Raw genomic sequence first — 57,671 nt, 5'->3', positions numbered from 1 at the left:
AAGCCATGGCTGAGCTGGTCGATGATCTTCACACGCGCCTTGCCCTTCAGTTGCAGGGCGGCGGCCAGCAAGCACAGGACAGACAAAGAAAAAAAGGCAAACTCCCCGTCAGAGAGCGGATCGACATTTTGCTGGATTCAGGCAGCCCCTTTCTTGAAATCGGCCAGTTTGCGGCCTGGGAAGTCTATGATGAAGCCATACCCTGTGCGGGCGTTGTTGCCGGTATTGGCCGCGTGTCTGGCGCAGATGTGATGATCATCGCCAACGATCCGAGCGTCAAAGGGGGCACTTATTACCCGCTGACCGTGAAAAAGCATTTGCGGGCACAGGAAATTGCCGAACGCTGTCACCTGCCCTGCCTGTACCTGGTCGATTCCGGCGGCGCCAACCTGCCCCATCAGGCTGAAGTCTTTCCGGACAAAGATCACTTCGGGCGGATCTTCTTTAATCAGGCCAGAATGTCGGCCAAAGGGATCCCGCAGATTGCCATCGTCCTTGGCTTGTGTACGGCAGGCGGTGCTTATGTGCCTGCCATGGCCGATGTCGCCATTATGGTGAAAAATCAGGGCACCATTTTTCTGGCAGGTCCGCCATTGGTAAAAGCAGCCACCGGTGAAGATGTCAGCGCGGAAGAACTGGGTGGTGCCGATGTGCACTGTAAAACATCCGGCGTTGCTGATTATTATGCCGATGATGAGCGCCATGCCCTGGCATTAGCCCGACAGGCGGTCGCCAGCTGTCACCGCCCTGTTTCAGTGGCTGAGCAACCAACCTCTGTTCTGCCCCCCCGATACCCTGCCAGCGAGCTCTACGGCATTGTCGGCACCGATCTGCGCAAACAAATTGATGTCCGTGAAGTCATCGCCCGGCTGGTCGATGGGTCAGATTTTGATGAATTCAAAGCCCTGTACGGCGAAACACTGGTCTGCGGTTTTGCGCGTTTACACGGATATCCCATTGGTATTGTTGCCAACAACGGCATTCTGTTTTCTGAATCCGCGCAAAAAGGGGCGCACTTCATTCAGCTATGCAGCCAGCGCAACATCCCGCTGTTATTTCTGCAAAACATCACTGGATTTATGGTCGGAAAAAAATATGAAGCGGAAGGTATCGCCAAGCATGGCGCCAAGATGGTGATGGCGGTGGCCTGTGCCAATGTGCCGAAATTCACTGTCATCATCGGCGGCTCTTATGGCGCAGGTAACTATGGCATGTGCGGCCGTGCTTATGATCCCACTATGATTTGGATGTGGCCAAACGCCCGGATATCTGTGATGGGCGGTGATCAGGCAGCCGGTGTGCTGGCTCAGGTCACACGGGACAGCAAACAGCGTAATGGCGAGACATGGTCGGCTGAAGAGGAAGAAGCCTTCAAAGCCCCGATTAAAGCACGGTATGAAAAAGAAGGATCACCGTATTTTGCCAGTGCCCGCCTGTGGGATGACGGCATCATAGATCCCGTGCAAACCCGGGACGTTCTCGGTATGGCGTTGCAAGCGGCAGCCAATGCGCCTGTTGAAAGCACGCAATTTGGCATATTCCGAATGTAACAGCCGACGACTGTGAGGATGGACCATGACCTCTAAGATTACCCCTGTATTTCAATACAGCGATACCGCAGAAATTCTCCATGCGACCGCCAGTGACCCTGTGCTCTGTACTATCAGCCGTCAGGGGATTGCCACACTCACACTGAATCGCCCGGATAAAGCGAACGCCTTTGATGATCAGCTGATTGCGGCAATCCGGCATTATCTGCAGCAATTGGCGAGTCATTCCGAGGTCTCCGTGCTGGTGTTGCGCGCAGCGGGAAAACATTTCTCGGCCGGTGCTGATTTGCGCTGGATGAAAGCCATGGCCCGGAAAAAGCGCCATGACAATCTGAACGACGCGCAGGCACTGGCCTTTTTGATGAATGAGCTGGATACCTTTCCCCATCCGACTATTGCTCTGGTGCAGGGCTCAGCGTTTGGCGGCGCTCTGGGCCTGATCTGCTGTTGCGACATTGCCCTGGGCAGTCAGGATGCGCGCTTTTCTCTCAGCGAAGTGAAACTCGGACTCATCCCGGCAACCATTGGCCCCTATGTCTGCCGCACCATAGGACAACGGCAGGCCAGACGCTTGATGCTGACCGCTGAAACCATTAATGCTGACACGGCGCATCAGCTTGGCATACTTCATGAGCTCAGTCGTAATGTCAGTGCCAATGACAGTGGTGCAAGCACGGATAACTCTACCGGCTCTGGAACCTTGGAAAACCTGCTGCAGCTGACCCTCGACCGCTTGCTGGCGAACAGTCCGGCGGCGATGACTCAGGTCAAAACCCTGTGCAAGCTTTGCGAACAGCGGCCAATTGATGCAGCCCTTATCCGGCAAACCAGCGAAATGATCGCCGATATTCGCGTTTCCCCTCAGGGGCAGGAAGGACTGAACGCTTTTTTTGATAAACGTCGCCCTGCCTGGGTGACAGACAACACCTCAGGGCAAGGAGAGCACAATGAGTAAACCAGGCGATTTGCTGCACCCCGTTTCTGAGCATCCGGCTCTGCACGCCCAGCACACAGAGATAAGCGAAATGGACAGCGCGCAGACCCCCATTCGTCGCTTGCTGATTGCCAATCGGGGCGAAATTGCCTGTCGGGTAATTCACTCCGCCAAGTTAATGGGGATAACCACTATCGCGGTATATTCTGATGCCGATCGCCATGCCAAACATGTCAGTATGGCGGACGAAGCGATGTATCTCGGCCCATCCCCTGCTCTGGATTCCTATCTCGCCATAGAGAAACTGATCAAAACCGCTTCAGCCAGTCAGGCTGACGCTGTTCATCCTGGCTACGGCTTTCTCTCGGAAAACGTGGCGTTTGCCAAAGCCTGTCAGCAGCATGGCATTATCTTTGTCGGGCCCGGCCCGGATGCCATGGCGGCGATGAGCTCTAAATCAGATGCCAAAGCCATCATGGAAACAGCTGGCGTTCCCCTGTTACCCGGATACCATGGCGACGACGACAGCCTTGAAAATTTAACCACCGAGGCAGCACGAATTGGCTTTCCTGTCATCCTCAAACCGGCGCTGGGCGGTGGTGGTAAAGGGATGAAAATCGTGCGCCAGCAGAGCGATCTCGCCGAGGCTGTGCTGTCGGCGAAACGGGAGGCTAAATCCGCTTTTGGCGATGACAGCTTGCTGTTAGAAAAATACCTGACCGAGCCCCGTCATATCGAAGTCCAGATTTTTGCCGATCAGCACGGCCACTGTGTTTATCTCTCAGACCGTGACTGCTCTGTCCAGCGACGCCACCAGAAAATTATTGAGGAAGCCCCAGCGCCCGGCCTCAGCGACTCACTGCGCCAGCAGATGGGCGAAGCAGCAGTTCAGGCCGCACAGGCCATCGACTATGTCGGTGCCGGTACTGTCGAGTTTCTGTATGACGCCCGACAACAAACCTATTTCTTCATGGAAATGAACACCCGATTACAGGTTGAGCATCCGGTTACTGAGATGATCACAGGACAGGATCTGGTGCAATGGCAGATCCGGGTAGCCGAAGGCAGGCCTTTGCCGCTGACCCAGTCTGAGATCCATCATCAGGGACATGCCGTGGAAGCCAGGCTGTATGCTGAAGACACACAGCAAGACTTTCTGCCGGCCTCCGGTCTGGTTCACTTTCTCAACGAGCCGGATTCAGGCGCGTTTTCTGTCGGTAAAGCGCAAGCGATCCGCTCACGTATCGACAGTGGCATCGCGCAAGGTGACACCGTCACTACCTATTACGATCCTATGCTGGCAAAAGTCATCGCCTGGGGTGAAGACAGAGCGTCTGCTATCCATCAGTTACAGTCTGTCTTGTCTCAGTACCAGATTGGCGGTGTTGCCACCAATATCCAATATCTGCAGCGGATTCTGGCCCACCCCTCTTTCACTCAGGGCCAACTGACCACACATTTCATCGAGCATTATCAGGATTCCCTGCAGACAGCGGCTGCCAACGTTATCAGTGTACAAACACCGGACGGCGCTGAATATCAGTTACCCCGGAATCTGGTGCTCAGTGCCGCCAGTCTGTGCGTGATTCAGAACGATACGGACCACCAGTCCGGCTGGCGGCTGAACCAAGCGGCACAACAGCTGATCACTTTGTATGATGCAGAAATGGCGGCCAACACTTTCAGCTTCGTCACAGACAAAGACGATCACCATCATGTATTACTTAGCCGCTGTTCAGTGGCCCGTACGCGGCATACTGACAGTGAAGAACTGGTGTTATCCCCGCTGTCCCTGCGCTTGCTGTCGACAAGATCCGTTCAGCATGTCACAGACGTCACGCTTGAGATCGATGAAAAGCGCGAACATGTCCGTCTGGTATTCGATAGTGCTGCACAGACTGTATTGACCTTCACCGGACAGGAACAGTACGCTTATCAGCTTCGGCCGACCTTTGGCCCGCATGAGTCCGGCGCTAAAGACAGTCCGACGGCGCCGTTAAATGGCATAGTGGTTGACGTGCTTTGCCAGCCGGGAGACAAGGTAAACAAAGATCAGGGACTGATTGTGATTGAAGCCATGAAGATGGAATACACAGTGCGCGCCCCCCATCAGGGCCAGGTGTTATCCGTATTGGCGGACACAGGCGATCAGGTACAGCATGGTCAGGAGCTGGTTCAGCTCAGCCCGGCCACCGATTCAGCCGATTGAAACCAGAGTATGTAAATAATGACAGCTTTTTTTCCTGCCACCAGCGATCTGCCGAGTCGGGTAAAAATCGTCGAGGTCGGCCCGCGAGACGGTCTTCAGAATGAAGCCAATGTCAGCCTCAGCGATAAAATTCAGCTCATTGATATGCTGTCAGCAACAGGACTGACGCACATTGAGTCCGGCTCTTTCGTCTCGCCGAAATGGGTGCCGCAAATGGCCGACTCAAGCGAGGTGTTCCAGCGCATTCACAGAGCGCCGGGGATTGTTTATTCCGCCCTGACCCCCAATGCCAAAGGTGTTGATCTTGCCATTGCGGCCGGCGCTGACGAAATTGCCATTTTCGCCTCAGCATCCGAAGGCTTCAGCCAGAAAAACATCAATTGCAGTATTGCCCAAAGCCTGGTTCGGTTCGAGCCTGTGTTACTGAAAGCCAGAGAGCATCAACTCCGTGTTCGCGGTTATCTTTCCTGCGTCACCGATTGTCCTTACGACGGACAGACAACGCCGGATCAAGTCGCCAGTGTCGCCAGGCTGCTGTACCAGATGGGCTGTTATGAAGTATCACTGGGCGATACGGTCGGCAAAGCCACGCCGCTGCGCTTTGCACGTATGCTGGACGCCTGCCTGTCCCATATCCCTGCCGATGCACTGGCAGTGCATTGTCATAACACCTGGGGACAGGCACTGGCGAATATTTATCAGGCGCTTTTGATGGGGATCAGCACTGTGGATGCCAGTGTCGCCGGTCTCGGCGGTTGCCCGTATGCACCGGGAGCAAGCGGTAATGTGGCCACCGAGGATGTGGTTTACCTTTGTGAGCAATCCGGTATATCGACAGGGGTCGATCTTATGAAGCTGGCTCAGGCGGGTGATTTCATTTGCAAGCAGTTGGGCAAACCCCCTGCTTCAAATACAGCATTGGCACTTTTAGCAGGCAAGTCGGATATCAATCACTGATAAATTGTAAAAAGCATGGCCAACCCGATTGCTGGCCATGCTTTCTACTCCGGTGAATACCTCAGTCAGAACGTAAAAATCGCTGTTCTGCTTCCAGCTCATTCACCACTCGCCATACCTTCTGCTCACGTCGTTGCTTGGTATCAGATGACATGTTCAACCCGGCGCCTTTCAGCGAATCATCAGGCCCGACATACTGATCAATATGTTCATTAAACATGGTCCGAAACTCTTCCATCGTCGGCATGCAATAATGTTCTTTTTCGTAGACTTCGAAAATATGTTCTACTTTTAGTGAGATATCACGTTTGATTCCATCAAAATCTGACATATCCATCTTACACCTCACCACAATAACCCATACAGGCTTGTATAGATTTTCTAATCCAGATTAGTGTAGCCCAGTTCTGTGACAATAAAGTTGCCGTTTCAAGGGCAAAATATTCGCAAATCATTCCTATTTGCGATAACTCACCGCAGCAAAAGCGTTTTCCTCCCATCCTGATTACATGCCCATTTTTCAATTTCATTTGTTGCTTACAAAACTTAGATCATCTTCGAATTTTTAATTCTCAATATTAAATGGCTTCACCCTATCCCTGATGGCTATACTCAATTGGCTTGAGTTTCAATTTGTTAGCATTCGGTTTCGAGGGCTTACATGAGATGTCTGCTACTTTTCACAACCCTACTGATACCTGCCATCTGGCTTGCATTGCCTGTGGTGTGTCTGGCCGATGACCCGCCAGAGACAGATCCCCGGCTGCTTAACGAAGACGGTCCGGAAGACATTATTTTTTCTGGCTGGCTGGAAGAAACCCAAACATCGCTGTCAGATACCATTATCGACATGAGCTCAAATATTGACCATTTTCTTAGTCTGGAAGACGATGAAGAGCCTATGGTCAATGAAAGCTACCTGCGGATTCGCATTCAGCCCAACTATTCACACAGGGAATACTTTGAATTTGATTCGAGCGTATCGCTGCGAATGGATCTTCCTCACACCGAAAAAAACTGGAAACTGATCTTTGAAACTGACCCTGAAGACTTCGAAAGCCTGGAAGACAAAGAACGCGGACTGGTGGAAACAACCCGAACCGGCAATCGGGGCGCCATTGGCGGCGTGCGGCTTGAAAGCCGTCAGGTTGGCGAGTGGTATGCCGATTTTGATCTCGGCCTTAAATTACGTTTGCCGTTAGATCCTTTTACCCGGGCACACTTCCGGCGCGTGGACAAACTGGGCGAAGGCTGGACAGCCTTACTGCAACAGGAAGTTTTCTATTACCACAGCCGAGGTCCCGGCAGCGTCACATCAGCTGACTTCTTTTACGCTGTCGATCCCACAGAGCTGACCATTCTCAGAGCCGGCACCAGCGCACAATTTCTGGATGATGACAACAACTGGCAGTTCGTTAATTTGGCCGAGATTTATGACAGAGTCAGCAGCCGTAATCTGTTCACTTACACCATAGGCGTGAGTGCCAACAGCCGGCCTGATCTGGCGGTTGAAAATGCCTGGCTCGCTTTCAGCTGGCAGCGGCGGCTGCATAAAAACTGGCTGTATATGAAATTAACGCCAACAATCAACTTCCAGGAAGAGTTCGACTATAAAGCCAATCCTGGCCTGCTGGCCGAAATAGAACTGTATTTCACCAAAAACCGGCAATTTAACCAGCTCTACCGCAGCATTCCGCGGCCATGATGTTACGACAGGGTAAACCACACAAAGCCAGTGTGTAACAAATCAGTACCAGAACGAATAGTTAAGGCGAAGCACAGTCTGGGTTGGTACAATAGCGGCCATTATGCCTATAAGCACGGTTCGACGTTTATCATGAACACAGCTAACTTTAATGGCAGATCGTGCTAACCCCCTATTTCTTCGTGGTTAGCCATATTAACCACCTATTACAGGACACATACCTTGAGCCATGCCGACATTGCTTCGACACCGTCGAACGATAACCCGTTGCTTTTTTCAGCACTGTCATTAAAGCCTGAACTGTTGGAAAACCTCGCGACTATAGGTTTTACTTCTATGACCCCGATTCAGGCACAAAGCCTGCCGTCAATCCTGAACGGTAGCGATGTTATCGGCCAGGGTAAAACCGGTTCAGGTAAGACCGCCGCTTTTGGATTAGGTCTGCTGAACAAACTGGATGTAAAACGTTTTCGAGTGCAGTCGCTGGTACTGTGCCCTACCCGCGAACTGGCCGATCAGGTCGCGCAGGATATCCGTACTCTGGCTCGCGGTATTCATAATATCAAGGTGCTGACATTGTGTGGCGGTGTGCCTATGGGCCGTCAAATCGGCTCTCTGGAACACGGTGCCCATATTATCGTCGGTACGCCTGGCCGGGTGCTCGATCACTTAGAGCGTGGCCGCTTAAGCCTGAGCAATCTGAATATGCTGGTGCTTGATGAAGCCGATCGCATGCTGGAAATGGGATTCCAGCCCGCGCTGGATGCCATCATTGAACAAGCGCCGCCACAACGACAAACTCTGCTGTTCAGCGCAACGTTTCCCAAACAGATCCAGTCTGTCGCGGAACAAATCCTTCACAAACCTGTGATGGTGAAAGTCGCCTCTACGCATGAAAAAAGCACCATTGCCCAGTCGTTTTACCGTCTGGAAGACAACAAAGAGCGCATGCAGGCGTTGCGTCTGTTGCTGCTGGACAAACAACCGGAAAGCGCCGTGGTGTTCTGTAATACCAAGCGCGAAACACAGCAAGTTGCAGATGAACTGGCCGATTCGGGATTCAGCGTGTTAGCGCTGCACGGCGATCTGGAACAAAGAGACAGAGATCAGACGCTGCTGCAATTTGCCAATAAGAGTGCCTGTATTTTGGTTGCCACAGACGTTGCCGCCCGCGGACTGGATATCGATGCCCTGGACGCCGTCTTTAACTACCACATGGCCCACGATACCGAAGTGTATATTCACCGTATCGGCCGAACAGGCCGTGCTGGCAGCCAGGGTAACGCGTACACCTTCTATGGCGAAAAAGATGGCTACAAGATGGCGTTGCTTGCTGATCATTTTGAGCGCGAGATCACCAGCGATCCCTTGCCGCCAACGACGTTACTGAATAATACGCCAGCGGCGCCTGCCATGGTCACTCTCCAGATTGATGGCGGCAAGAAGCAAAAATTGCGCCCTGGTGACATTCTGGGCGCACTCACAGGCAATAACGGTATTGAAGGTAAACAAGTCGGAAAAATCCACATCACCGACTTGCGCGCTTATGTTGCCGTTGACAGAAAAGTCATGAAAAAAGCGCTCGCTAAAATCACCAGCGATAAAATCAAAAGCCGCTCTTACCGGGCCAGAGCTTTACGCTGATTGTTGACGCTAAACGGCTGACTGTGAGCTGCTGACTCAGCCGTCAGGCCATAAAGCATGAAAAACGGACCGTCATTCGCTTTGACGGTCCGTTTTTTTCAGGACATATTACCGGTGGACGGCTAGTGCCCGGTAACGAAAGCAAGCACAGGTCCTGTACCTGTTTCGTAAATCAGTTTAACCGTCATCAATAAAGTGACAGTGATAAATATCGGCCGCACGACTCTGTCGCCATTGCGAATCACCACTTTGCTGCCCAGCACAGCCCCCAGCACTTGGGCGACGCCCATGACCAGTCCGATCTGATAATTCACGCTGCTGATAGAGATGAAGAAAATCAGCGACACCAGATTACCCATCAGATTTAACGGTTTAGTGGCAATACTGGCCTGCTTAATCGTGTAACCCAGCAAGATCGCAAACGCGATCATCCAGATCGCCCCTGTGCCCGGCCCGAAGAAACCATTATAAAAACCAATGATCAGTCCCATAGACAGCATGAAAGTTCGGGAAGACACCTTCGCCTGCTCAGCGACCACATTCTTCAGGCGTTTAGACAAAATGGAATAAACAGTAATAGCAACCATCAAAATGGGCAGCAGCGCCCTCAGAATATCAGCCGGGAACAAGCTGACGGCAAAAGAACCCGCCGTTGCTCCTATTGCCGTCGCTATCATGCCAAGAAGCAGTCCGGAAAGGTTCACTTCTCTGTGCCACAAATAGGTCACAAAAGACGTCAGCTCACCAATTACAGCCTGTAAGCGGTTAGTACCGAGAGCCGTCAGCGGCGGCACACCGGCCAGCAAGAGACTCGGAACCGTAATTAAACCGCCACCACCTGCAATAGCATCGACAATACCGGCAATAAATGCCGCACAGAACAGCATGATTAATACACTGTCTGAGGGAACAAAGGCTATGGATTCCAACATATTTTTTCCTTTCTTTTTTCAACTACTTTATTCATCAACCACATGTACAGCGCTGCAACAAATTGTCGGGCGCTGTACATGTATGTTGTTTAACGCATTGCCGAACGGACAATGATACGGTGCATCACGCGTAACTGGCCGTAATAGTCGTTCACGGCATGGTGCTGAAGGCCACGGTTATCCCACAACACAATCGTATCGTTTTCCCACCGCACCCTGGCGGTGAACTCATCGCGGGTAATATGGCTAAAGAGATAATCGAGGATAGGCGCACTCTCTTCGGCTGACATCGACGTAAAGCGGCTGGTGTGCTCAGCGTTCACGTAGATGCCAGGGATCCCTGATTCTTCATGTCGCTTGGCAGCAAAATGTGAGGCACTAAAGAAGGTATTAGCCATTGCGATATCTGTAAAATTCACCAGATGCGGGGCTTTATTACCGGCTTCCTGAATTTTATTTGAAATGAATTCCGCTTTTTCCGACAGCAGAAATTTCTGCATCCCTTCCGACAAAGCAGCAAACGCTTTCTGAGAATCTGAAAATACCGTATCTCCCCCTACTTCCGGGGTCTGTTTAGCCGCCAGCAGGGTGAAATCTGGAGGAGACTCCAGATAAGTGGAGTCGATATGCCACACACCACTGAACACATTTTTCTGATCCGGCTCTTTACGGATTTCGACAATTTCCGGGAAGCCTTCAATGCCGCTCGAAAATGGATAGCGCTGCACGTCACCGAGCCGTTCCGCAATCTGCATCAGCTGCTGAGACGATGTATCCTGCTTGCGGAAAATGAGTAACTTATGCCGAACCAATGTCGAGTACAGTTCGTCGAACTGCTCTGATACTAAAGTAGCGAGTTGTTTGTTGGAAAACTCCAAACCAAAGCTTGGAGCCAGGGGCTTCGCTTCACTAGCCAATGAAGCAACTGTTACGTCAAGACGAGTCATTGTAATTATTCCACTCTTAATCAGTTAGAAGGAGCGGACATAGTTGTAACAAGGTTGCATATTAAGTTAAATTAATCATTATTTATTGCCATATTAAGATAGAGCTTAATGATAAATTCTCAGGATATTGAATTTTTCAGTGTAATTGCAGACAGTCCTTCCCTGGCGGCAGCCGCCAGAAAACTCAATGTGACGCCACCCAGTGTCACCCAGCGTCTGCAAGCATTAGAGCGGAAAATGTCCGTCACATTAGTCGACAGAAATCTGAGAACCACCAAGCTGACACAGGAAGGAAAAAAGCTTGCCCGAGAAGGCAGAGAGATACTGCTGGCACTCGAGGCACTGCAAAATGATCTCCTGTCGAACCAGTCAATGATTGAAGGCAGACTGAATGTCCTTGCCCCGCTGGGATTTGGCACAACCCATATTGCGCCACTCATCGCCAGGTTTCAGAATCAGTACCCCAACCTGATTATTGATTTGACGCTCACCGACAAACCAAGCTGGTCGCACCCTATCAAGCCGGATGTCATGATCTATATCGGCCGGTTAAAAGATTCATCGCTGCGCTGTATTCATCTGGTTGAGAACAAACGCTTTCTTCTCGCCTCTCCTGGCTACCTTGCTTCCGCGCCACCATTGAATACACCGGAAGATCTTCATCATCATGCGTGTATCGCTCTGAAAGAGAATGACGAGGATGTCACCATGTGGAAGTTTCACCTGCCCTCCAAACAAACGAGCAGTATTCGGATCGAGCCGAAATTGTCCTGCAATGTCGGTCAGGTTGCCAAGCAATGGGCTCTGGATGGCTACGGGATCATTCAGCGTTCTGAATGGGATGTCAGGAAGGAAATTGATGCTGATCTGCTGGTCCCGGTACTGACTGACTATCAGTTACCCAAAGCCAATATCGTGGCATTGGTATCGGCAGAAAAAAGTAAGCGTTCCCGTAAACTCAGCCTGTTTCTTGATTATCTGAGCACCCACCTGCCACAGCGCTGGTAACGCGAAACTGGTACGGATAAAGATGCATAGCCTGAGGGTGAGAAAACGCCCCAGGGAGCAAAAGGTTCTGGCTAAGCTGCAGTTCGCTCTTTATTTAAACGGGATGATCACACCCATGCTATATAAGGTGGGGTTCATATCATTGAGTCCGACCAGCGTACTCGCTTCAGCGTAGCCGATCCATTTGTCATTAAATGCACCAGAGACACCGGCGTGAAAGCGACCGTAAAATTGATCGTCCGACTGAGTAATCACAGGCAGGTTACTGCTGCTGTAGGCAGATTTAAACTGGCTGATAATACGCTCTGAATCGAACTGATAATCATAATGCAGGTAGCTTTTCACATAAGGCTGGAACAGCCCTAAGCTGGTTCGGAAGGGTTTTGAAATCGATGCGCCAGTAATAAAAGTGGTCCCTTCCAGGTTATTGACATCATCAACCTGTGAAATCACATAATTTGAATTGCCTTTCGACAACCTTTCGTTGTATCTGTCCTGATCGGACAAGGTGTACTGCACCGAACTTTCTAATGCGATGGTCGCATAGGGATAGTCAACCACATAGCCGCCGCCCAGAGTAAATACCCACACGTCCGAATCGGCATCATCCATACTGCTGACCACAGGATCGGTATACATATTGACCTGACGTTTCATGTCTTTATCTATCAGGGCATAGCTGGCGGAAAAATCGAGAAACCATTCATTTTCAAAATAACTGAAATAGCCAGATGCCACTAAGCCTTCAACGCCACTGCTGCTTTCATTTTCAGCGCCAGATACTCGGTACGACGGCATGCCCAGCGCTAAACCAAACAAGTAATTATTATTCAGCAGATAGTCGCCACCCATGGTCAATGAGTAACCATCATTAACAGGCGCGGTGCGATCAACCGGGGACGATTTGAAATGAAACTGCGGCTGCGAGCGATCGACCCGCATATAAGTGCCCAAACCGCTCTGCGAATTTTCGAAATAGGATGAATTGGCGTAATCACTGCCAAAGTAAGAAGCGCTGAATGTGCGAAGACGGTTATCTTCCCTGACACTGCTTGTTCGTGTACTGACATCACCGGGGTATATAGCAAAAGATGACGCATTGAGACTGACGGCTGGGTGAAGAGATTCTTTCTTGCTGGGTTTATCTACCCTGACGTCGCTGGCCATTGACGATAAAGAGTCGATCACCTCATCGGATACCGAACTGACAAAGCTAAATTTACCGCTGTCTGCCCATGCAAGTGATGGTAAAGTGACTGCCACAACCACGACAGACAACCCGACACCGCGACACCGATGTGCGCTCTTCATACAGCCCCCTAAACTACACGCTTTATGTTATCCGTACGCCTTCATTAGACGTATCTAATACATCGTCACAAGTGCTTTCCTCTTGAGTATAGGGAGGTGAAATTTTGAGCAGTGTCGCAAAAATAACACTACGATTTTTTTGCGATTCGAAGTATTACGCCTCAGTATGTAATGGGTACAAAATCCTTGAGCAACTCGTTGAAGTCAGGCTATTTACTTTTCTGACACTGTACCTGATGCACAGCACCAAACTTTTTTCTTTTTTTATGGACATGCCAGGAGGTAGAGATGAAATCCCTGATAGCCCCCTTGTTTATCGCCTCCCTGACGGCTTTTCCTGTGCAGCCCGATGATCTGGACCAGGCCGCAAAAGATGTCTGCGGCTGCCTCGCCCAGCCCTATGCTGAACTTGAGAAAGCGTTACAGGCGGTGAAAACAGATAAAGGTAATGACCTTTCCAGTCTGATGAATTCCAAAGACGAGCTCACCAAGATGATGGAAGCCACACAAACCTGCATGGAAGATCTCAGGAAACAATACCCTGAGATCGAGGCTGATAAAGCCTTGCAAAAACAGGTGATGGATAAGACCCGGCAGTACTGCCCTAACCCGTTAGAAACGCTGGATCTGAAAGCGCCGCCCGTGCCGGCGGGTTGAGGTTTGTTCTGAGTTTTACTGGGGTTGTGGATCACTGTCGCTCAGGAAAATACGCTCGGTTCGTCATTCACACAACGGTGGAAAACCTGATAGCGAGTGCCATTTCAAAAGTGGTATTGGTTTGTCGCGCTTGAGTTTGGTGTATCTCTCAGCATTGTGTGACGCGCGCCAGACACTCTTTGTGGGGCCAAAGAGTGCCCAGAAAAGCCCTTTTGTTCTCTGGTGTGGCCCGGGACGGTTGTAGGCGCTCCCGGCGCCGACAACCTGAAAATTCGTCCTGAATTTTCCCCTCGTTTTTCAAAAACTTGAATTTCTAACTCGTTGTTAGGTAGACACTATTTAAATATCTTGTGCCGAATCTCTCAGATTCAATTTAATTAATTGAAGCATGAAGTTTTGGTCGTTTGCGTGCCAAAATGACACAAAGATGAACACCAGACTCAAATTGGCTTCTGAACGCTATGAGAACAAACCTCAAGGATAAATTCAGCCCTTTCTCGAATAGAAAGCTTTGGAACCTCAATCAGTTCATAACCGAACTTTTTGTATGCGTTCACCATTTCATGATAGGTCGCGACCGCTTCATTAAAATCTTGTTTACGCTCGATGTCATTTTCATAGATTGTTTCCCAAGGTGGGAAAATAAACACATTTTTGTGATAAATCAGATCCCGACAACTTCTTAACAAGAGCTCTGAAACTGCTATTTTTTCAAGCTGACTATAACCATATGAATCGATGATACTCCGGTCAAAGAAGGTCAAAACTGAATCATCGTGTACTTTGTAGTTGTTCAGTTCTTCAAGAACCATTGCATCACGAAATGCCATTTTATCTTTCCAGGGTAAAGCGACCCCATTGCGCTCAACCTGTGTTTGAATGACTTTACGGCCAACTTCTGTCGCACTCGGATATCCCAATTGCTCCAAAAATTTGATCACTGTGGTTTTCCCTGAGCCAGGGCTTCCCGTAAAAACGACCCGATTATTCAAAAAACCTCCCAAAACGGCTAACAGATGACATGGATTCCTCCCACATCAGGCTCTGTCAACCAGCAGAGTAATCCTGACAGCCTAGTCAATACAGTTTCCTTCCTGATATTACTTTCTTAATAAGAAACGGCGTAAGTCTCTTTCTACTCGCATGACAAACAAGATATACACTTTTTCAGCCTCATACTTGTAAAAAATGCGGCAGGGATTAATCACAACTTCACGGTAATTTAAATAATCCAGTTCAGGCGGTACACGTCCTGATTCCGGGAAGCTTTCCAGGCGTCCAACTTTTGCAAAAATGGTTTGAACAAGTTCTTTGGCAGCATCAGTATTTTCAAGGGCTATATATTCAGCAATCTCGTTAAGATCAGATAACGCTGGTTCCGTCCAGATTATTTCAGCCATTTTGACATTCTGTCCTTCGCTCCTTCATGACTCACAGTCTTACCGTCCGCTAATGCGCGCTCACCACGAGCGATCCCTTCAAGGATTGCTAAACGATTTTGCATAAATTCATAATCATCAACATCAACGAGATAAGCTGACGGCTTACCGTGCTCAGTAATCAGCACTGGCTCTTTTGTTTCATGAAGATCAGCAAGGATCTTAGTCGCTTGACGCTTCAGTGATGTCACCAGTTCTACTTTCATTCGAACCACTCCAAGAAAAAGCAAAAGTGATACTATTCTATCACTTAGAGTATAGCAAGCTCCATACTGGCGGATGAATGACATGACCGGCCCTCCGCAGCCTTTGTCAAAACAGCCAAGCCTGATTCTGTAATTAGAGGAACCCGTCATGACGAAACCCATTTAAATATCTGATTTTTATGTGATTTTAATAAGTCACATCCTGGAAACGCCACCGTTTCAGAATCCCGCGAAGCCGGTTGTTATAAAGACTGTGCAAAGTCACGCAACGCGTTGCCTGCAAAACGGAAATACTCTTTCTCCTGGACCAAACTGGCTCCGATAGAGACGTAGAATTTTCCGGCTGTCGGATTCGTACGCTCTGCAGTCCAATCCAGACGCTGACAATCATGGCTCACTGCAATTGAAGCCAAGTGCCTCATCAACGTCAAACCAACACCTTTACCCCGCGCTGAAGCAGAAACAAACAGGTCTTTCATATACATCTGGCCAGAGAGTTTTGGGGCGGGAAACATCATCGCATAGGTCGCGAATCCAACAACCTTATCGTTATCAAAGGCCGCAACCACTTTCACACCAGAGTGCTCAGAAAACACTTGCTGGCTTAAGTAGTTAACCAATTCACTCTCTGACGCAGCTTTATCCCCGAAATAATACTTTTCAAGCTCAATAAAAATTGAGAGGAGATCGAGACAGTATTCCTTACTCACTTGCTTTAGTTTCACCAATATTCCTTATCTGTGATGCTCTGAGAATGCGGCGGGCATGTTTAGCGCCTTTTAATGAATGAAGAACCGTAACCGCATCGTGTCATTAGGATCAAGTCATCAATGCCAATAAACAGACCGAATTTAGAGCAAGGAGACATAGCGATTAAGTACCTTTTCAATACCGCTGCTTGCAATATGGTTTCCATCAACCGCGTCATGATAAACACGGTAAAGCGATCCGTTTTCGCCTTCGGTGGTTTTTATATAGTAATAATCACCACTACCCGCTAAACACATCGCAACCGGTACATAACCCTCTTTTAACGCTACGATTCCTGGATAGCATTCAGTTGCTTCGGATATGCATTGCTCAATGCTCATGATTCTCATATCAGCACCAAGCTGAGACAAGTCGTCTTCTTCCGACACTTCAAAGTCACAACCAATTATGTCATTAACAGAAATAAAACTACGCCAATATGCAGGAATCATGGTTACCTCTTAACGCCCAAAGCAGCTGTGCGCGTTATCCCGTCCAGCCCGTTGGGCGATGCTGCCTTTGCTTGTTATGTTTTTACTCTGGGACAATTCTAATACCTCTGTTTTCTGCCACACCTTCATTGAAGATGGAAAGAACTTTTTGCTGAAATTCAGCCAAATATCCAGGAACACTACCTGAGTTGATACTATGGATCGTATATGGAGGTTCTATGGAGTTTATACCCCCAGTAACCACGCTATCTGCAAGAGCGTCAAGGTTTCTACCGTGCCACTCTGGCGCTTTTACTTGAATGAGAAAAATGTTGTAGAAATCTTCTTCTCTCTCGACTTTCTTCCAGTCTACAATTATCTCCATGATGCATCCTGAAACATAACGAATAACATAGCTCTCCCTCGTCAGGCTTTGCCACACTTGGTAAGTCTGACTACGAAATTACCGGAGGCCACCAAGTCGCATTTGTCTATGGCATTGATTTAGCCAAACATAGCTTCAGTATCCACGGTGAAGATCACCAAGGCAAGCTGTTGATCCGCAGAACAATATCACGCTCAATATTTCTCTCGGCATTTGCCAAAGGTCATGGCATCTAAGTGCGTGATATCTTTCAGCACATTCATGTAACCCACTGAAGTTATTTCCTTAATCATGCCTCTTTGGACTTGTCCAACACCCGGATAAAGTGCCGGTGACGAGACACATATCCTTATTTATCAGTTTTTATATTTCCTTCTAAGCAATTCAATTTTTTGTGATCTCCCTGAGATCACTCTTAAAAATCCTCTATTTGCATTATCAGGGAAAGCCAGTTCCCAACGAGCAAGGCATGAAACGCACTGAAAATCATATAAGCCAAATGGTTTAAGTTCACCAGACACTTTCATTGCTTCAATTTGTGCATGAGCCTTCACAAAATCATCATGTGTAGTAAACCCAACACATTCAAAAGTCTTCAATTTTTGGCAAGTTGTACATCTCATATAAAAACTAATACTTTGCTAAGTTGCAGTTAAATACCATACTGTGGCAGTTTGGTTGATATATGCAAAACGTCTGATAGCCATGAGCCTTGTTCTTGGCTAGGTAATTACCACTACCACACCTTCCACCATGGATTACGATTTAAACCAAAAACGTTATTTGCAATTTTGTTTAGTTCCAGAGCTTGTCGTTCTGAAAGATAAAACCAAATACTCGCTTGACCATTACCTTTTGGGTAAAAGTCATATCCTGGCTCTTTTAGGTCGTTCATTATGGCCTCAACAACACCAGCATCAGCCCAGTCATTGTCTACGACAGGTTCGAATTTTCTTTCTACACCATCGATTTCATAATGTAACTCTGCGTGCGATTTCTCAACATCCACAAGATCGGCCAACCTTTCAATGCATTTTGACCTTCCGCTTATACGATGGAACTGCTTAACAATATTAATGTAAGAACCGTTATCTTCAATCGCTTCAACATCAAAATTCCATGCTTTATCACAAATGAAACGACCCCAGGGTTCTTCTTCAATCTCAATACCATAGACAAATAGAATTAAATCGAATGGAGTGCTTTCATACTCGTCTCTAGAGAACGATATGAGAAGATCATCAATAGAAACACCCTCATTTAAAACCAAACCTATCTCAGACAGCTTTTCAATTTGTTCTTCAAGTTTCATCTACTTTCTCTATTTGCTCTATTTGCATACCGTCCAAAGCAGTGGTGCGCGTTAGCACGCCCAGCCCGCAGGGCGATGCTGCCTTTGCTTGTTATATAGTTACTCATGTTTTTGCCAGCGTGCTTTTACATTTTGGTACTGTTCAGGAATTTTTTCTTTTGCCTCATCCACAGATTGATAATCTGAATCTTGCTCAGTCTCCCAGTTAGAGCCGCAGCTAAAACGATAGATAACATCTGAATCACTATACTTACAAATTGCGATACCAAATATTTCATAAGCAACTTCACCTGACTCAAAACAAATCACTCCAAAAGGCTGATCGCCTGACCAAGCCCACTCAAGAACCTTTGCGCCGTCTATTTTTTCTGGAGGTTTACTCATATTTTCTCTGACATACAACGAATGACATGGACTCCTACTCATCAGGCTTTGCCACACTTGGTAAGTCTGACTACGAAGTTACCGGAGGCCACCATGACACATTCTGTCTATAGCATTGATTTAGCCAAACATAGCGTCAGTATCCACGGCGAAGATAATCAAGGCAAGGTGTTGATCCAAAAAACAATAACATAGCCAGAACTCTTGAGACATTTGTCAATATCTCGTCTGTAATCATCACGGTGAAAGCTCATTTCTTAGAACGAGAGTTGGATAAGCTCACTCATACGCCAAAGTTCATAGCATAGAAGTATGTAGTGCTATTCAGAACAGGAGCCAAAATTGATCTTAATGACGCTGTTGCAATTTGCAGGACTGTCACTCTATCCTTCCGCGCGCTCCGTTCAGATCAAACCTGTTCTGTCCGAAATTCTATAAACTCCCGCCATGAAGAAGTTAGCTTTAGCTTTGCCCTTTCATCTTGCGTCAAAAACTCCCAGTAAGGTGTCCAGAGCCAAGTAAACCAAAAATCTATATCTCCCTGTAAACTCCCATACTCATCCGGGTTTATGTCAGGGAATGAAATCATTGGTTCTGGTGGGGATAAATGGGCATCTAAAATTGCATCGACAATTGAGTGATCGTTCGTGATCAGATGAACTACAAACCCTCCGAAATCATCCAGTAAATTTAATTGAAATATTGAAGAATCAGAGCCTTTTTTCTCCTGTGTCTTTCTATAGACCTCAACACTGACCTCTGGGCACTGGCTTTGTAAAATGCTCTTCAACTGAGTCAGGTATTCAATCTTAATCAGGAATAAAAGGTTATAAGCCTGTTTATTGAACGCGTTAGACAAGGTGACTCTCGGATAAGACTGATGAAAGTCCCATGTTAACGAAACAACAGGGTTCTGCTGTTTCTCCTTATTAAAAAACCTTTCAATAAATTCAATTTTCATAAATAAAATCCGATACCCAGTCCGCAAAAAAATGTCCAGCCGCACCAAAAAATACTGCAAACCCAAAGTGCCACGCGTTGGCTGTCGATTTGAAGCTTTTGTTATATGCACATAATTTCGATTTGTTTAATGGCATCAGAGAACACTTTATGGCATTTGAATTCCGGCTTATCACCGACTTTATACCAGAAAAAGTTGAACTCATGCCCGCCATCATCGTGTGTGTAGAAACTCCAGTGATTCGGTAGATTTTGCTCAGTTTCACAAAGCACAAAGTGCCATTGTTGATTTTGAAAGCCGCTTTCCCAACTCCCGAGATACTTGGTACTTAAAACTTTGGATATGCCAGATTCCTCTTTTAGTTCTCTCAAAGCGGCACTTTCAATTGAGCTATCTATTAATTCTAATGTCCCTTTTACCAACTGTACGTCGGCTAGAGGATGCTCAAATAGCAGCAATTCAAGAGCATTACCTGAATGTCGAAGTACTACAGGGCACACTTTAACTTCTCTATTCTGAATCCTTTCTTTCACTGAACTCCCCATGCGCTTAACAAATGACATTGATTTAACCAAACATGCTTCACTACCCATGGCGAAGATCAGCAAGGCAAGGTGTTGAACCACAGAAAAACAACGCAATCAAAAGTCCTTGAGACGTTTGTTAATATCCCATCTGCAGTTATCGACATGGAAGCCTACGATGCCTCTCATTAATGAGCACGAGGCAGGAAAAACTCTAATTTAGGCTGTCATTAAAATAGGAACGGTTACACTTTTTTCCGCCTGTTTCGATAACTTGTTAATGCGCCATCCAACCAGTTTTTCTGGCTTAGGTTATTTACAAACCACTCAATGAAAGCTTCCGAATACCTGTGACGTCCATCTAATTCATAATGATGATTGGAACGCTTAGTTTTCTGGGTTTTGTTCTTTGTAACAACAGCCTGAAACGAATAACTTGTAATCTTGAATAGTTCCTGTCGAAGGTTAATTTCTTCAATAGCCGTTTTTTGGTGATATGGATGAGTTATATCTGGATCTTTTGTTTCTCTAATGATGATCGCTTTCTCACCACCATCACTTAGTGACAATGAAAGATCACTCTCTGATGACTTTTTAGTTAACGCTAGTTTATAGTCTACAGAAATAGAGAATTCATCTGAGTCACACTCACGTGCCATTTCTGTAAATTTACCAAGAAAGCTTTTCACTTGAGTTGCCGTTAGCTCTCCGTATGTTTCTTTTATTACAGCGACTTCCGGCTCATAACCATCGACAATGAGACTTAACAAACCTACACTTTGACCAGCTAATGGGCTATTACCCATTAGCGCTTTATACCGCTTTTGATAATTCAGTACTGTAGCTTGGAACAAACGAGACAATTGTGGTTGCAACTCTGGAATAAGTAAGTGAATAGTATGGTCTCTTAGGTCAATTAAAGTTTCCAAATTTTTGGCTACATTATTGGATGACTCCATAAGTTTACACATGGCTTCACGTATACTTATGCTAAAATCACCTTCTTTAAAGATACTCGCCGCACCATCTCTTTTTGCTATCTCCGACTTAAGCATGAGTTCCCAAGCATTTACCATCATAATGGTAAATGCTTCGACACGATTCCCCAAAGTTGGACGGTTATACACTTCAAGCGCTAATGTAAATGCATCATGGCTTCGTTTAATTAGTTGTTCGGAGAGAATTTCATCAGGTGATTTAGACTGCGTATTCAAACTTTGGGACATAAGCCTGAAAAACTGATCATTTGAGAGTTTATTAATTCCACTACATTTCCATAATGACCGGCTCACTTTAACAATGTACTCCCCTTTGAGCTTTTCATTAAAGTACTTGTTCACCGAACTAACACTATAGCCGGCTGATTCTGCAACTTCTTTTACTGTAAATTCAGAACCCTTTTCTTCTAGCTTGCGGAGTTCATCCAATAGCTGAAGAAGCATACCCTTTCTAACCATGTTAAATTTCCCTCCAAAAGACTAACGAATGATATGGACTTCGCCTCATCAGGTTTTGCCACACATGGTAAGTCTGACTACGAAATTATCGGAGGCCACCATGTCACAATTTATCTATGGCATTAATTTAGCCAAACATAGTTTCAGTATCCACAGTGAAGATCACCAAAACAAGGTGTTGACCCACAAAACAATAACACGGTCAAAAGTCCTCTCGATATTTGCCAATATCCCGCCAGCAATAATCGGGATGGAAGCCTACTGTAACCCTGCTTTTAGAGGAACCTTTCAACGACCTCTGGCTGAAGAAAAACCCCAAAAAGTGACGATCATTGCCTGTGTCAGTAAGATGGTTGTATCCTAAATTCTATTTTGCGCGATGGTGTCTTATGGGATGCAAAATCAGCATGATTTTAATGATTGACGCCATAGTCGTTTGTTATAAGCACATTATACCAAAGATCTAATCGCCCTAAGCTTTGTTGGAATATCATCATACGAATCAACCCAGATAACACCGATCCCGAAAGATAATGCATCATTCTCATCAAACTTTTGAGCGAGACTAACCAAATCAACTGTTAGCCCATCAACGTCAAGCTCACCGTCGACACCTTCGTCAATCCCTTGAATTGCTGTATTTAGGCGTTTTTTTGCTTTTGCAATATCGTACTTTTCCTTGAAGCAATAATGATGGATGCCATCATCTCCCCGCTCCTTTTTCGCAATGTCCAAAATTCGACGTAAATTTGGGTCAGAGAACGACAGACCAATAAACACACAGTTGAAATCTTTAAATTTGTTAATTTGGGACAAGTTACTCCAACCGTAACTATCCAAATACTGTTGGTGATAACCAACTTCACTCAGGATCACTTTATTTCTATATGTTAACTGACCATGCTCTGGCAAGTACCCATGAACGTGATAAATAGGTAGTTCATTTGGCTTGTTACGCATACCGCTAGAGTGAATAGGAGCAAAGGGAATGTCTACCTCTATGTCCCCTAAACACTTTTCCAATAAATCATCGTAATTATAGGTAATGATACTATTCAAGTTAGGGGTTCTACCTGCAGCTATGCAGTATTGCCTTATCTCTTTCAACAATAGTGAATGTTCATTAACGGTTATTTCACTATAAAGGATCTCACGAATGGCACTTTCAAATGCCAGATTCGCATTTGGATGACTTTTCTGAAAGTGATGTTGTAGATAACGAGCAGAGATCAAAGAGCTCGGTTCAAAAACACTAGAAAAAGTTTTCGCCAAGATACTAGCATCAATATCTGAACTATCATCATTTTGCAAAGTTAATAAGAGTAGCTTTTGAAGTAATGTATTCCAATTGGGTAACCCATATGCAATTGAAACACCAGCTCCCAAAACGAACACTAGTTGCTCACTTTTGTACCAATCCGCGACTTGAGCAAGCTTGTTGTCGTTATTTAGTGTTGTACCAGAATTAACAAAGTACTTATTTAACAAGCTTTTCAAAGATTTATTTGCAACATCTGTCAACATTGAACTACTTATCGTCGATGCTAATAAACTCTCATATGACATTCATTACTTCTCCAAATTATTCTGTGCTTATAACATTTAATTCAACGACACCATGTCGTATAACTCTTTCAATCAAAATCCACTTAAATATCTGTTTATATTAAACAAACCGCACTTAACCAGGTAAATATATCAGTAAGATACACGACATCATATCGTGTATCTTACTCAATCATCTGATGCTACCCAATTGATAATATTTGTTTTTTTGTATTTCATGACTTACCCCAAAAATCAGCGACGTATAGGCTTGTAAGTAAGTGACATCAATCACTTACTCAGTGCAAGGAAACCGCAGCCATATTACACACTCACCCAACCACAAAAACCCACTCGCTGTATGGATTACCGCATGCGCGGCAATGACAGATGTGGGTAATGATGCATGCCTGAAAACACACAACACCACCACAATATTCAAGAAACCCACTCCCCAGGGAAAAATTCAGGACGAATTTTTAGGTTGTCGGCGCCGGGAGCGACTACAACCGGCCCGGACAACACCAGCGAACCAAAGGCGTTTCTGGGTACTCTTTTGGCCTAAAAAGAGTACCTGGCGCGCATTGCACCATGCCAAGAGAACCACCAGACTCAAGCGCGACATACCACAGCCGTACCAAAATCCACAGTAACAACACCTCAAAAAACCAAAAGAAACCCATTCCCCCAGGGAAAAATTCAGGACGAATTTTTAGGTTGTCGGCGCCGGGAGCGCCTACAACCGCCCCGGACCACACCAGAGAACAAAAAGGGCTTTCTGGGCACTCTTTGTCCCCACAAAGAGTGTCTGGCGCGCATCACACCATGCCAAGAAATGCACCGAACCCAAGCGCGACATACCTCAGCCGCACCAAAGCCCGCAGCCACAACACCCAAAAAACCAACAGAAACCCTCTCCCCCAGGGAAAAATTCAGGACGAATTTTTAGGTTGTCGGCGCCGGGAGCGCCTACAACCGCCCCGGACCACACCAAAGAACAAAAAGGGGCTTTCTGGGTACTCTTTGCACCAACAAAGAGTACCTGGCGCGCATCAAACCATGCCGAAATGAACACTGAACTCAAGCGCGACATACCTCCACTGCACCAGAATCCCAGCCGCTGCCCCGAACCAAAAATTGTTATCCAACGACACTACTGCCATAATCTCCCCCACTCACGTGTCCAACACGCTCCCCTTAAAGCAATACAAAAGTAGATCAAACACAATGACAACACAGTCAACGGTCATTATTGGACTGTACAACCCCAAAAGCCCGACGAATGTTGGCGCAGTGATGCGTGCCGCAGGCTGCTATGACGCGACCCAGGTGCGCTATAACGGTACCCGCTATAACCGCGCAGCAAAATTCCACACCGATACCCATAACAGCCATGAACGTATTGAGCTAGTCGAGATGGACGAGCTTACGGCCGGGTTAGCCGATGATGTAGAAATTGTCTGTGTTGAGTTGGTGGTTGGCGCGACGGCACTGCCCCGTTTTACCCATCCTGAAAACGCTGTGTATGTGTTTGGCCCAGAGGACAGCTCACTGCCACAAGAGGTTGTCGATAAAGCCCATCATGTTGTGTATGTGCCTACCAATGGCTGCATGAATCTGGCAGCAACGGTCAATGTGGTTTTGTATGACAGACTAGCCAAAACACTGGGTGCGATTGATGACCATCAGCAAATCGTCTCGAACCGGGACAACAAAAACAAGCTGGCCGTCAAAGGCTGCGTTTGACATAAAAAAAGGGCCATCAAATGGCCCTTTCTGTTTCATCGCGCCGTCTAACCCGACATAAATTGCCAGAACAAGGTCGACAATGGCGGCAAATCAATCATCAGCACTTCACTGCCTGACGCCTCATCCCAGACGGTATTCACCGTTTGTTCTACCGGCATCCCGCTGCCCCAGTACTGACTGTCATCACTATTGAGCACTAACCGATACTGACCCGGCTGAGGGACAGGTATGAGATAGTGTTGCCGCGCCACAGGGGTGAAGTTACTGACCACCAGCACCTTGTCGCCATTGCGGGCGAAGCGCTCATGCGCGATCACACTGCGGGACGCATCATTCTGCACGCACCAGGCAAAGCCGGAAGCATCACAATCCAGTTCATACAGAGCCGGGGTTGACTGATACAGGGCATTTAACGCCCGCACTAAGCGCTGTACGCCGGTATGGCGGTCATACTTCAGGTAATGCCACTCCAGCACGCCGTCGTGATTCCACTCCGCACTCTGGGCGATCTCGGCTCCCATAAAATTCAGCTTTTTACCGGGCTGACCATACATATACGCCAGATAGGCACGCAGATTGGCCGTTTGCTGCCATTCATCGCCCGGCATTTTATTCAGCAGCGAGCCTTTGCCATAGACGACTTCATCATGCGACAGCGAAAGCACGTAATTCTCGCTAAATGCATACACCAAGGGAAACGTCAGCGTATCGTGATGGTGCTGCCTGTAAATCGGATCCTGGCGGATATAACTCAGGCTGTCGTGCATCCAGCCCATGTTCCATTTGAAACCAAATCCCAGCCCGCCTTCATAGGTTGGCCTGGAGACGCCGGGAAAACTGGTCGACTCTTCCGCAATCGTCATGGCATTGGGATAAAGGCGGTAGACTTCTTCATTCATCCAGCGCAATAAACTGGCGGCGTCATGGTTGATATTGCCGCCTTCGGCATTGGGTATCCACTCCCCTGGTTGTCGGGAGTAATCCAGATACAACATAGATGCGACAGCATCGACCCGCAGGCCGTCGATATGAAAATGCTCAAACCAGTACAGGGCATTGGCGACCAGAAAACGGCGCACGTGCTCGCGGCCATAGTCGTAGATATAGCTCTGCCAGTCCTGATGCCAGCCGCGGCGCGGATCCGGGTCATGAAACAAGGCGGTGCCGTCAAAAAAGGCCAGGCCGTGATCATCGGCAGGGAAATGTGCCGGCACCCAGTCAAGAATCACGCCCACCCCGGCCTGATGGCACTGGTCGACGAAATACTTAAAATCATCGGGCGAGCCATAGCGGCTTGTCGGAGCAAACAGCCCCACCGGTTGATAGCCCCAGGAGCCGTAAAAAGGATGTTCCGCCACCGGCATCAGCTCAACATGGGTGTAGCCCATCTCTGTCAGATAAGGGATCAGCTCTGCTGCCAGCTGACGGTAACTCAGGCTTTCACCGGATGCCTGCCGCCGCCATGAGCCCAGGTGCAACTCGTAAATGGAAAGCGGTTGCTCATGCTTGGCTGTCACCTGACGCTGCTGCCATGGTGAGTCCTGCCAGTGATAACGGCTGTGATCATAGACTCTGGATGCAAATGACGGATACTGCTCGGCCTGATAGCCCCAGGGATCGGCCTTGTGAGGCAGGCTGTTGCCCGCCTGATCGCACAGTGCAAATTTATAGCGTTCACCGGCTGCCAGACCGTCGACAAAACACCCCCAGTACCCTTGCTCCAGCGCGGATAAAGGATGGCTGCGACTGTCCCAGTGGTTAAAATCGCCCACCACGCTCACCGCCGAGGCATTAGGCGCATACACCAGAAAACGTACGCCGGAGATCGGTGAGCCGCCGGTATCAAGCGTTAACAGTTGCGCACCCATATGGTGATACTGGCTCGAGGGCTGAGCCAGTTCAGCCAGATCCGGCAACCAGTCTTTGATCTTTACATGTCCGGCGCTCACGATTTACTCCTGCTTCTCGGCAGCTTGGCGGCGTACATCCGTCAACCGCTTCGTCAGATCCATGATGTCCTGACGATTAAACAAGTCTTCAAGATTCACCGACAGCTTACGCCGCCAGTTCGGATACTCATCTACCGTGCCCGGAATATTGACCGGCTTATCCATTTCCAGCCAGTCTTCCAGCTGCAGGCTGAGCAATGCGCTGGAACCCGCGGCAAGATGTAACTGCAGCGCTTCGGCCAGAGTACTGTCCATAGGCACATACCGGGCGTCACGGCCGACATTTTGCGGCAGGAAGCCATGCCAGTTGACGCTGTCCAGAATGCGCTGTTTGCTCTCTGCACGGCTGTCGAACAACCCCTGCAGTTGCTGCTCATCCGGGTACAAACCCAGCTCACGCCCGAGCTTGAGATCGTCGCAATGCCAGAAGCCTCTCAAGGTCGGCATATCGTGGGTACACAGGGCCGACATAGACTGCGCGGTATAGTGCGACGGCGAATAATAGCCACCGTCTTCAGCGGTTTCGAAGAAAAAGACCTTATAAGAGTGAATACCAGCGCTCGCCAGTTTATCGACGATTTCATCAGGCACTGTGCCCAGGTCTTCACCAATCACGGTGCATTGATGGCGGTGACTTTCCAGCGCAAGAATCGCCATCAGATCATCGACCGGATAGTACATATAGGCGCCTTGTTTGGCCGATTCGCCTTTTGGGATCCACCATAAGCGAAGCAGACCCAGCACATGGTCGATCCGTAACGCGCCGCAATGGCGCATATTGGCACGCAGCAGTGCAATGAACGGCTGATAGGCCGTTTTGCGCAAAGCCTGCGGGTTAAACGGCGGCAATCCCCAGTTTTGTCCCAGCGGGCCCAGGATATCCGGCGGCGCGCCAACACTGACACCCTGACACAGGGCATCCTGATCGGCCCAGGTTTCTGCGCCGGAATCGCACACTCCGACGGCCAGATCCCGGTAAAGTCCCATCACCATGCCTTTCTCTTCGGCAAGTTGCTGCGCTTCAGCCAACTGGGTATCTGCCAGCCACTGGAGGTACATATACAGCTGAACCTGCTCTGGATGCGCGGCGATAAACTGTTTTACCGCGGCGTTATCGAAGTGACGATACTGCTCCGGGAAAACCGGCCAGCCCCAGATTTGATCGTTCTGATTTTTCAGCTCGGCATGGAGTGCATCAAACGCGGCCTGGTGCAGCAGGCTCTCCCCGCCGGTTTCGACGAAATCAAGAAACTGTCGGCCACGAGCGGTCAGTGATGCCAGATGACGTTGCTGAAAGGTGTGAAACAGCATTGGCAGCACAGTCATTTTCAGGCATGCCACTTCACTGTAATTGACCCAGTTACTGTCACGGGCCGCCACCAGGCGCTGCTGGAATTCGTCACTGCCCACTAATTGCAACGCCTCATCACACTGAGCAAATTCCGGGACGGAACACACATCAATGTAGATGATGTTCAGCCAGCGACGGGAAGACGGGCTGTACGGGCTGGCACCTTCCGGATTGGCCGGAAACAAAGAATGGATCGGGTTCAGGCCGACAAAATCGCCGCCACGGGATGCAATATCAGACACCAGATGCTTGAGATCGCCAAAATCGCCGATACCCCAGTTATGACCGGTACGCACTGAATACAGCTGGACACTGGCGCCCCAGAGCTTCTTGCCCTTCTCCAGCGCCGGCTGCTTATAACAAGCCGTTGGGGTGACAATCAGTGTCATCTCATAAGGTGACTGGCGGCGTTTACGGAAAATCTCAAGCCTGTGATAGCCCAGCGCAAGGTCAGGCAGCGCAAATGTCATACCGCCGCCCTGCTCACGGTCATCTGTCACCAACTGCGACTGCAGCCAGCCTTCCATGACTTCACCCTGCTCCGTTTCCAGCCGCCAGCTGAAATCGCTGATGCGGGCACTGCGTCCCAAAGTCAGTTCGATATGCACAGGTTCACCGCGGCGAACGACTTTCACCGGGGCCAGCACTTCTCTTGGCTGTAACCTGGCCGCTGAGGATTCCAGCGCCTGATCACTGCTGGTATCGTAACCCAGCGCGATCAGTAACCGGCTCTGTGTCTCAGTACTTACAGATGTTTCCGCACCCCAGGCACTGATGTAGCTGTCAGCCAGCCCGGCCTGCCTGGCAATCTCTTTCACAACCTTTTCTGTTCTCATTCTTCTTCTCCGTGACACGGTTAAGGCTGACTGTCTCTCCCACAAGTTCAGCCTATGTCACTACTTACAATAACGCCGGGACCACACAGCCCCGGCAAAAATATCAGCGTTTTACCGCTTTCAGTTGCCAAATGTTCTCTACATAGTCGCGAATACTGCGGTCTGAGCTGAACTTGCCGACCAGCGCGGTATTGAGTATCGCTTTTCGCGCCCAACCGGCTTTATCCCGGTAAGCGTGGTCAATGCGTTCCTGAGCCGTGACGTAATCCGCGAAATCGGCCAGCACCAGATACGGATCGCCTCCTTCCAGCAGATTGTGTCGAATGCCTGCCAGTGCGTCGGGCTCACCCGGTGTAAAGGTCTCGCCCAGCAGCAGATCCAGCGAGGCTTTCAGTAGACTGTCAGACTCGTAGTAACGGGTTGGCTGATAGCCTTTGTGGACAAGTTCCATGACTTCGTCCACCAGCAAACCGAAGATAAAGATATTGTCATCGCCGACTTCTTCACGGATCTCAACATTGGCGCCGTCCATGGTGCCGACAGTCAGCGCACCGTTCAGGGCCAGTTTCATATTCCCTGTACCTGAGGCTTCTTTACCGGCCGTCGAGATTTGTTCAGACACATCCGCAGCCGGGATGATGATCTCCGCCAGGCTGACACGATAATCAGGAATGAAGACCACTTTCAGCTTGCCGGCAAGACGCGGATCATTATTCACTTTCTCTGCCACTTTGTTGATGGCAAAAATGATGTCTTTGGCCAGCGCATAACCCGGCGCGGCTTTGGCCGCAAAAATGAACACCCGCGGCTGCATATCAAACTTAGGATCGTTGAGCAGACGGTGATAGAGCGACAAAATATGCACCAGGTTCAGATGCTGACGCTTATATTCATGCAGTCGCTTGATCTGCACATCGAAGATGGCATCTGTGTTAAGCGTAATCCCCATGTTGTCGGCTACCCAATCGGCCAGACGCTGTTTGTTGGCCTTCTTCACTGCCATGAAAGCGTGCTGGAACTCGGCGTCATCGGCAAAGTCAGCCAGTGACGACAGCTGTTCCAGTTTAGCCGGCCAGTCTGTGCCGATTTTTTCATCTATCAGTGCGCTCAGTGCCGGGTTACAGAATTTCAGCCAGCGACGCGGGGTCACACCATTAGTAACATTCTGCAATTTACCCGGATACAGTGCGTCGAACTCAGGGAAAAGATCACGTTTAACCAGCTCCGAGTGCAGCGCTGCCACCCCGTTCACTGCATAACCGCCAATCACACACAGGTTTGCCATGCGCACCATTCGCTGGTTGCCTTCCTGAATGACAGACAGTTTACGCTTCACCTCATCATTGCCCGGCCATTTTGCCTCGACCAGATCCATGAATCTGTGGTTGATCTCAAAGATGATTTCTAAGTGACGCGGTAACAGATTGGCGATCAGTGATTCGCTCCAGGTCTCCAGTGCTTCCGGCAGCAAAGTATGGTTGGTGTAGGCAAAGACTGAATTACAGACAGACCAGGCATCGTCCCAGCTCATGAAGTGCTCATCGAGCAGAATGCGCATCAGTTCGGGAATCGCGATTGTCGGGTGGGTGTCATTCAGCTGAATGGTTTCCAGCTTGGCCAGATCTTCAATCGCATGGCCTGCGGCCAGATGACGACGCAGAATATCGGCCACCGAACAGGCGCAGTGGAAATACTGCTGCATCAGACGCAAGGTTTTACCCTGCTCATGATTGTCATTCGGGTACAGCACTTTAGTAACACTACCGGCCTGAATCGCCGCCTGCTGCGCCGCGATGTAATCGCCGTCGTTAAACAGCGCCAGATCAAACGGTGCCGGCGCACGGCACTCCCACAGGCGCAGAGGATAAACGCTGTTATTCTGATAACCGATAATCGGCAGATCCCAGGCGATCCCGTCTACTTGCATACCCGGCACCCAGCGGCGACGCTCTGCGCCAGCGTCATCGGTGTACACCTCGACATGGCCATACAAGCCGACCTTCTGGTTCAGCTCCGGACGCAAGACTTCCCACGGATAGCCTTCCTGACCACGCCACGCATCCGGGGCTTCCATCTGGCGGCCATGATCAAAAGATTGCCTGAACAGCCCGTACTCATAGTGCAAACCATAGCCGACAGCCGGAAACTCCTGCGCGGCCAGTGAGTCCATAAAACATGCCGCCAACCGGCCGAGTCCGCCATTGCCAAGCGCAGGATCGCGCTCTTCTTCCAGCAAATCTGTCAGGTTCTGACCAAGCGCAGCCATGGCGCCGGAAACCTGCTCATACAAGCCCAGGCTGATCAGATTGTTACCGGTCAGGCGACCAATCAAAAATTCCAGTGAGAGATAATTCACGCTGCGGCAGGATTGGGCAGACAACTGCTGCTCGGTTTCAATGAGGTTGCCTGTGCTTATGTCTGCCAGTGCACGGCTCATGGCCAGATACCAGTGGCGTGACGTCGCTGTCGCTGGTGTCTGCGCATAGGTAACCAGAAGATGTTGCTCAACCGAAGCCTGGAAAGCCGCCTTATCAAAGGTAGGCATCTTGGTTTGCGTTTGCATCATTCGTTTCTCGCTGTCGGGTTGTAATTGTAGAAAATGAAAAACTGTTGAGGCTAATGCTGCCTGTGCGGTACTGGAAAAACATCATCCCATGCCGTGGAGGTGGAGGGAGGAGCACGAGGGCGTAGTGATCAGTTCGCGAGAATTGTGTGACAAGCCGCTGACTTTTCGGGTGCTTCACCGCAGCGGTTCTGATGTTTATCACAAATATCGCTGGCAATGCGCTTGTACAGGGAAGTGATAAAAAGAACTGTGCTTGTTACAAAAGTGTGACCAACCCCTTATTTATGGGGATGAGAGGTATAACAACTGATGATTTAGTGAGTAACTCGGGTAATGATAAATGCGCCTGCACAATCATTCATGACAATAAAGATTAATCATAATTATGTGGATACCTTCAAAGCTTACCCGTCCCGGACGGTTACACAATGCGATCATGCGCCCCAGGTTGCTGGACCTGTTGCACCAGGCGCCCTCATACCGCCTGGTGCTTTTCCGTTCGCCGGCAGGCTATGGCAAAACCACCATGGCTTCTCAATGGCTGAATGAGCATCCGCATACGGGCTGGATTAACCTTGATGACAGTGATAATGACACCTTCCGCTTCGCGAATTACCTGTTACAGGCCCTCAATAAAGCCACAAAAGATGCCTGCCTGAAAACCAGGGCGATGGCCGAGCGCCGGCAATTCGCCTGCCTCAGTACCCTGTTCAGTGAATTATTTGCCGAACTGCAGGACTATCCGCACCAGACCTATCTGGTTCTGGATGACTATCATGTCATCAACAACGAAGACATACATGACGGTATGCGTTTCTTCCTGAAAAACATGCCGGATGAACTGACTCTGGTCGTCACCAGCCGCAGCCTGCCGCCATTGGGGACAGCAAACCTGAGGGTCAGAGATTTGCTGATCGAAGTCGATCATGAATGGCTGGCCTTTGATGAAGAGGAAACCACGCGATTTTTCAGTAAACGTGTGGCCAATGAGATCGAAACCAGTGCACTCAGCAGTCTTCGTGCTCAGGTGGAAGGCTGGCCTTCTGCCTTGCAGCTGATTGCCCTGCATGCTCAGCAAAAACCGAACCATCTGATTGAATCGACGCTGTCTCTGGCCAACTTTAATCGCAGCCACCTTTGGGACTATCTGGCTGAAGAGGTCTTCGATTTACTCGATGAAGACACGCGATCTTTCCTGCTGCAATGTTCGGTGCTGGATATGTTTAACGCTGAACTGGTGATTGATTTAACCGGACGCAGCGATGCACTGGTGAAGCTGGAGTACCTGAACCGCTACGGACTCTTTATCACCCCGCTGGAAGGGGCGGATAACTGGTACAGATTCCATCACCTCTTTGCTGAATTTCTGCGCCACAAACGCCACTCGCATATTCCTGAACAACGAAAGGATTTGCATAACAAAGCGGCCAGGGCCTGGCTGAATCAAAGCAGCCCGCAGCAAGCGCTTTACCATGTGCGAAAAAGCAACAATCAGCCGATGATGGTCTCTATTCTCAGCGATCATGGCTGGAGTATGTTTCACCACGGAGAACTCAAACTGCTGGAAGAATGCATAGCAACGTTAGATCGCAGCATGCTCTTTAGCAGCCCGCGCCTGATCCTGCTCAGACTCTGGCTGGTTCAAAGCCAGCACAGGTATAACGAAGTGGGCGATCTCATTGCGGAATCTGAAGCTGAAATGCAAAGCAATAACATCAGTTTCAATGATGCCCTTCAGGGCGAATTCAATGCGCTACGTGCGCAGGTGGCGATTAATCAAAGCAAACCAGAGGAAGCCTTATTGCTCTCTGAGCAGGCTCTGGGACAATTGCCGGCCAACACCTATCGCAGCCGCATCGTCGCCACCTCTGTGGTCGGTGAAGTCCATCACTGCCTCGGCAATCTGAGCCGTGCGCTTCCTATGATGCAGCAGACTGAAAAGATGGCGCGTCAATACCATGTCTATCATCAGGCACTGTGGGCCTTGTTGCAGCAAAGTGAAATACTGCTGGCGCAGGGCTCCGTACAGCCCGCCTTTGAGCTGCTGGAACAAGGATTCAAGTTAGTCCGGGAGCAGCAATTACAGCAAGTCCCCATGCATGAATTTCTGTTGCGTCTGAAGTCGCAGATACTCTGGTGCTGGAACCGGCTTGATGAAGCTGAAGAAGCCGCGTTGAAAAGCCTGGATGTGCTGGCCCCCTATGATGACACTAAGTCGCTGCAGGCTTACTCAATGCTGGCCAGAATTGCCATCACCCGGGGTGAGCAGGACAAAGCCGCCCGGTATCTGCAACGCTGCAATGATCTCATGGAAACCGCGGATTTCCACATAGACTGGCGCGCTAATACCGATGTCGCTAATCTGCTTTACTGGCAGCAAACCAAAGAGCTGGAGAGTGTCCGCCACTGGTTATCGCAGGCAGAGCAGCCGGAAGGCGCCTGCAACCATTTCCAGCAGCAACAATGGCGTAACCTGGCCATGGCGCACCTGATGCTGGGTCAGATTGACCAGGCCCAGCATATTCTCAGCATGCTGCTGGACAGTTGCGATAAGCATCAGCTGATAACCGACAGAAACCGTAACCTGATCCTTCAGGCCGTGATCAGGAAAAAAGCCGGCGATCGCAACGCCGCGTTAACCCACCTTGCCGAAGCACTGCGGCTGACCAACAGCACAGGCATGGTCGGCAACTTCCTGATTGCAGCCGAAGACATTCAGGACTTACTGCAAGAACTGATTGATGAAAAATTATTAAACGAGCTGTCGCAACACAGAGCACGTCAGTTGCTGCGTGAAATGAACAGTAAAGAGCGTCATCGCCTGGTCCATTTTGATGAAGCCTTTGTCGAAAAGTTGCTCAATTTACCTGACTTGCCCGAGCTGATAAGAACCAGTCCGCTGACACAAAGGGAATGGCAGGTGCTGGGATTAATTTATACCGGTTACAGCAACGAACAGATTGCTTCTGAACTGGACGTAGCCGCTACGACGATAAAAACCCACATCCGTAATCTGTATCAGAAGCTCAACATCGCCAACCGCAGCGAAGCCATTGAAACCGCTCAGGAACTGCTTAGCCTGATGGGTTACCAGGCATCTTGATACTCAGGTATTAAACAGGGGGGAGGTTCTCCTCCCCCACAACTCATCCCCGGCTCTTTTGCAGACAATCAGCGTTCAAGCAGATCTGCTGTCGTGACCGCCTTAATCTTGATTGGAAAACTCTCGGCTGCCGACAGCACAAAGGTATGATGCTGCCGGATCAACTCACCGCAAGCATACGGCTTGTCATGGGTGGTATGCGCATCAGACACTAATTCAATCTCATAACCCAGCACTGCCGCACGCCGCGTGGTGGTATCCACACAAAAATCCGTCGCATAGCCGCAGACGACAAGTTGTTCAATCTCAAGACGATCCAGAGTGGCCTTCAGTACAGTGTCATGGAAGGCGTCCGGCGTCGTTTTACGCACCAAGACATCCCCTTCTGCGGTGATCAGATCGGTATGCAACTGCCAGCCTTCGCTCTGATAGGCAATCTCAGTGTCAGGCTCTTCATGCTGAACAAAAATCACAGGCAAGGCTTTCTCTCTGGCCCATGTGGTGAGCTGGTTAATCCGAGCAACCACGGCATCTGCTTCAAATGGCTGAGGCTCAGGTTCAAAGCAGATAAGCTGTACGTCGATAACCAGAACGGCTGTTTTCATCGTGTGTCCTTACATCATTGTGTGGTGGAGAGAATGGCAGTGATAGTCAGTCAACAAATGCACAATATGCAGTTAAACCCATAAATTAACAATCCTGATGTCGCTATTCACCTCCGGCTAGTTCAACTTTTTCGAACGATCTATTCACTTCGGCACTCTGGTACTGCGCCATAGTCAAAGTAAGATGAAGGCACTTGAAAGGTATTTACTGCGAGAGAGGGAGTCAGTATGTTTCACGCTCACGTGTATTTTGATTTACCACAACTGGATTTAGCGGAGCAGGTGCGCCAGCGCATCATAGCAGAAAGAAAGGCCGATATTCTGGCGATTTACCCGCTGGTACCACGCTTGGTAGGCCCACACGACAAACCGATGTTTGAAATGCATTTTGCCGATAACCAGACAGGATTTATTGATTGGCTGGATCAGCACAGAGAAGGTCTGTCTGTACTGATCCACCCGGTATCAGCGAATGAGCTCAATGATCACACGATTCATGCTCGCTGGCTGGGTAAACAATTACCCGTACACACAGCGATTTTTACAGCTCAACGGTAATCTTTTCCGCCAGAGACATAGCCAGATTATTATCGTAGTACGCCGCTTCATTAATGAAATGCGGGTAAGCTTCATAATCGCCGTCCCAGCAAATCTCACTGCCGTCAAACAGGGTAAAGATAGGATCGCCGCCATGCAGAGGTCTGAAATCATTATCCTGTACATTTTTATGCACCATGCCAATTCGCTCGCCTTGCGCATTTTCTGGCAGTTTTAAGGTTTCTGTGTAACGGAATGCTTCATAGGTCGGCGGTAATTCCGGCAACTGGCCTTTATTATACAGATCGACATAATCCAGGATATGACCTGTCATTGTCTCCATCCAATCCAGCACATCCTGGCGGATGACAGATTGCGGCTGAGGGCCAATCTCAACAATCACACCCTGCTCTGCAATCGAGCAGACAAACTTATGCTCAGCCAGTGGAATTTGATCTTCAAAGACCACTACAGCTTCAGGCATCTGCGCTTTAACATACGCGCCCATTCGGATATTGAAATCATCCGATTGCAGCACAATCAAGGTTGGCCCCATATTGCTGGTTGTATTGTGTAAATCAATGATGAAATCTGTTTTGGCATCCCCTTTTGGTCCCAAAACCGCATTCATGACCTTCGCCCTGCTTTGTTCATAGTTCGCCAGCTCAGGGTTGGCCAGATCTTCTACCGCAAACTGACGGTTCAGATCGCTGTCAAGGTAGCGTTTATTCTCTTCATGCGCTTTGGGATTAGCAAACAGAGTCTGCGTAGTGAAGCTCTCTCGGGTAATACGACTGGCATCTTGCTGCCATTTGCGCAGCAAATAAATACCGCTGAATTCATTCCCGTGAGTACCGCCCACAACGGCTACAGAATTAATGCTTTTCATCCTTATCATCACCACTTGGATTATCAGAAAACTTGAAGAGAATCTCAGTATGCCAGCCTTCTTTGCGGCAAACAAACGAATAAACAGGCGGATTAAAGGCAAATCTATTCAAACGCTTAATGCGTTACCTTGCCTCTCATCGATTTGACCTGCCCACGCTGGGTTTTCTTATCTACCCGCCGCCGCTGAGAGGATTTGGTTGGCTTTGTGGGCTGGCGTTTTTTCTCTTGCCTGCCTGCTGACTGAATCAAGGCCTGCAATCTCTGCAGAGCATCTTCTTTATTCTGCTCCTGAGTTCTGAACTGCTGAGCCTTGATGATAATGACACCCTCTTTGGTTATCCGCTGATCAGAGAGCTGCAACAGCTTTTCTTTATAAAAATCAGGCAAACTGGAGCGCTTAATATCAAAACGCAAGTGTATGGCGCTGGAGACTTTATTGACATTCTGCCCTCCCGCTCCCTGAGCGCGAACGGCGGTAATTTCTATTTCCCAGTCTGCTATCTGTACTGTGTTCGATATATGCAACATAACTACTTAATCGTTTGGACTTCCCTACTGGTATTATCTGGGCCTGAAGCCTGAAATACCAGCGAAAAGCCAAATAAGCCAGCGTGATAACCCTTTCAATCTGTGATCTGCTCTACATCTCGCCTGCGTGGGGATTCATGGTATCCCTAAGTGATCGTATCCTGTCGTCATCAACAATCATTATGTTTTACAACAGTCGGTTATGAATATTTTACTGGGGTATATCGCAGAGTCTGGCCAGTTTTTACGTCCTTGGATCAGTGACATCGCAATGGCCATGATGGCATGCCTGCTCGTGGTGTTTGGCTCAGATATCAATATGATCCTGCGCCGCTATCTGTCGGGGACGAACTTTATCCTGCGCACCTGTGCCTTCATTTTTGTCAATGCATTCGGCTATGGCTTTATGATCATTGCTGCCGCGCCCTGGTTAGCCAGGCAGCTGAGCGGGATGAGTAATGTGTGGCTGTTTACCGTAATACTGGGGACATTCATCTTTCTTGGCAGCTGGGCGCAAAGGAATAATCAGGTGTAAAAAAACCGCCTTAATGAAGGCGGTTAATTTCTTGAGTCGGCCGATTAGAAATTCACGGTCAAACCATCGGTGCCAAGTATTTGGTCCAGCAGTGTGGTATCAATAATCAGGGTATCACCGGCTTGCTCCGGGTCATCTTCATTACCGTTACAAACCAGGTTCAGGTCATAAGTATCTAATGGCAAGTAACCAATCTCATACTGACCAGTGACAGGATCAACAGCTGCCGATGCCAAAGGTTCATTATCAGAACCTAAATCACCAAATTGACCGCCAATGGCTAGTGAATACGCATAGACAAATGCATCAGACAAGTCGCCACTACACAGCGATGCGTCAACCGTGCCGCCAATGGCAGCGACTGCTGTATTATCAACCACACGGACACCACGGGGTTTCAACTGGTAGCCGTTGGCATTAAGTACCATACTTTTGCGTAAATCAAACTCAATGGTATAAGCTTGGGTTGAATCAGCCTCGACAGTAAATCCATCAAGTTTCAGTTCACCGCTCGGGACACGAATACCTTCCACAGCATCACTTTCAGTAACAACATGCGAATAAGGTGTGCCGTCAGTATATGTACCCTTTTCCAGTACAGAGAGTCGCATCTGAGTATATTGACCGGCAAGTAATACTTCATCGCTCAGCACCTGAAGGGCATTTGCACCTTGGTAATCCAGCAGGTCAATCACCATGAACTCAGGATTCCCGTTCGCATCTTCAGGAATAGAAAGTCCATCTGGCACGCACGATGCTGAGCTTTGATCAGCGGCAAAAGACGTTGTTCCCCAAGACGCTTCGCTGCCCCCTGTGTGATGAACCGTAATATTGTCAAATGCTACACAGACTTGCTGTAAACCATCAACCGGGGCGTCAGACATAGCCAGGGAAAGTTTTCCCGTCGACTGGTCATCTGAATCTGAGCCACAACCTGCCAACAGCATACTTACCGTAGCGGCTATCATTAATTTTTTCATTTGGCTGCTCCACTCGCTTTTTGAGCAAGCTTAACGAGTTATTGCAGTCAAAGCATTATCAGCAACGAAAGTTAACAACAAGATGACAATGGCGAGCAGAGAAATGCCCTCAGAGCATAAGACGATGAAAAACAAGCTTCTTATTTATTTCGGGATCAATCCATCCGTATGCAGCCATGCTGCACAGAACGAGGATTTTCAAGGCGATGAAGACAGGAACCTACTGATTGCAGATCCTGATACTGATACTTAACGACCATCGCGGCTGCCAGCAGCAAACCAATCAGCGAGAGACGAGTCAACCACAACCATTGCTTATGCAATGCCATTGCAAGCGTGAACAAACACCCTACAACGATAAGCAGCAAACTTGGTGCAATATAACCAAAAAGCACTCACTCACCTCAAAAATATGCCAACGACCGGAATAATACGGTGTTATACGGAATATTTAAAGATGATTTATACACATTTACATTCACTCATAGTGGCATAATTATTAGGACAAATGACCAGAAATACATCCTTGGACTGAGATCTCACTTGAAAGACTTAAAAACAAAAAAGCCTCGATTTCTCAAGGCTTCTGTGAACAAAGCAACGGCAGAATCCTGAGAATTAAATGACAAGGCCACCATCAATTTTCAGTGTCTGCCCCGTGATAAACGCGGAATTATCACTGGCTAAAAACAATGCACCGTTTGCAATATCTTCTGGCTTACCCATACGCTGCAATGGCGTTTTCGACTTCATATACTCCAGAATTTTTTCAGGCAGGTTAACGGTCAGCGGCGTTTCCACAAAGCCAGGAGCGATACAGTTAGCGCGCACCTGAGCCCCTTTTCGTGAAAATTCCTTAGCCCAGCCCTTGGTCATCGCAATCACTCCGCCTTTAGTGGCGGCATAATTGCTTTGTCCAATATTGCCATCGGTACCTACCACAGATGACATGGTAATGATTGAGCCTGCGCCGGACGCCATCATGACAGGTGCCACTGCCTGCGTCATGTTGAACACCCCTTTCAGGTTCACGTCCAATACCATATCCCACTCATTTTCCGTCATTTTCTCAATCAGGTTATCTCTGGTGATCCCCGCATTATTTACCAGCACATCTACACGACCATAATCTTTTACAATGTTGTCAACAAAGCGACTTACCGACTCCCGGTCACAGACATTCAGCTCAATGGCTTTTACATTTTTGTAAGTTTTCTCCAGTTCAGCCATTGCTGCTGCATTCATATCACAGGCATAGACAATTTCAGCCTGCTGGTTGGCAAAGGTCTCGACAATACAACGGCCTATACCTTGTGCGCCTCCCGTAACAATGCAAACTTTATTGTTCAACATACTTAATTCCCTCTTAGTTCAAAAAACTGAAGCGAAAATCGAATCCAGTGCGGGCACACTGCTTCACCGCTCACTTCCATCATGTTGATTTTAGATGAAACAAATCAAAAGATTACCCTCAATGCTGCAATTCACCTTTGCGACCACTCTAATGAATCTATTAATCAAATCGCCCTGCTGAATACCGCAGCGATAATCATCAACTTTATCAAGACAGTTTGTTACCAATATGACATTAAATTACACACATCGCATTTCTCCCCTGAGCATCCTGTACTATTTCATATAAAACAGAGAATTAGTCGTTATCACTCCCTCGTCATGAACTCTTCACTGGTAATGAAGACGGCGTTTGCTATAAATGTATCAGGGAAGTGCGCAAGGATCAGATGCAGACATGCTTGATAAAGTAGTTTTTTTTCTACACGTAGTGCGACATGGCTCGTTAAGTGAAGCTGCAAAGCAATACGGGATTTCTGCGTCTGCCGGCAGCCGCTGGCTCAATGAGCTGGAAGAAAGCATGGGGGTCAGCCTGTTAAAAAGGACGACGCGGAAAATATCACCGACCCAGGCAGGACAGCGTTTGTATGACAGGTTTAACCTGATAAACGGTGAGATTAATGATGTATTCAATGAAGTTCAGAATCTGAGTAATGAAGATAAAGGCCAGATACGCATAGCCAGCACGCCTTTGTTTGCTAAGCATTACCTTAGCCAGATTATTGGTGAATATGTCCAGCTCCATCCGTCTATTAATTTTGTTGTTCTTGAAACAGCGTTTGAAGTCGATCATGTTCATGAGGTTGACTTTGCTATCCGTGCAAACGCAACCTACAGAGGTTTTCAGGATAAAGACAGTTTGCTGGTTAAACGATCGCTCATCCGTGAACCACTTATCGCCTGCTGTTCGCCCAAATATATCGCACAGTACGGTGAGCCGCGCCTGCCCGAACAGTTAAAGCAGCATTTTTGTCTTTACGCCACGACACTGGTCGGAGGCAATAAATGGATATTTGAGCAACATGGTGAGTACAACTCAGTAGAAATAGCCCGAACCGTTGAAGCTGACGACAGTGAAATACTGAAGAATATTGCGCTTGCCGGAGGGGGTATCGCTTATCTGCCCTACAGCCTGGTCAGTGAAGAATTAAATAACGGGCGGCTTCAAGCTGTTCTCAAAAATTATGTCAGCAGCCAGTTTGAACTTAACCTTTATTTTAAACCCCGTAAGTATATGCCTGTACGTTGTGTCAATTTTAAAGACTATTTAATTGAGCGCGTTGAGGAAATGGACAAAATAAATAAAAAATCCCTGGGATTGCCCGACCCAATCAAAATACGAGTAACAATCTAAATCTGCCATAGATCTTCTGTCATGGTGTTTTCGGTGAATTTCAGGCATAAAAAAACCGGGGAACCCCCGGTTTTTCTTTCATGACATTTCAGTCAGAAATTATTCAGCGCTTGGCTTACTGCGTTCCTGACGCGGAGCGTGGTTACGCTCGCCACGGAAGCTGCCACGATGGTCGCCACCACGGTTGCGATCAAAACGGCGCTCGCCTTCACGACGGCCACGGTTTCCATCACGTCCACCGCGCGGTGCACCATCACGTGGTGCGCCATCACGGCCGCCACGACGGTGTTCACGAAGAACATTGTCTTCAACAACCACGGCTTTCACGTCATTCTGACGAATACGCAGTTTCTTCAGTTGAGCAATGATCTCCGGGGTCATCTTCTTAGGTAACTGAACATAAGTATGCTCAGGAGCCAGTTTGATAGCACCGATATAGTCTTTGCTCAGACCCAGCTCGTTCGCGATAGCACCAACGATATCTTTAACCTGAACACCTTGCTCACGGCCAACTTGCAACTGGTAAGTATCCCAATCGGCATTGTTGGACTGACGGCGCTCACGACGCTCGCCTCGTTCACTGCGCTCGCCACGCTCACCACGTTCCGGGCGGTCACCACGACGATCACGACGTTGCTTCTCACGCTCAATCGCAGCAATCATAGGGTCCGGACCTTTGTAGAACAAAGGACGATTACCTTGCTGACGTTTCAGCAAAATGGCTGCCAACGTGGTCGCATCAACATCCACTGAACCTTGCAGTTTCTCAACCAGCTCAACAAATGCTTCCAGGCTGGCGCTTTCTTTCTGCTCTTCCAGCTCTTTACCCAGACGATCCAAACGCGCCAGAGCCACGTCATCACGCATAGGAAGCTGAATCTCTTCCATACGGGATTTGGTTACACGCTCAATGGTACGCAGCATGCGGATCTGGTTGGTGCGAACCAGAAGAATCGCTTTACCTTTACGTCCGGCACGGCCAGTACGGCCAATACGGTGGATATAAGATTCAACATCGAACGGGATGTCGTAGTTAAATACGTGCGTAATACGTGGTACATCAAGACCACGTGCAACAACGTCGGTAGCAACCAGAATATCGATAACGCCACGTTTGATGTGATCAACCGTACGCTCACGCAGAGACTGAGGAATATCACCGTGAAGTGCCGCTGCTTTAAAGCCACGGGAAGACAGCCAATCAGCCAGTCGCTCAGTATCCTGACGGGTACGGACGAAAACGATTGATGCATCGGTTTCTTCAGTTTCCAGCATACGAATCATAGCTTCGTCTTTCTCTACGCCTTTTACGACCCAGAATTGCTGTTCTACTTTCGCTACGGTACGGTTTTCACCGGCAACATCAATGCGTGCAGGATCGCGCAGGAATCGGTCAACGATTTCCTTCACCATAGGTGGCATAGTTGCAGAGAAAAGTACGCGTTGTGCTGACTCTGGCGCTTGCTCCAGAATCCAGGTAACGTCGTCAACGAAACCCATTTTCAGCATTTCATCGGCTTCATCCAGAATGAAAGTATGGACTTCATCCAGGTGCAGGCGATCACGGCTGATCAGGTCTTTCACACGACCTGGGGTACCCACAACAATGTGAGCGCCAGTCTTAAGCACACGCATTTGATCGACGATAGACGCACCGCCGTAAATTTCTAATACTTTCAGACCCTGGATATTTTTACCCAGGTTCTTAATTTCAGCAGCAACCTGAATAGCCAGCTCACGAGTAGGCGCCATAACAATTGCCTGAGGCTTATGTTGCTTCAGGTTAATTTTGTTCAGCAGAGGCAGAGAGAATGCAGCCGTTTTACCTGTACCAGTCTGAGCTTGACCCAGCGCATCGGTACCGGTTAAAAGAAGTGGAATGGAAGCAGCCTGAATTGGAGTAGGTGCCACGAAGCCCATCGCATCAAGTGCGGATAAAAGAGTGTCGGCCAGTTCTAACTGGCGAAATTCTGTAACAGATTCTTGCATTGGGATCCCAATAGGTAATCGAACGTAAACGGGGCCCCTTTGCCTTTAACACGGTTCAGCAACTGTATCCACAAGCATGGGCCTCGACTAAGGCGCGCATTGTGCGCTATTCAAGTCGAAATTACCAGAAAAAATTGATTGCTGTCACAAATTATAACTTAAGCAATTATTTATTATTCAAACAGCTTGCGATATGTACACTCTGACAAGTTTTCTAGGCATACTGATTCTCATCCCATTGAAAATATTGATTCCTGCCACCTTGTTTTGCGAGATATAACCCCTGATCAGCACCGGCTAACAGCACCTCTTCCTGTATGTCTTCCGCCGGCACTCTGGAATACAGACCCATGCTGATACTGATAACCCCTTGACGCGTACCAGAATGCGGGATCTTTAACTGATTGACGGCCTCAAGCATCTCCTCTGCCAGCAGCCTGAGCGCCTCAGCATCCATTTCCGGTACAAGGCAAACAAACTCTTCGCCGCCATAACGGCTGAATACCGCTTTCTCATGCCGGTTCGCTATATTGTCTAATGTCACCGCGACCTGCTTAAGGCATACATCACCTCTTTGGTGCCCATAGGTATCATTAAAGGACTTAAAATGATCCACATCCAGAATAATAATGCTCAGCGGTAACTTTCTGCGTTTGGCCACTTGCCAGTATCGCTTCAACGTCAAATCAAAAAAGCGCCTGTTCGCCACACCGGTCAGACCATCCTGCATGGACCAGGCCTCCAGGCGCCGGTTAGCGTCTTCTAATGCCTTGTTGGTCTGCTGTAATTCCTGGGTGCGTAAATGCACGCGCTGTTCAAGTTCAGCATTCAGCCTGGTCAATGCTTCATGACTTTGCTTAATCACGATTTGCTGGCCCAGCGCCGCGCCAAATAATTTCATGATTTCTTTCTGGTGATCAGTCAGGCTTCGCTGGCTGATCAGGTTATCTGCTGCAATCCAGCCAATACAGTTGTCACTGTTCCACATGGATATCATGGCATTCCAGCCTGTACCTACCTGCTGCGTACCATAATAAAGAGGCGCATTTTCCTTAACGACGACCACATCTTTGCGACTGAGTGCTTCATGGACCAGCGGATGATCGGGAATATCGTTAACAAAAGTGCGGCGCGACACAACGTTGCCCTGAGGATCAGTGCCGTACGTCCCCTGCATGGTGTACTGCTGCATATCGGTCAGAAAGATAGCTAGCCGGTCAATGCCCAGCTTTTGCCGGCCCAGCTCTATAGCGGTTCTGTACAAACAATCCAGATCGTTGGATTCTGCAAGTGCCAGCGTGACTTCATGTAATTGCTTTAATAAAGACAAGTATTCTCTGAGCGAGTAGTTGCGAACTTCCAGTTCTGCCTCAACACTGCGCCGGCTGATATTATGCGTCAGTGCTTCTTCTCGCAGCATGTGTACGCTGATATCAGACGCTATCAATAACAGCACTCGCTCGAAAGCTTTCAGGTTGTCATCCAGACGTTCTGGGATTGGCGTTTCTGCGTATAAATAGGCAACGATTTTCTCGTGCATAATGATCGGAAAAATCACTCGGCGCCAATCATCTGACTGATCTTTCCAGATGGCTTTGAACGGTGTCGCAGACTGTGCAGAAACGCTCTTACGGGATTGTTTGGATTCTAAAAGTAAATCTGACGGCACACCATTGTAATTCGACAAGGGTAAAGGATGCAGGTAGTACTTAAACTCTTCATTACCCATCCAGCTTGCTAGCACTTTCGATTGGCCTTCATGCTCAACAAGCAATGTCAGATAGGTTAAATCCAGCATATGATGCAGCGTTGAAAGCAAACGATGGCACCAACGCTCCATGTTTGCCTGACGGGCAAGCGTATCAACGAGTTTATCCAACTCATCGTTGAGTTTAAACGGCATGCTTTTCCTTACGCGATTATCTGTCTTATCACTTCATCGTGGGTAGAACAGAGTACAAAATACTCCAGATTGAAAATAATAACGACCTCAGGTGCACACTTCGAAAATTGAAGGATAACTTTCTGCAACATTTGTGACCAATCATTAATATGAACAATTAATGTCCGTTATGCCGCCAGAAAAGCTCACTTAGCTATTGATACATATATCATTGTATATTAAGCCGTTCTGACATTTTTCCGGCAAATGATTGTCCGCATCCTGATAACCAGAATTCCTGCCAGATGAATAGCTTTATCAACAGCACTGACTGCCCTTCATGGCAGCGAAAGCCGGAAAAGTCGGATTACCCTTGGTTTTGAGCCTGTTAATACGTATAGTGTGACGGTTCATAATCCGGGACCAGGCATAATGTTTCAAGATAATCCGCTTTTAGCACAACTGAAAAAACAAATTCAAGAATCGCTTCCTAAGAAGGAAGGCCAAATCAAAGCCACTGACCGCGGTTTTGGTTTTCTGGAAGTCGATGGAAAAGAAAGTATCTTCATTCCACCTAACTATATGAAAAAGGTAATGCACGGCGATCGTGTTGTTGCTGTTATTCGTACAGAAAAAGAGCGTGAAGTTGCTGAGCCGCAAGAATTGGTTGAACAGTTCATGACTCGCTTTATCGGCCGCGTCAAACTGTTCAAAGATCGCCTGAATGTTGTTCCGGATCATCCACAGCTGAAAGAAGCCATCAAAGCCCGCACAGTCAAGGGATTAAACCCTGAAACCCTGAAAGAAGGTGACTGGGTTGTCGCTCATCTGACTCGCCACCCTCTTGTTGGCGATAACAAGACTTTTTTCTGTGAAATCAAAGAAAAGATTACTGATAGCGAAGATAAAATTGCCCCTTGGTGGGTCACGCTGGCACGCCATGATCTTCCTAATGCCGAACCTGCTCCGCAAGAGAGCTGGAACATGCTTGACGAAGGCCTGACACGTGAAGACCTGACTGAGATTCCTTTCATTACGATTGATGGCGAATCAACCAAAGACATGGATGATGCCATTTATACCGTAGCGAAAGAAGATGGCAGCTTCGAGATCACCATAGCGATTGCCGATCCGACGTCTTACATCGAAGTTGGCAATGAGATGGATAAGGAAGCTCGCGAACGCGGCTTCACAATCTACCTGCCAGGCCGCAACATCCCCATGTTGCCGCGCGAGTTGAGTGATGAGCTTTGTTCTCTGATGGAGAATGAAAAACGCCCTGCCCTATGTTGCCGTGTAACGGTTGATAAAGACGGTGTGATTGGCGACGACATTACTTTCTTTGCGGCATGGATCCGTTCGCAAGGCCGTTTAAGCTACGATGATGTCTCCGACTATCTGGAAAATGGCAGCTCAGCAAACTGGTCTCCTTCTGCAGTTATCGATGAGCAGGTACGAGCCCTGCAGGCTTTTGCCAATGCCCGTAGCGAATGGCGCAGCAAAAACGCCGTGGTGTTCCCGGATCGTCCGGACTACCGCTTCGAATTGAGCGAAGACAACGATGTGATCGCAATACATACCGATCCTCGTCGCACTGCGAACCGAATGATCGAAGAAGCCATGATCACCGCGAATATCTGTGCCGGACGTATGCTTCAGGAAAAATTCGGCAAAGGTGTTTACAACACTCATGCCGGCTTCAATCCTGAAAAGCTTGATACCGCCATGGACTTCCTGACCACTGCAGAAGCACCGTTCGAAAAAGAGCAGTTGTTGACGCTGGAAGGCTTTAGCGCCCTTCGCCGTTGGCTGAACACGCTTGATACCACTTATCTGGATAACCGACTGCGCAAATTCCAGGCCTACAGTGAAGTGGGCAACACGCCTGCACCGCATTTTGCAATGGGCCTGGATGTCTACGCAACCTGGACATCTCCGATTCGTAAATATGGCGATATGATCAACCACCGGATGCTGAAAGCAGTTATTTCCGGCAATGCACCTGCACAAACGCCAGATGACAATATTGGTGAGGAAATTGCGACACATCGCCGTAATCACCGCATGGCTGAACGTGATGTGGCTGACTGGCTGTATGTTCGCCTGCTCAAAGACGCCGTTCAGGAAGGTACCGTCTTTACCGCGGAAGTGTTCGACATCAACCGTGCCGGCATGCGTGTTCGCTTGCTTGAAAACGGTGCTTCGGCCTTTATTCCTGCGCCACTGATTCTGGACAATAAGCAACGTATCGAATGTAACGGTGATCTGGGCATCATTAATATCGATAAAGTACGCGAGTTCCAGCTGGGTGATCACTTCGACATTGTCCTGACAGAAGTGCGTGAGACAACACGTCAATTGGTTGCCAAACCTGTTAAGCAATTCCCTGAAATTAACGCTCAGGAACCCGAAGAAAATCAGGCTGAAACCGAAAAAGCGTGATAATCCCAAGAACCAGGTTGGAGCTCTCCAACCTGGTTTCACTCTCCAATCTGAATAGTCATACATACACTCTGGTATTCCATGTCGTATCTCCAAAACGTTGAACAATGGCTTGATAATGTCGTCATTGGTTTGAATCTGTGCCCGTTTGCTGCAAAACCACGCAGAAAGGGACAAATTCGTATTGCAATTTATGAGACGGATTCTCTGGAAACACTGATGGAAAATATCTATCAGGAATTAATACGTTTAGATGAGACACCAGTGTGTGATCTTGATACAAGCCTTGTCGTATGTCCTAACGTTTTACAGGATTTTGACGAGTACAATCAGTTTCTTGATATGGTGGATGCCTTGATTAGACAGTGCGACCGGGATGGTATCTATCAGGTAGCCAGTTTTCACCCAGATTACTATTTTTACGGGACTAAGCCAGATGATGCTGAAAATCTGACAAACCGGGCACCATACCCCATCTTCCACCTGATTCGTGAAGATAGTATGGAAAAAGTGCTGGCTCACTATCCTGATCCTGAAGGAATACCTGAGCGCAATATTGAAAAAATGAATGCATTATCTGAAAAAGACATTCGTCGTCTTTTCCCGTTTTTATTTAGCAAACCCTAAATGACAACCAAGGGCTTATCAATTTCATACTTCTAACCTATGAATCAAAAGAACTCATTGACCAACCTTATCGAGTGTAAGCATTCAAATGTGTTGGGATTAAGCATTAAGTTAGCTATGATATCTCCTTGATAGGGAATATTGTAATGCATACACTCTCATTTTCAGTATTTAGAAACGCCAAAATGCGTTTCGCTCTGCCTTTGGTCCTTGTGGCAGGCACTTTTGCGGCTCATAGCGACATCGTTGCTATCATGTCGCAGCACGTTGATGTTTTACTACTGCTTCCCTACATACTGTTGAGTTTGGTAATGATGCTGTGTCAGCCATTCAATCAAAGTAAGACTGGGATCAGTGCGATGCTGATGCTGCTTGCCTACTATCTGATCCAGCAAAACCTGCAGGCACCACTTTCTCAGTCGCAAACCGGGCTGACGTATATTTTACTGGCAGTACTGCTGCCGCTTAACCTGTTCCAACTTCACTTCATTCCTGAAAGGCGGCTTTTCTCGCGCTTTGGTTTGATCTACCTTAGCGTGCTGGGCCTGCAGCTTTGCTGGGGCTGGTTACTGATAAACCACGTAAATCCTGAACGTTATAACGCCACCTGGCAGATGTATTTTTATACCTTAGGTGAGTATTCGCCGTTGCCTTTGCTCTTGATTACAATGATTGTGGCTCTGGTTTGTGCCAGCGCTTCTATTATTCTGAAAAGAAATCAAGGCTATGATCAGGCAACCTTCATCTGTCTGTTGTTTACCGGGCTAACGCTATTTCAGTTCCAGCAACCCTATATTTCCAGTATTGCCTTTACAGCCGCTTCCAGCCTGCTTTTGCTGAATCTGATTTCCTGTTCGCATGAATTGGCTTTCATAGATCCGCTAACCGGCATACCCGGACGCCGGGCAATGGAAACTGAGTTAAAACACCTTGGCCGCACATACACACTGGCAATGCTGGATGTCGACCATTTCAAGAAATTCAATGACAAATTCGGCCATAAGACGGGTGATGATGTACTGCGTTTAGTTGCCCAGCTACTCCTTAATATCAATATCAAAGCGGATGTTTATCGTTATGGTGGCGAAGAGTTCACCATCTTGATTAAGGGAAAGACCAAAAATCAGTGTCTTGATGCTCTTGAAGAATTACGCGAAGCCATTGCAAGCTACCCTATGCACATCAGAGATTTCGAAAAACGGCCTTCTGATGATGAAGACGGCAAGCGTAAACGCGGGAAGAGCAAGCAATCCGAAGTGGTACAAATTACCGTCAGTATCGGTGTCGCCGACAGCCTGGAAGACTCCAGAACCGCCAACGTTTTGAAAGTGGCAGACAAAGCGCTGTATAAAGCGAAGCAAAACGGCCGCAATCAAGTTGTGTAACACGCATACTATTCGCAGTTTAAAGCACAAAAGCCTTATCAGCCTGATAAGGCTTTTGTGCTTTTCTGGTACAGGGAAACGAGAATAAAGTAAATGCTTTGATCAACGAACCAATAATCACCACCACCATAGGCGATGGTTTAGGAGTGGCAAATAAAAAGCCCAGTGAAAACACCGGGCTATGGTTACCAATCAAACCACTGTCTGTTAATAAACAGAGAGAAGGTCCAGCTATGCAGCAACGCCAATAATGTGAGAGAAGTGACTTAACAGATCGGCGGCCAAACCAAAGCTAAGTATTCATCTCGGGAGTGGCCTGCACCTAAGTGAAAGCAGGCCTGTTTATAATTATCCTTTTACTCCTCCGGCAGTCAGACCACCGACAAGAAATTTCTGAGCCAGCAAAAATACCAGAGTAATCGGTAATGCGGACAACACAGCAGCGGCTGCGAAATCACCCCATAGATAATTTTGCGGATACAAATATTGCTGCATTCCAACAGCTAATGTGTAGGAATTTACATCACGTAATAACAAGGATGCAACAGGAACTTCGGTTACAGCGGCAATAAACGAAAGAATAAACACTACAGACAGGATAGGTACAGATAACGGCAGCAAAACCAGCCTGAACGCCTGCCACGGACTCGCCCCATCTAAGGCGGCAGCTTCTTCCAGTGAATTGTCGATGGATTCGAAATACCCTTTAATTGTCCACACGTGCAGCGCAATACCTCCCATGTAAGCAAAGATCACACCGCCGTGAGTATTCATGCCAAGAAACGGAACATAGGCGCCCAGGCGGTCGAACAATGCATACAGTGCTACCAATGCCAAAACTGGCGGAAACATCTGTAATATCAGCATAGCACGCAGAATTTGGCTTTTACCGGCAAAGCGCATTCTGGCAAAAGCGTAAGCGCAAGTTGTGGACAATGCCACAATTCCGATGGCAGTGAGCCCGGCAACTTTCACAGAATTCCAAAGCCAGGTCAGTACCGGAAACGGCGGCAATGTTTTACTGCCATCGGCATGTTCGACCGCAATCCCTAACGCCAGTTTCCAGTGCTCCAGCGACGGGTCGCTTGGGATCAGTTCACCAGAGGCATAATTCCCTTCACGGAAGGAAATAGCGACCACCATCAACAGCGGCAACATGATCAGCGCCAGAAAGCACCACATTGCTATATGAGTCGCCCAAACGCGATATTTCAAAGATTTTGGTTGTACCATCGCCATGAGTCTTCCCCTTACTCAGCATCCAGTTTTGTGAATTTCATATTCAGTAACGACAAACCGCCTACCAGCAAGAATATCAATGTGGCAATCGCCCCTGCCAAACCAAAATCCTGTCCGCCCGCACCTTCAAAAGCAATACGATAGGTATAACTCACCAGAAGATCCGTATGACCGGCAGGCACGCTGGTGCCAAGCATATCCGGGGCGCCGTTTGTCAGCAGCTGAATCAATACAAAGTTATTAAAGTTAAAGGCAAAACTGGCAATCAAGAGTGGCACCATAGGTTTTACCAGCATAGGCAGCGTAATGCGGAAGAAGTTATCCAACGGGCCCGCACCGTCCATGGCGGAAGCTTCATACAAATCATCAGGAATGGCTTTCAGCAGGCCCATTGCCAGAATCATCATATAAGGGTATCCCAGCCAGGTGTTCACAATCAGAATCATGGTTTTGGCCAGAAACGGATCGGTGAACCATGACGGACTCAAGCCAAACAGACCTTGCAGTACCTGATTAATTTCGCCAAAACTTTGATTAAACAGGCCCTTGAATATAAGAATCGAAATAAAGGCAGGTACGGCATAAGGCAAAATAAGCAGCACGCGGTAAAGAGCACGTCCTTTCAATGCCTCCCAGGACACCACCTGCGCCAGTACGACACCAACGGCCAGCGTGAACACAACCGTCAGGGCCGAGAATACTATGGTCCAGATAAAGATGCTGACAAACGGCCCCTGAATGCCGGGATCGGTAAATATCCGGGTGAAGTTATCCCAGCCGCTGTTGACGATAAAGCCCGGCGACATTGACTCGCCGATAAACTGCCCTGCCTCGTTGACTTCCTGATAATAACCCGTCTCCCAATTGGGTTTGTACACCTGCTTGGTCTGTTGATTGATCAGCGTTTCGCCATCGCCTTGCAGTGCAAAAAGTGACTGGCTGGCGGCAAACTTACGCAATCCCGACATTGTCAGGTTATCGCCGTTTGGCAAGCTGACGACCAGAGCGCTCAGCTGCTGACGGTTCTGAATCACTGTTTTTAGTGGCGCCGCATCTGTCGACGGCTGCTGGGACAGCGACAGGCTTAGCGATTCAGGCAATGCCTTCAGGTCAATGGGTTCACTCAGATACCAGCCATCCTGAGTATTGAGTGCTAACTGGTAGCGCCCCTCCTCGCCATACAGAGAAAAGCTATAGCTTTCACCTGTCTGAAAGGACTGTTCCATTAATACTGACTGGGCGCGCTGAAAGCTGAGTTGGTTACTCCCGCTGTAGTTTGTGAATGAGAGGCCAACGGTATACACGAGAGGAAAGATGATAAACAGAATCATCCCGGCGACACCCGGATAAATATAGCGATGCGCATAAGTGCTCTTGCGGGCAAACACATAAACGCCCAGAGCTGTCAGAATAAGGGTTAATAATGCAAACGCATATTCAGCACGTGCATACATAAGTATGGTGGCATAACCGTTAATGGCGCTCACTCCGCCCAGCGCGGCCCACTTGAGCCAGGTTCGCAGGGCAGGTTTGTTTTTTGAGTTCATTGTCATATCGGTAGCGTCAAGGGCCAGTTCGGCAACATGATGAGACGGCATCAGCGTTCCTCGCAGTACGTCTGAGGAAGGAGCAAGCAGGTGCTTGCTCCGATAGGTAAGTTTACTTGGTCATTCGATCAGCAACAGTATTTAATGCGTCTTCAACAGACTGACGCCCGTTAACCACATTGTTAATCGCTGCTTTCTCTGCATACCAGAAAGAAGACATCTGAGGGATATTCGGCATGACTTCACCGTTCATCGCATTCCCCATAGTCGCGGAAATACGGGCATCCGAACTCAGCTCTTCCTGAAACGAATTCAACGCAACCGCACCCAGCGGCGTGTCATTGTTGACAGTACGCAGGCCGTCGTTAGTCAGAAGATAGTTTTCAATAAACTCAACAGCCAGATCTTTGTTTGGCGAAGCAGAGCTGATACCTGCAGTCAGTACGCCAACAAATGGCTTGGACGGATTGCCATTCAGTTTAGGCAGCATGGCCACGCCATAATTAATGCCTGCTTTATCAATGTTCGCCCAAGACCAGGGGCCATTGATTGTCATAGCCACATCGCCTTTGTTAAAGCCAGCCTCAGCGATGGCATAATCAACGTCAGGGGCAATCACACCTTTATCAACCAGGCTTTTCACAAAGCTCATTGAGCGCTTTGCGCCCTCGTTGTTTACGCCAACATCTTTCGCGTCATAGCCGGAAGCGGTGAATTTAAAGGCATAGCCGCCGTCAGCTGCAAGCAGGGGCCAGGTAAAGAAGGGTTCTTGCAGGTTCCACATGATGGCGCGTTTACCTTGCTTTTTCAGCTCAGCATCCAGGGCAACCACGTCTTCCCAGTTCTTCGGCGGTTCAGGCAGCAAATCTTTGTTATAAATCAATGACAATGCTTCTACCGCAACCGGATAACCTACGTATTTACCGTTGTACGACACGGCATCCCAGGTAAAATCAGCAAACTTGCTACGGTAGGCATCAGAAGGTTTCACCTCTGCCAGCAGGCCTGCCTGAGCGTAGCCACCAAAACGGTCGTGCGCCCAGAGTACGATATCCGGACCGTCACCGGTTGATGCCAGCTGAGGAAATTTCTCCTCCAGCTTATCAGGATGCTCAACCGTGACTTTGATGCCCGTGTCAGCTTCAAACTTTTTACCCACTTCGGCCAGGCCGGTATAGCCTTTATCACCATTAATCCAAATAGTGATCTGACCTTCTTCAATGGCAGCGTGCGCTGAAACAGAACTGAGTGCGGCAAGGGTACAGAGTGCGACAGTACTGAGGACTTTCTTCATTGTTATATCCTTCCAGATGGTTATCGTTGCGTTTTCAATCGGCAACACATTTTCCAGCCTCTATCATCTATCAGCCATTCCTATGAAGCATCATCCCAGGCGCTACGCCCCCCATAACGCAGAGCGGAAATCGTGATCCTTATCATTTACGGGGGTGACCAAGTTCAAAAAACAACGATCATTCGTGACAGAGAGCACATACTACTTGCAATGATTTCAACAGGCAGCATGTCGCCTGAGAAAATGTGATCTGAATACTCCTCCCCCGCTCATCCCCCTGAGAAGAATAGTTCAGGGAGGATGTTGTACTAAGGCATTTTCCGCACAATAGCATCAACCTCAGCAAGGCTTGAGCGTGTTCAACGGTAAACTGTCTTTTTATTGTTGACTGTTGCTGTATGAAGCAACATTGATGTCCACCACTTGGCATCGTCACACCTGCGAGAATGTTGGGGAAGTCATTTTCGCAGTTTACGGGTAGCAGCCACTCCAATGCCGCTGTACTTTGGGCGCTACCCTGTTTTTTCTACACCGACTTTACTGGCACGCATAATGACATCTACCATAGTGCGGGCCAGAGACAAAACATAGAGGGAAGCCAGATGGCGAGTGTCACTTTACGCAATGTTAGTAAAGCTTATGGCGATAACCTGATTTCAAAAAACGTCAATCTGGATATCGCTGAAGGAGAATTTGTGGTGTTTGTCGGGCCATCGGGCTGCGGTAAATCCACTCTGTTGCGCTGTATTGCTGGCCTGGAAGACATTACCTCCGGTGATTTATACATAGGTGAACAGCGTATGAATGATATCCCACCTGCCCAGCGCGGTGTGGGTATGGTCTTTCAGTCTTATGCGCTTTATCCGCACCTGAACCTGTTCGACAATATGTCGTTCGGAATGAAACTGGCGAAAGCCGATAAAGCAGAAATTCGTAAGCGGGTAGAAAACGCCGCCGACATTCTTCAGTTAGGCCACCTTTTGGAGCGCAAGCCCAAGTCTTTGTCTGGCGGACAGCGCCAGCGTGTCGCAATTGGCCGTACTCTGGTCGCGCAACCCAATGTTTTCCTGCTGGATGAACCTTTGTCCAACCTGGATGCATCCCTTCGTGTGCAAATGCGGATTGAAATCGCCAAACTGCATAAGCAACTGGGCTGCACCATGATCTATGTGACCCATGATCAGGTTGAAGCCATGACAATGGCAGACAAAATTGTAGTGCTAGACGGCGGTTTCGTCTCTCAGGTGGGTAAACCGCTTGAGTTATATCATTACCCTGAGAACCGCTTTGTTGCCGGCTTCATTGGTTCACCGAAAATGAATTTCATCAGCGTGTTTGTCGAGCAGGTTGAAAAAGAACGTGTGATGGTTCAACTGGCGAACGGCACCACATTCTGGATTCCAGTCGATGGCACCACTGTCACCCGCGGGGATCGTATGTCACTGGGCATTCGTCCTGAACACCTGCTTTCTGGTGATGAAGGGGATGCCACAGTCGAGGGTGATATTCAGGTGGTCGAAAAGCTGGGCAACGAAACTCAGGTGTATCTGAACCTGAAAGGGGTTGATGCCGATTTCGTTTACCGCCAGCCTGACATACTGGATGTCGATGCAGGCCAGGTGCTCAAAGTTGGTATTCCGGCGCATCGCTGCCACCTGTTCCATCGCGACGGCAAGGCATGCCGCAGACTCTTCCAGGAATTTGGCGTGTAATCTCAATCCGTCCAGCATCAGTTCATCTGCCTTCACTTTGGCTATAAAACTGAATCCACACCATTTTCACCGCTAAGCACCGGGAAGCCAGTCATGCTTCCCGGTTTCTTTATTTCTCATACTTCTAATACGCAGCAAATCTATACAAGATAGAAATAAACAGGTGGCAGATTTTACAGTATGCTTGTTAGTGGAACGTGTCAGGAAGACACTGACTGGCACTGTGTCACAGCGATTGAGCCGGAGGTCACAATGAGTATCCGAGAACGCATTGAAGACATTGAACTACGCCTCACAGCCGCCTATCAGGAGGGAGATTATCAGCAGGTAAGAATGCTTGAACACCAACTGAAAGAAATTCGTGGCCAGCGCAGTATTGTGGATGATAAAGAACCTTACACCCCGGAAGGTCGCTTCTATCCCGATGATGGAGAGTAATTACCACCAGTAAGATATTCCTCAGCCCGGCCTGATTATGGCCGGGCGAATTATCACCGGGAATCGCCAGCATTTCTGGAATTGGCGGGGCTGAATTGGCGGGAAAGATGTCAAACACACCAACCAGTCCCCGATTTCCAGCAACCGCCCAATCACCTAGTTCATGACACTTTAATTGCAGTCCATCGGCTAACCGCCTTCAAAATCGTAAACATCGTATCACTTACAGACGTATTTTCACTGACGCGCTTAACAGTCATTTTACCGCCGAGTAAGTCACTCAAAGGCGGTGGCACCCATGTCCGATTTGAATAAAAAAGTGTCCGATTTGCGAAATACATCTCGCCCTCAAAACATAACAATGCATTCAAACGAACAATAAAAGGTCGATCATAATGACAACAATGCGCCGTCGACAACGACGCCTCAGAGCGAGTCCTCATCTTCGAAAACTCGTTCAGGAACACCAGATCGGTATTCAGGATTTAATTCAGCCTCTTTTTATCGAAGAGCAGATCACAACCAATAAGCCTATTGATGCGCTGCCGGGGTTAGTACGCTATGCAGAGCAGAATGTGGCACAGGAAGTTCGTGAGTTGTACGAGCTCGGCATCCGTTACGTGATGCCATTTGGCATATCGCATACAAAAGACAGCCAAGGCTCTGATACTTGGGATGAGCATGGCTTACTGGCACGTATGATACGGGCGATAAAGCAGGCATGCCCAGACATTGTTGTGATCCCCGATATCTGTTTTTGTGAATACACCACACACGGCCACTGTGGTGTGATTCACCGAGACGATGTCGATAACGATGCCACATTAGAAAATTTAGCCAAGCAAGCTGTGACCGCAGCAAAAGCCGGAGCTGACATACTGACTCCTTCAACCATGATGGATGGCCAGACACAGGCGATTCGTCAGGCTCTCGATCAGGCCGGTTACCATCATGTCGGCATTTTGGCTCATTCAATGAAATACGCTTCTGCATTTTACGGCCCATTTCGCCAAGCAGTGGATTGTGAATTATCAGGCGATCGTAAAACCTATCAGGCCAATCCGACAAACGGTAGGGAAGCACTGATTGAAGCTTCAATGGATGAACAAGAAGGTGCCGATATCTTAATGGTCAAACCCGGCACACCCTATCTTGATATTGTTCATCGCATCCGTGAAAACACCAACCTGCCCGTTGCCGTCTATCAAGTCAGCGGAGAGTACGCGATTCTGCAACATGCGATAGAGGCTGGTCTTGTCGATGAACGGCAGTCAGTTATGGAAACCATGCTCGGTTTCAAACGTGCTGGTGCGGATATCGTGGTGACTTACTTTGCCAGACGCGTCGCTCAATGGTTACAGGAGGATAACGATGTCAGTCACTAGTCAAAGCGTGACCAGATGACTTCGGTTCTTACTTCTGTAAAAAGCACCCTGATCTGATCCAATACTTTTGGACACCGCGTTAAGTGAGTAAAATGACTTATCGAGGTGAATATGACAACCAAAAAGACCCGCAAGACCTATACCGG

General features: G+C 48.3%; 48 protein-coding genes and 3 pseudogenes (1 of these 51 running past the window's edge). 20 read left to right on the top strand and 31 right to left on the bottom strand.

What is annotated here, in order from left to right; all coding sequences use genetic code 11:
• The 4 genes in view from P0Y67_RS11900 to P0Y67_RS11885 are tightly spaced (at most 25 nt apart) and all read left to right on the top strand, a layout consistent with a single transcriptional unit that may run on beyond the window.
• On the top strand, positions 1-1,550 hold the 3' portion of the coding sequence (locus tag P0Y67_RS11900; protein WP_342392022.1) for a carboxyl transferase domain-containing protein. The gene continues 58 nt to the left of window position 1, outside the view; the window shows 1,550 of its 1,608 coding nt (coding positions 59-1,608); the start codon falls outside the window, past its left edge; its stop codon occupies positions 1,548-1,550.
• Between the two features lie 25 nt (positions 1,551-1,575).
• Complete coding sequence (locus tag P0Y67_RS11895; protein ID WP_342392021.1) at positions 1,576-2,505, top strand: enoyl-CoA hydratase-related protein; 930 nt, start codon at positions 1,576-1,578, stop codon at positions 2,503-2,505.
• Positions 2,498-4,693 (top strand): acetyl/propionyl/methylcrotonyl-CoA carboxylase subunit alpha, encoded by a 2,196-nt coding sequence (locus P0Y67_RS11890; protein ID WP_342392020.1) that lies wholly within the window; start codon positions 2,498-2,500, stop codon positions 4,691-4,693. Before P0Y67_RS11895 ends, P0Y67_RS11890 begins: the two co-directional genes overlap by 8 nt.
• Before the next feature lie 18 nt (positions 4,694-4,711).
• Complete coding sequence (locus P0Y67_RS11885; RefSeq protein ID WP_342392019.1) at positions 4,712-5,650, top strand: hydroxymethylglutaryl-CoA lyase; 939 nt, start codon at positions 4,712-4,714, stop codon at positions 5,648-5,650.
• A 61-nt stretch (positions 5,651-5,711) separates the two neighbouring features.
• On the opposite strand, the gene P0Y67_RS11880 is transcribed toward P0Y67_RS11885, so the two are convergent.
• Positions 5,712-5,987, bottom strand: coding sequence for a hypothetical protein (locus P0Y67_RS11880; protein WP_218385818.1), 276 nt, complete (start codon positions 5,985-5,987; stop codon positions 5,712-5,714).
• A gap of 324 nt (positions 5,988-6,311) precedes the next feature.
• Between P0Y67_RS11880 and P0Y67_RS11875 the strand changes: the two genes are divergently transcribed.
• Together P0Y67_RS11875 and dbpA are read left to right on the top strand one after the other, a co-directional pair.
• Entirely contained in the window at positions 6,312-7,355 is a 1,044-nt protein-coding gene (locus P0Y67_RS11875) for a hypothetical protein (protein ID WP_342392018.1), read from the top strand.
• Between the two features lie 267 nt (positions 7,356-7,622).
• On the top strand, positions 7,623-8,999 hold the full coding sequence (gene dbpA / locus P0Y67_RS11870; RefSeq protein ID WP_342392037.1) for an ATP-dependent RNA helicase DbpA: 1,377 nt from the start codon (positions 7,623-7,625) through the stop codon (positions 8,997-8,999).
• 122 nt (positions 9,000-9,121) lie between these two features.
• On the opposite strand, the gene P0Y67_RS11865 is transcribed toward dbpA, so the two are convergent.
• Positions 9,122-9,931, bottom strand: coding sequence for a TSUP family transporter (locus P0Y67_RS11865; RefSeq protein ID WP_342392017.1), 810 nt, complete (start codon positions 9,929-9,931; stop codon positions 9,122-9,124).
• 89 nt (positions 9,932-10,020) lie between these two features.
• On the bottom strand, positions 10,021-10,878 hold the full coding sequence (locus P0Y67_RS11860; protein WP_342392016.1) for a TauD/TfdA dioxygenase family protein: 858 nt from the start codon (positions 10,876-10,878) through the stop codon (positions 10,021-10,023).
• A 108-nt stretch (positions 10,879-10,986) separates the two neighbouring features.
• Between P0Y67_RS11860 and P0Y67_RS11855 the strand changes: the two genes are divergently transcribed.
• Positions 10,987-11,886, top strand: coding sequence for a LysR family transcriptional regulator (locus tag P0Y67_RS11855; RefSeq protein ID WP_342392015.1), 900 nt, complete (start codon positions 10,987-10,989; stop codon positions 11,884-11,886).
• A 90-nt stretch (positions 11,887-11,976) separates the two neighbouring features.
• Here P0Y67_RS11855 and P0Y67_RS11850 read toward each other — a convergent pair whose 3' ends face one another.
• Entirely contained in the window at positions 11,977-13,197 is a 1,221-nt protein-coding gene (locus P0Y67_RS11850; protein WP_342392014.1) for an autotransporter outer membrane beta-barrel domain-containing protein, read from the bottom strand.
• Positions 13,198-13,485: 288 nt separating this feature from the next.
• On the opposite strand from P0Y67_RS11850, the gene P0Y67_RS11845 reads away from it, so the two are divergent.
• The gene (locus P0Y67_RS11845) at positions 13,486-13,854 is read left to right on the top strand and encodes a hypothetical protein (RefSeq protein ID WP_342392013.1); all 369 of its coding nucleotides are present in this window, start codon (positions 13,486-13,488) and stop codon (positions 13,852-13,854) included.
• A 440-nt stretch (positions 13,855-14,294) separates the two neighbouring features.
• Here P0Y67_RS11845 and P0Y67_RS11840 read toward each other — a convergent pair whose 3' ends face one another.
• The 11 genes from P0Y67_RS11840 to P0Y67_RS11790 form a co-directional block, all read right to left on the bottom strand.
• Complete coding sequence (locus P0Y67_RS11840; RefSeq protein WP_342392012.1) at positions 14,295-14,846, bottom strand: AAA family ATPase; 552 nt, start codon at positions 14,844-14,846, stop codon at positions 14,295-14,297.
• Positions 14,847-14,954: 108 nt separating this feature from the next.
• On the bottom strand, positions 14,955-15,254 hold the full coding sequence (locus tag P0Y67_RS11835; protein ID WP_342392011.1) for a type II toxin-antitoxin system RelE/ParE family toxin: 300 nt from the start codon (positions 15,252-15,254) through the stop codon (positions 14,955-14,957).
• Complete coding sequence (locus tag P0Y67_RS11830; protein ID WP_192013602.1) at positions 15,242-15,499, bottom strand: type II toxin-antitoxin system Phd/YefM family antitoxin; 258 nt, start codon at positions 15,497-15,499, stop codon at positions 15,242-15,244. Before P0Y67_RS11830 ends, P0Y67_RS11835 begins: the two co-directional genes overlap by 13 nt.
• 242 nt (positions 15,500-15,741) lie before the next feature.
• Positions 15,742-16,230: a GNAT family N-acetyltransferase gene (locus P0Y67_RS11825; protein WP_342392036.1), complete on the bottom strand. Its 489-nt coding sequence runs from the start codon at positions 16,228-16,230 to the stop codon at positions 15,742-15,744.
• Between the two features lie 120 nt (positions 16,231-16,350).
• Complete coding sequence (locus P0Y67_RS11820) at positions 16,351-16,701, bottom strand: SMI1/KNR4 family protein (RefSeq protein WP_192013600.1); 351 nt, start codon at positions 16,699-16,701, stop codon at positions 16,351-16,353.
• An 82-nt stretch (positions 16,702-16,783) separates the two neighbouring features.
• Positions 16,784-17,065, bottom strand: a complete 282-nt coding sequence (locus P0Y67_RS11815; protein ID WP_192013598.1) for a barstar family protein — start codon at positions 17,063-17,065, stop codon at positions 16,784-16,786.
• 736 nt (positions 17,066-17,801) lie between these two features.
• Positions 17,802-18,377 carry a hypothetical protein gene (locus P0Y67_RS11810; RefSeq protein WP_218385829.1) on the bottom strand — a complete coding sequence of 192 codons (576 nt, stop codon included), beginning with the start codon at positions 18,375-18,377 and terminating at the stop codon, positions 17,802-17,804.
• Positions 18,378-18,476: 99 nt separating this feature from the next.
• Positions 18,477-18,761, bottom strand: a complete 285-nt coding sequence (locus tag P0Y67_RS11805) for a hypothetical protein (RefSeq protein ID WP_218385831.1) — start codon at positions 18,759-18,761, stop codon at positions 18,477-18,479.
• A gap of 409 nt (positions 18,762-19,170) precedes the next feature.
• Positions 19,171-19,722, bottom strand: a complete 552-nt coding sequence (locus P0Y67_RS11800; RefSeq protein ID WP_342392010.1) for a hypothetical protein — start codon at positions 19,720-19,722, stop codon at positions 19,171-19,173.
• Between the two features lie 101 nt (positions 19,723-19,823).
• The gene (locus P0Y67_RS11795) at positions 19,824-20,363 is read right to left on the bottom strand and encodes an NUDIX hydrolase (RefSeq protein WP_446728830.1); all 540 of its coding nucleotides are present in this window, start codon (positions 20,361-20,363) and stop codon (positions 19,824-19,826) included.
• A gap of 128 nt (positions 20,364-20,491) precedes the next feature.
• Positions 20,492-21,703: a DUF3644 domain-containing protein gene (locus tag P0Y67_RS11790; protein WP_342392009.1), complete on the bottom strand. Its 1,212-nt coding sequence runs from the start codon at positions 21,701-21,703 to the stop codon at positions 20,492-20,494.
• 265 nt (positions 21,704-21,968) lie between these two features.
• Between P0Y67_RS11790 and P0Y67_RS11785 the strand changes: the two are divergent.
• Positions 21,969-22,114, top strand: a pseudogene (locus P0Y67_RS11785) (IS110 family transposase); the annotation flags it as partial.
• 39 nt (positions 22,115-22,153) lie between these two features.
• On the opposite strand, the gene P0Y67_RS11780 reads toward P0Y67_RS11785, so the two are convergent.
• Complete coding sequence (locus tag P0Y67_RS11780) at positions 22,154-23,227, bottom strand: SIR2 family protein (protein ID WP_342392008.1); 1,074 nt, start codon at positions 23,225-23,227, stop codon at positions 22,154-22,156.
• 1,248 nt (positions 23,228-24,475) lie between these two features.
• Here P0Y67_RS11780 and P0Y67_RS11775 point away from each other — a divergent pair.
• Positions 24,476-24,994, top strand: coding sequence for an RNA methyltransferase (locus P0Y67_RS11775; RefSeq protein ID WP_342392007.1), 519 nt, complete (start codon positions 24,476-24,478; stop codon positions 24,992-24,994).
• Between the two features lie 47 nt (positions 24,995-25,041).
• Here P0Y67_RS11775 and glgB read toward each other — a convergent pair.
• From glgB to P0Y67_RS11760, 3 genes and pseudogenes are all read right to left on the bottom strand, one after another.
• Positions 25,042-26,898, bottom strand: a pseudogene (gene glgB / locus P0Y67_RS11770) (1,4-alpha-glucan branching protein GlgB); the annotation flags it as partial.
• A gap of 51 nt (positions 26,899-26,949) precedes the next feature.
• On the bottom strand, positions 26,950-29,133 hold the full coding sequence (gene malQ / locus P0Y67_RS11765) for a 4-alpha-glucanotransferase (RefSeq protein WP_342392006.1): 2,184 nt from the start codon (positions 29,131-29,133) through the stop codon (positions 26,950-26,952).
• A 103-nt stretch (positions 29,134-29,236) separates the two neighbouring features.
• Positions 29,237-31,699 carry a glycogen/starch/alpha-glucan phosphorylase gene (locus P0Y67_RS11760; protein ID WP_342392005.1) on the bottom strand — a complete coding sequence of 821 codons (2,463 nt, stop codon included), beginning with the start codon at positions 31,697-31,699 and terminating at the stop codon, positions 29,237-29,239.
• A gap of 385 nt (positions 31,700-32,084) precedes the next feature.
• On the opposite strand from P0Y67_RS11760, the gene malT reads away from it, so the two are divergent.
• Positions 32,085-34,802 carry an HTH-type transcriptional regulator MalT gene (gene malT, locus P0Y67_RS11755; RefSeq protein WP_342392004.1) on the top strand — a complete coding sequence of 906 codons (2,718 nt, stop codon included), beginning with the start codon at positions 32,085-32,087 and terminating at the stop codon, positions 34,800-34,802.
• A 68-nt stretch (positions 34,803-34,870) separates the two neighbouring features.
• Here the strand turns inward: malT and P0Y67_RS11750 are convergent, their stop codons facing one another.
• The gene (locus P0Y67_RS11750) at positions 34,871-35,407 is read right to left on the bottom strand and encodes a cysteine hydrolase family protein (protein ID WP_342392003.1); all 537 of its coding nucleotides are present in this window, start codon (positions 35,405-35,407) and stop codon (positions 34,871-34,873) included.
• 228 nt (positions 35,408-35,635) lie between these two features.
• On the opposite strand from P0Y67_RS11750, the gene P0Y67_RS11745 reads away from it, so the two are divergent.
• Positions 35,636-35,965: a DOPA 4,5-dioxygenase family protein gene (locus P0Y67_RS11745; RefSeq protein WP_027251558.1), complete on the top strand. Its 330-nt coding sequence runs from the start codon at positions 35,636-35,638 to the stop codon at positions 35,963-35,965.
• Here the strand turns inward: P0Y67_RS11745 and P0Y67_RS11740 are convergent.
• Together P0Y67_RS11740 and arfB are read right to left on the bottom strand one after the other, a co-directional pair.
• The gene (locus P0Y67_RS11740; protein WP_311567564.1) at positions 35,949-36,833 is read right to left on the bottom strand and encodes an aspartoacylase; all 885 of its coding nucleotides are present in this window, start codon (positions 36,831-36,833) and stop codon (positions 35,949-35,951) included. The genes P0Y67_RS11745 and P0Y67_RS11740 overlap by 17 nt on opposite strands.
• A gap of 116 nt (positions 36,834-36,949) precedes the next feature.
• Positions 36,950-37,363, bottom strand: a complete 414-nt coding sequence (gene arfB, locus P0Y67_RS11735) for an alternative ribosome rescue aminoacyl-tRNA hydrolase ArfB (protein ID WP_342392002.1) — start codon at positions 37,361-37,363, stop codon at positions 36,950-36,952.
• 202 nt (positions 37,364-37,565) lie between these two features.
• Between arfB and P0Y67_RS11730 the strand changes: the two genes are divergently transcribed.
• Positions 37,566-37,898, top strand: coding sequence for a DUF3392 domain-containing protein (locus P0Y67_RS11730; protein WP_337110927.1), 333 nt, complete (start codon positions 37,566-37,568; stop codon positions 37,896-37,898).
• A gap of 44 nt (positions 37,899-37,942) precedes the next feature.
• Here P0Y67_RS11730 and P0Y67_RS11725 read toward each other — a convergent pair whose 3' ends face one another.
• From P0Y67_RS11725 to fabG, 3 genes are all read right to left on the bottom strand, one after another.
• Positions 37,943-38,878 (bottom strand): DUF4382 domain-containing protein, encoded by a 936-nt coding sequence (locus tag P0Y67_RS11725; protein WP_342392001.1) that lies wholly within the window; start codon positions 38,876-38,878, stop codon positions 37,943-37,945.
• A 155-nt stretch (positions 38,879-39,033) separates the two neighbouring features.
• Complete coding sequence (locus P0Y67_RS11720) at positions 39,034-39,273, bottom strand: hypothetical protein (protein WP_155804819.1); 240 nt, start codon at positions 39,271-39,273, stop codon at positions 39,034-39,036.
• 223 nt (positions 39,274-39,496) lie between these two features.
• Entirely contained in the window at positions 39,497-40,231 is a 735-nt protein-coding gene (gene fabG / locus P0Y67_RS11715) for a 3-oxoacyl-ACP reductase FabG (protein WP_342392000.1), read from the bottom strand.
• Positions 40,232-40,628: 397 nt separating this feature from the next.
• On the opposite strand from fabG, the gene P0Y67_RS11710 reads away from it, so the two are divergent.
• Positions 40,629-41,585, top strand: coding sequence for a LysR family transcriptional regulator (locus P0Y67_RS11710; RefSeq protein ID WP_342391999.1), 957 nt, complete (start codon positions 40,629-40,631; stop codon positions 41,583-41,585).
• A gap of 99 nt (positions 41,586-41,684) precedes the next feature.
• Here P0Y67_RS11710 and P0Y67_RS11705 read toward each other — a convergent pair whose 3' ends face one another.
• Together P0Y67_RS11705 and P0Y67_RS11700 are read right to left on the bottom strand one after the other, a co-directional pair.
• A complete protein-coding gene (locus tag P0Y67_RS11705; protein ID WP_337110924.1) occupies positions 41,685-43,574 on the bottom strand; it encodes a DEAD/DEAH box helicase in 1,890 nt (629 codons plus the stop codon).
• Positions 43,575-43,788: 214 nt separating this feature from the next.
• A complete protein-coding gene (locus P0Y67_RS11700) occupies positions 43,789-45,477 on the bottom strand; it encodes a sensor domain-containing diguanylate cyclase (protein WP_342391998.1) in 1,689 nt (562 codons plus the stop codon).
• 411 nt (positions 45,478-45,888) lie between these two features.
• Here P0Y67_RS11700 and P0Y67_RS11695 point away from each other — a divergent pair, with 411 nt between their 5' ends.
• The 3 genes from P0Y67_RS11695 to P0Y67_RS11685 all read left to right on the top strand — a co-directional run bounded on the left by P0Y67_RS11695 (position 45,889) and on the right by P0Y67_RS11685 (position 49,910).
• Positions 45,889-47,898, top strand: coding sequence for an exoribonuclease II (locus P0Y67_RS11695; RefSeq protein WP_342391997.1), 2,010 nt, complete (start codon positions 45,889-45,891; stop codon positions 47,896-47,898).
• 81 nt (positions 47,899-47,979) lie between these two features.
• Entirely contained in the window at positions 47,980-48,525 is a 546-nt protein-coding gene (locus P0Y67_RS11690; RefSeq protein ID WP_342391996.1) for a DUF1415 domain-containing protein, read from the top strand.
• A 185-nt stretch (positions 48,526-48,710) separates the two neighbouring features.
• On the top strand, positions 48,711-49,910 hold the full coding sequence (locus P0Y67_RS11685) for a GGDEF domain-containing protein (protein WP_342391995.1): 1,200 nt from the start codon (positions 48,711-48,713) through the stop codon (positions 49,908-49,910).
• A gap of 19 nt (positions 49,911-49,929) precedes the next feature.
• On the opposite strand, the gene P0Y67_RS11680 is transcribed toward P0Y67_RS11685, so the two are convergent.
• From P0Y67_RS11680 to malE, 4 genes and pseudogenes are all read right to left on the bottom strand, one after another.
• Positions 49,930-50,106, bottom strand: coding sequence for a hypothetical protein (locus P0Y67_RS11680; protein WP_342391994.1), 177 nt, complete (start codon positions 50,104-50,106; stop codon positions 49,930-49,932).
• 152 nt (positions 50,107-50,258) lie between these two features.
• Positions 50,259-51,149 (bottom strand): maltose ABC transporter permease MalG, encoded by an 891-nt coding sequence (gene malG, locus P0Y67_RS11675; protein WP_337110917.1) that lies wholly within the window; start codon positions 51,147-51,149, stop codon positions 50,259-50,261.
• 11 nt (positions 51,150-51,160) lie between these two features.
• Positions 51,161-52,660: pseudogene (malF, locus tag P0Y67_RS11670) on the bottom strand (maltose ABC transporter permease MalF); the annotation flags it as partial.
• A gap of 148 nt (positions 52,661-52,808) precedes the next feature.
• Positions 52,809-53,990, bottom strand: a complete 1,182-nt coding sequence (gene malE / locus P0Y67_RS11665; protein ID WP_342391993.1) for a maltose/maltodextrin ABC transporter substrate-binding protein MalE — start codon at positions 53,988-53,990, stop codon at positions 52,809-52,811.
• A 602-nt stretch (positions 53,991-54,592) separates the two neighbouring features.
• Between malE and malK the strand changes: the two genes are divergently transcribed.
• From malK to hemB, 3 genes are all read left to right on the top strand, one after another.
• Positions 54,593-55,702, top strand: coding sequence for a maltose/maltodextrin ABC transporter ATP-binding protein MalK (gene malK / locus P0Y67_RS11660; protein ID WP_342391992.1), 1,110 nt, complete (start codon positions 54,593-54,595; stop codon positions 55,700-55,702).
• Between the two features lie 252 nt (positions 55,703-55,954).
• Complete coding sequence (locus tag P0Y67_RS11655) at positions 55,955-56,140, top strand: hypothetical protein (protein WP_337110914.1); 186 nt, start codon at positions 55,955-55,957, stop codon at positions 56,138-56,140.
• A 395-nt stretch (positions 56,141-56,535) separates the two neighbouring features.
• On the top strand, positions 56,536-57,525 hold the full coding sequence (gene hemB / locus P0Y67_RS11650; RefSeq protein WP_342391991.1) for a porphobilinogen synthase: 990 nt from the start codon (positions 56,536-56,538) through the stop codon (positions 57,523-57,525).
• Positions 57,526-57,671 lie beyond the last annotated feature (146 nt).

It is taken from the genome of Photobacterium sp. SP02 (genome assembly GCF_038519165.1).
GTDB classification, from domain to species: domain Bacteria; phylum Pseudomonadota; class Gammaproteobacteria; order Enterobacterales; family Vibrionaceae; genus Photobacterium; species Photobacterium halotolerans.
The sequence above is the reverse complement of the archived record's forward strand: the minus strand, read 5'-3'. Positions and strand labels throughout refer to the sequence as shown.

Bases quoted from the DNA above. Each gene is read 5' to 3' on its own strand.
- P0Y67_RS11895 (WP_342392021.1), top strand. From the start codon at position 1,576: ATGACCTCTAAGATTACCCCTGTATTTCAATACAGCGATACCGCAGAA.
- P0Y67_RS11890 (WP_342392020.1), top strand. From the start codon at position 2,498: ATGAGTAAACCAGGCGATTTGCTGCACCCCGTTTCTGAGCATCCGGCT.
- P0Y67_RS11885 (WP_342392019.1), top strand. From the start codon at position 4,712: ATGACAGCTTTTTTTCCTGCCACCAGCGATCTGCCGAGTCGGGTAAAA.
- P0Y67_RS11880 (WP_218385818.1), bottom strand. From the start codon at position 5,987: ATGGATATGTCAGATTTTGATGGAATCAAACGTGATATCTCACTAAAA.
- P0Y67_RS11875 (WP_342392018.1), top strand. From the start codon at position 6,312: ATGAGATGTCTGCTACTTTTCACAACCCTACTGATACCTGCCATCTGG.
- P0Y67_RS11865 (WP_342392017.1), bottom strand. From the start codon at position 9,931: ATGTTGGAATCCATAGCCTTTGTTCCCTCAGACAGTGTATTAATCATG.
- P0Y67_RS11860 (WP_342392016.1), bottom strand. From the start codon at position 10,878: ATGACTCGTCTTGACGTAACAGTTGCTTCATTGGCTAGTGAAGCGAAG.
- P0Y67_RS11855 (WP_342392015.1), top strand. From the start codon at position 10,987: ATGATAAATTCTCAGGATATTGAATTTTTCAGTGTAATTGCAGACAGT.
- P0Y67_RS11850 (WP_342392014.1), bottom strand. From the start codon at position 13,197: ATGAAGAGCGCACATCGGTGTCGCGGTGTCGGGTTGTCTGTCGTGGTT.
- P0Y67_RS11845 (WP_342392013.1), top strand. From the start codon at position 13,486: ATGAAATCCCTGATAGCCCCCTTGTTTATCGCCTCCCTGACGGCTTTT.
- P0Y67_RS11835 (WP_342392011.1), bottom strand. From the start codon at position 15,254: ATGGCTGAAATAATCTGGACGGAACCAGCGTTATCTGATCTTAACGAG.
- P0Y67_RS11830 (WP_192013602.1), bottom strand. From the start codon at position 15,499: ATGAAAGTAGAACTGGTGACATCACTGAAGCGTCAAGCGACTAAGATC.
- P0Y67_RS11820 (WP_192013600.1), bottom strand. From the start codon at position 16,701: ATGATTCCTGCATATTGGCGTAGTTTTATTTCTGTTAATGACATAATT.
- P0Y67_RS11815 (WP_192013598.1), bottom strand. From the start codon at position 17,065: ATGGAGATAATTGTAGACTGGAAGAAAGTCGAGAGAGAAGAAGATTTC.
- P0Y67_RS11810 (WP_218385829.1), bottom strand. From the start codon at position 18,377: ATGAAACTTGAAGAACAAATTGAAAAGCTGTCTGAGATAGGTTTGGTT.
- P0Y67_RS11805 (WP_218385831.1), bottom strand. From the start codon at position 18,761: ATGAGTAAACCTCCAGAAAAAATAGACGGCGCAAAGGTTCTTGAGTGG.
- P0Y67_RS11800 (WP_342392010.1), bottom strand. From the start codon at position 19,722: ATGAAAATTGAATTTATTGAAAGGTTTTTTAATAAGGAGAAACAGCAG.
- P0Y67_RS11790 (WP_342392009.1), bottom strand. From the start codon at position 21,703: ATGGTTAGAAAGGGTATGCTTCTTCAGCTATTGGATGAACTCCGCAAG.
- P0Y67_RS11780 (WP_342392008.1), bottom strand. From the start codon at position 23,227: ATGTTGACAGATGTTGCAAATAAATCTTTGAAAAGCTTGTTAAATAAG.
- P0Y67_RS11775 (WP_342392007.1), top strand. From the start codon at position 24,476: ATGACAACACAGTCAACGGTCATTATTGGACTGTACAACCCCAAAAGC.
- malQ (WP_342392006.1), bottom strand. From the start codon at position 29,133: ATGAGAACAGAAAAGGTTGTGAAAGAGATTGCCAGGCAGGCCGGGCTG.
- P0Y67_RS11760 (WP_342392005.1), bottom strand. From the start codon at position 31,699: ATGATGCAAACGCAAACCAAGATGCCTACCTTTGATAAGGCGGCTTTC.
- malT (WP_342392004.1), top strand. From the start codon at position 32,085: ATGTGGATACCTTCAAAGCTTACCCGTCCCGGACGGTTACACAATGCG.
- P0Y67_RS11750 (WP_342392003.1), bottom strand. From the start codon at position 35,407: ATGAAAACAGCCGTTCTGGTTATCGACGTACAGCTTATCTGCTTTGAA.
- P0Y67_RS11745 (WP_027251558.1), top strand. From the start codon at position 35,636: ATGTTTCACGCTCACGTGTATTTTGATTTACCACAACTGGATTTAGCG.
- P0Y67_RS11740 (WP_311567564.1), bottom strand. From the start codon at position 36,833: ATGAAAAGCATTAATTCTGTAGCCGTTGTGGGCGGTACTCACGGGAAT.
- arfB (WP_342392002.1), bottom strand. From the start codon at position 37,363: ATGTTGCATATATCGAACACAGTACAGATAGCAGACTGGGAAATAGAA.
- P0Y67_RS11730 (WP_337110927.1), top strand. From the start codon at position 37,566: ATGAATATTTTACTGGGGTATATCGCAGAGTCTGGCCAGTTTTTACGT.
- P0Y67_RS11725 (WP_342392001.1), bottom strand. From the start codon at position 38,878: ATGAAAAAATTAATGATAGCCGCTACGGTAAGTATGCTGTTGGCAGGT.
- fabG (WP_342392000.1), bottom strand. From the start codon at position 40,231: ATGTTGAACAATAAAGTTTGCATTGTTACGGGAGGCGCACAAGGTATA.
- P0Y67_RS11710 (WP_342391999.1), top strand. From the start codon at position 40,629: ATGCTTGATAAAGTAGTTTTTTTTCTACACGTAGTGCGACATGGCTCG.
- P0Y67_RS11705 (WP_337110924.1), bottom strand. From the start codon at position 43,574: ATGCAAGAATCTGTTACAGAATTTCGCCAGTTAGAACTGGCCGACACT.
- P0Y67_RS11700 (WP_342391998.1), bottom strand. From the start codon at position 45,477: ATGCCGTTTAAACTCAACGATGAGTTGGATAAACTCGTTGATACGCTT.
- P0Y67_RS11695 (WP_342391997.1), top strand. From the start codon at position 45,889: ATGTTTCAAGATAATCCGCTTTTAGCACAACTGAAAAAACAAATTCAA.
- P0Y67_RS11690 (WP_342391996.1), top strand. From the start codon at position 47,980: ATGTCGTATCTCCAAAACGTTGAACAATGGCTTGATAATGTCGTCATT.
- P0Y67_RS11685 (WP_342391995.1), top strand. From the start codon at position 48,711: ATGCGTTTCGCTCTGCCTTTGGTCCTTGTGGCAGGCACTTTTGCGGCT.
- malG (WP_337110917.1), bottom strand. From the start codon at position 51,149: ATGGCGATGGTACAACCAAAATCTTTGAAATATCGCGTTTGGGCGACT.
- malE (WP_342391993.1), bottom strand. From the start codon at position 53,990: ATGAAGAAAGTCCTCAGTACTGTCGCACTCTGTACCCTTGCCGCACTC.
- malK (WP_342391992.1), top strand. From the start codon at position 54,593: ATGGCGAGTGTCACTTTACGCAATGTTAGTAAAGCTTATGGCGATAAC.
- P0Y67_RS11655 (WP_337110914.1), top strand. From the start codon at position 55,955: ATGAGTATCCGAGAACGCATTGAAGACATTGAACTACGCCTCACAGCC.
- hemB (WP_342391991.1), top strand. From the start codon at position 56,536: ATGACAACAATGCGCCGTCGACAACGACGCCTCAGAGCGAGTCCTCAT.